This is a genomic window from Pseudonocardia sp. NPDC049635 (assembly GCF_040659795.1).
GTDB lineage: Bacteria > Actinomycetota > Actinomycetes > Mycobacteriales > Pseudonocardiaceae > Pseudonocardia.
Genome location: NZ_JBFAON010000002.1, coordinates 282,641 through 338,789, shown reverse-complemented (window position 1 = coordinate 338,789; position 56,149 = coordinate 282,641). Strand labels below are relative to the sequence as shown.

General features: G+C 73.3%; 54 protein-coding genes (1 of these 54 only partly in view). 25 read left to right on the top strand and 29 right to left on the bottom strand.

Annotated features, from left to right (window positions below; translation table 11 throughout):
• Positions 1 to 41 precede the first annotated feature (41 nt).
• Positions 42 to 899, bottom strand: coding sequence for a hypothetical protein (locus AB0J24_RS04315; RefSeq protein WP_358675193.1), 858 nt, complete (start codon positions 897 to 899; stop codon positions 42 to 44).
• Complete coding sequence (locus AB0J24_RS04310; protein WP_358675190.1) at positions 896 to 1,750, bottom strand: ATP-binding cassette domain-containing protein; 855 nt, start codon at positions 1,748 to 1,750, stop codon at positions 896 to 898. Before AB0J24_RS04310 ends, AB0J24_RS04315 begins: the two co-directional genes overlap by 4 nt.
• A 274-nt stretch (positions 1,751 to 2,024) precedes the next feature.
• On the opposite strand from AB0J24_RS04310, the gene AB0J24_RS04305 reads away from it, so the two are divergent.
• Genes AB0J24_RS04305 through katG form a run of 3 tightly spaced genes read left to right on the top strand, consistent with a single transcriptional unit; the run spans position 2,025 to position 6,334 of the window.
• Entirely contained in the window at positions 2,025 to 3,584 is a 1,560-nt protein-coding gene (locus AB0J24_RS04305) for a long-chain-fatty-acid--CoA ligase (protein ID WP_358675187.1), read from the top strand.
• Between the two features lie 55 nt (positions 3,585 to 3,639).
• Positions 3,640 to 4,086: a Fur family transcriptional regulator gene (locus AB0J24_RS04300; RefSeq protein WP_358675184.1), complete on the top strand. Its 447-nt coding sequence runs from the start codon at positions 3,640 to 3,642 to the stop codon at positions 4,084 to 4,086.
• Complete coding sequence (gene katG / locus AB0J24_RS04295) at positions 4,079 to 6,334, top strand: catalase/peroxidase HPI (protein ID WP_358675182.1); 2,256 nt, start codon at positions 4,079 to 4,081, stop codon at positions 6,332 to 6,334. The genes AB0J24_RS04300 and katG overlap by 8 nt, the downstream gene beginning before the upstream one ends.
• 150 nt (positions 6,335 to 6,484) lie before the next feature.
• Here katG and AB0J24_RS04290 read toward each other — a convergent pair whose 3' ends face one another.
• The 3 genes from AB0J24_RS04290 to AB0J24_RS04280 all read right to left on the bottom strand — a co-directional run bounded on the left by AB0J24_RS04290 (position 6,485) and on the right by AB0J24_RS04280 (position 8,897).
• Positions 6,485 to 7,621, bottom strand: a complete 1,137-nt coding sequence (locus AB0J24_RS04290) for an LLM class flavin-dependent oxidoreductase (RefSeq protein WP_358675179.1) — start codon at positions 7,619 to 7,621, stop codon at positions 6,485 to 6,487.
• 104 nt (positions 7,622 to 7,725) lie between these two features.
• Entirely contained in the window at positions 7,726 to 8,094 is a 369-nt protein-coding gene (locus AB0J24_RS04285; protein ID WP_358675176.1) for a LuxR C-terminal-related transcriptional regulator, read from the bottom strand.
• Positions 8,091 to 8,897 carry a LuxR C-terminal-related transcriptional regulator gene (locus AB0J24_RS04280; RefSeq protein WP_358675173.1) on the bottom strand — a complete coding sequence of 269 codons (807 nt, stop codon included), beginning with the start codon at positions 8,895 to 8,897 and terminating at the stop codon, positions 8,091 to 8,093. Before AB0J24_RS04280 ends, AB0J24_RS04285 begins: the two co-directional genes overlap by 4 nt.
• A gap of 208 nt (positions 8,898 to 9,105) precedes the next feature.
• Between AB0J24_RS04280 and AB0J24_RS04275 the strand changes: the two genes are divergently transcribed.
• The gene (locus AB0J24_RS04275) at positions 9,106 to 10,305 is read left to right on the top strand and encodes a serine hydrolase domain-containing protein (protein WP_358675171.1); all 1,200 of its coding nucleotides are present in this window, start codon (positions 9,106 to 9,108) and stop codon (positions 10,303 to 10,305) included.
• 59 nt (positions 10,306 to 10,364) lie between these two features.
• Positions 10,365 to 10,991 (top strand): TetR/AcrR family transcriptional regulator, encoded by a 627-nt coding sequence (locus AB0J24_RS04270; protein ID WP_358675168.1) that lies wholly within the window; start codon positions 10,365 to 10,367, stop codon positions 10,989 to 10,991.
• Positions 10,992 to 11,003: 12 nt separating this feature from the next.
• Here the strand turns inward: AB0J24_RS04270 and AB0J24_RS04265 are convergent, their stop codons facing one another.
• Complete coding sequence (locus tag AB0J24_RS04265; protein WP_358675165.1) at positions 11,004 to 11,714, bottom strand: alpha/beta fold hydrolase; 711 nt, start codon at positions 11,712 to 11,714, stop codon at positions 11,004 to 11,006.
• Between the two features lie 39 nt (positions 11,715 to 11,753).
• Positions 11,754 to 12,143 carry a DUF5997 family protein gene (locus AB0J24_RS04260; protein ID WP_358675162.1) on the bottom strand — a complete coding sequence of 130 codons (390 nt, stop codon included), beginning with the start codon at positions 12,141 to 12,143 and terminating at the stop codon, positions 11,754 to 11,756.
• Between the two features lie 43 nt (positions 12,144 to 12,186).
• Here AB0J24_RS04260 and AB0J24_RS04255 point away from each other — a divergent pair, with 43 nt between their 5' ends.
• Positions 12,187 to 12,906 carry a LysR substrate-binding domain-containing protein gene (locus AB0J24_RS04255; protein ID WP_358675159.1) on the top strand — a complete coding sequence of 240 codons (720 nt, stop codon included), beginning with the start codon at positions 12,187 to 12,189 and terminating at the stop codon, positions 12,904 to 12,906.
• A 69-nt stretch (positions 12,907 to 12,975) separates the two neighbouring features.
• Here AB0J24_RS04255 and AB0J24_RS04250 read toward each other — a convergent pair whose 3' ends face one another.
• Positions 12,976 to 13,944, bottom strand: a complete 969-nt coding sequence (locus tag AB0J24_RS04250) for an acyl-CoA desaturase (RefSeq protein ID WP_358675157.1) — start codon at positions 13,942 to 13,944, stop codon at positions 12,976 to 12,978.
• A 132-nt stretch (positions 13,945 to 14,076) separates the two neighbouring features.
• Here AB0J24_RS04250 and AB0J24_RS04245 point away from each other — a divergent pair, with 132 nt between their 5' ends.
• From AB0J24_RS04245 to AB0J24_RS04230, 4 genes are all read left to right on the top strand, one after another.
• A complete protein-coding gene (locus AB0J24_RS04245; RefSeq protein WP_358675438.1) occupies positions 14,077 to 15,093 on the top strand; it encodes an LLM class F420-dependent oxidoreductase in 1,017 nt (338 codons plus the stop codon).
• Positions 15,094 to 15,308: 215 nt separating this feature from the next.
• Complete coding sequence (locus tag AB0J24_RS04240) at positions 15,309 to 16,088, top strand: hypothetical protein (RefSeq protein WP_358675155.1); 780 nt, start codon at positions 15,309 to 15,311, stop codon at positions 16,086 to 16,088.
• A gap of 145 nt (positions 16,089 to 16,233) precedes the next feature.
• Positions 16,234 to 20,115, top strand: a complete 3,882-nt coding sequence (locus AB0J24_RS04235; protein ID WP_358675152.1) for a multifunctional oxoglutarate decarboxylase/oxoglutarate dehydrogenase thiamine pyrophosphate-binding subunit/dihydrolipoyllysine-residue succinyltransferase subunit — start codon at positions 16,234 to 16,236, stop codon at positions 20,113 to 20,115.
• A 67-nt stretch (positions 20,116 to 20,182) separates the two neighbouring features.
• Entirely contained in the window at positions 20,183 to 20,359 is a 177-nt protein-coding gene (locus AB0J24_RS04230) for a DUF6104 family protein (RefSeq protein WP_093340837.1), read from the top strand.
• A 341-nt stretch (positions 20,360 to 20,700) separates the two neighbouring features.
• Here AB0J24_RS04230 and AB0J24_RS04225 read toward each other — a convergent pair whose 3' ends face one another.
• The 3 genes from AB0J24_RS04225 to AB0J24_RS04215 are packed head-to-tail and all read right to left on the bottom strand — an operon-like array spanning position 20,701 to position 24,141.
• Positions 20,701 to 21,066: a hypothetical protein gene (locus tag AB0J24_RS04225; protein ID WP_358675149.1), complete on the bottom strand. Its 366-nt coding sequence runs from the start codon at positions 21,064 to 21,066 to the stop codon at positions 20,701 to 20,703.
• Positions 21,063 to 23,837, bottom strand: a complete 2,775-nt coding sequence (locus AB0J24_RS04220) for an FtsK/SpoIIIE domain-containing protein (RefSeq protein ID WP_358675146.1) — start codon at positions 23,835 to 23,837, stop codon at positions 21,063 to 21,065. Before AB0J24_RS04220 ends, AB0J24_RS04225 begins: the two co-directional genes overlap by 4 nt.
• Positions 23,838 to 23,880: 43 nt before the next feature.
• Positions 23,881 to 24,141, bottom strand: coding sequence for a hypothetical protein (locus AB0J24_RS04215; RefSeq protein ID WP_358675143.1), 261 nt, complete (start codon positions 24,139 to 24,141; stop codon positions 23,881 to 23,883).
• Between the two features lie 252 nt (positions 24,142 to 24,393).
• Here AB0J24_RS04215 and AB0J24_RS04210 point away from each other — a divergent pair, with 252 nt between their 5' ends.
• Positions 24,394 to 25,773, top strand: coding sequence for an Nramp family divalent metal transporter (locus AB0J24_RS04210; RefSeq protein WP_358675140.1), 1,380 nt, complete (start codon positions 24,394 to 24,396; stop codon positions 25,771 to 25,773).
• Positions 25,774 to 25,783: 10 nt separating this feature from the next.
• Here the strand turns inward: AB0J24_RS04210 and AB0J24_RS04205 are convergent, their stop codons facing one another.
• From AB0J24_RS04205 to AB0J24_RS04170, 8 genes are all read right to left on the bottom strand, one after another.
• Positions 25,784 to 26,584 (bottom strand): MOSC N-terminal beta barrel domain-containing protein, encoded by an 801-nt coding sequence (locus AB0J24_RS04205; RefSeq protein WP_358675138.1) that lies wholly within the window; start codon positions 26,582 to 26,584, stop codon positions 25,784 to 25,786.
• On the bottom strand, positions 26,581 to 27,489 hold the full coding sequence (locus AB0J24_RS04200; protein ID WP_358675136.1) for an ABC transporter substrate-binding protein: 909 nt from the start codon (positions 27,487 to 27,489) through the stop codon (positions 26,581 to 26,583). The genes AB0J24_RS04205 and AB0J24_RS04200 overlap by 4 nt, the downstream gene beginning before the upstream one ends.
• Positions 27,486 to 28,196, bottom strand: coding sequence for an ABC transporter permease (locus AB0J24_RS04195; protein WP_358675134.1), 711 nt, complete (start codon positions 28,194 to 28,196; stop codon positions 27,486 to 27,488). The genes AB0J24_RS04200 and AB0J24_RS04195 overlap by 4 nt, the downstream gene beginning before the upstream one ends.
• Entirely contained in the window at positions 28,193 to 28,855 is a 663-nt protein-coding gene (locus AB0J24_RS04190; protein WP_358675132.1) for an ABC transporter permease, read from the bottom strand. Before AB0J24_RS04190 ends, AB0J24_RS04195 begins: the two co-directional genes overlap by 4 nt.
• A gap of 8 nt (positions 28,856 to 28,863) precedes the next feature.
• Entirely contained in the window at positions 28,864 to 29,943 is a 1,080-nt protein-coding gene (locus AB0J24_RS04185; RefSeq protein WP_358675130.1) for an ATP-binding cassette domain-containing protein, read from the bottom strand.
• A 98-nt stretch (positions 29,944 to 30,041) separates the two neighbouring features.
• Positions 30,042 to 33,050: an EAL domain-containing protein gene (locus AB0J24_RS04180; protein WP_358675128.1), complete on the bottom strand. Its 3,009-nt coding sequence runs from the start codon at positions 33,048 to 33,050 to the stop codon at positions 30,042 to 30,044.
• A gap of 300 nt (positions 33,051 to 33,350) precedes the next feature.
• Positions 33,351 to 34,529: a malic enzyme-like NAD(P)-binding protein gene (locus AB0J24_RS04175; protein ID WP_358675126.1), complete on the bottom strand. Its 1,179-nt coding sequence runs from the start codon at positions 34,527 to 34,529 to the stop codon at positions 33,351 to 33,353.
• A gap of 252 nt (positions 34,530 to 34,781) precedes the next feature.
• Positions 34,782 to 35,750, bottom strand: a complete 969-nt coding sequence (locus AB0J24_RS04170) for a serine protease (protein ID WP_358675124.1) — start codon at positions 35,748 to 35,750, stop codon at positions 34,782 to 34,784.
• Positions 35,751 to 35,921: 171 nt separating this feature from the next.
• Here AB0J24_RS04170 and AB0J24_RS04165 point away from each other — a divergent pair, with 171 nt between their 5' ends.
• Positions 35,922 to 36,536 carry an acid phosphatase gene (locus tag AB0J24_RS04165; protein ID WP_358675122.1) on the top strand — a complete coding sequence of 205 codons (615 nt, stop codon included), beginning with the start codon at positions 35,922 to 35,924 and terminating at the stop codon, positions 36,534 to 36,536.
• Positions 36,533 to 37,030, top strand: a complete 498-nt coding sequence (locus AB0J24_RS04160; RefSeq protein ID WP_358675120.1) for a GNAT family N-acetyltransferase — start codon at positions 36,533 to 36,535, stop codon at positions 37,028 to 37,030. The genes AB0J24_RS04165 and AB0J24_RS04160 overlap by 4 nt, the downstream gene beginning before the upstream one ends.
• Here the strand turns inward: AB0J24_RS04160 and AB0J24_RS04155 are convergent.
• Entirely contained in the window at positions 37,027 to 37,452 is a 426-nt protein-coding gene (locus tag AB0J24_RS04155; protein WP_358675117.1) for a hypothetical protein, read from the bottom strand. The genes AB0J24_RS04160 and AB0J24_RS04155 overlap by 4 nt on opposite strands.
• 91 nt (positions 37,453 to 37,543) lie before the next feature.
• Here AB0J24_RS04155 and AB0J24_RS04150 point away from each other — a divergent pair, with 91 nt between their 5' ends.
• Positions 37,544 to 38,494 (top strand): diacylglycerol kinase family protein, encoded by a 951-nt coding sequence (locus tag AB0J24_RS04150; RefSeq protein WP_358675114.1) that lies wholly within the window; start codon positions 37,544 to 37,546, stop codon positions 38,492 to 38,494.
• A gap of 431 nt (positions 38,495 to 38,925) precedes the next feature.
• The gene (locus tag AB0J24_RS04145) at positions 38,926 to 39,177 is read left to right on the top strand and encodes a WhiB family transcriptional regulator (RefSeq protein ID WP_010225812.1); all 252 of its coding nucleotides are present in this window, start codon (positions 38,926 to 38,928) and stop codon (positions 39,175 to 39,177) included.
• A gap of 309 nt (positions 39,178 to 39,486) precedes the next feature.
• Here the strand turns inward: AB0J24_RS04145 and AB0J24_RS04140 are convergent, their stop codons facing one another.
• Complete coding sequence (locus tag AB0J24_RS04140; RefSeq protein WP_358675435.1) at positions 39,487 to 41,016, bottom strand: histidine kinase N-terminal domain-containing protein; 1,530 nt, start codon at positions 41,014 to 41,016, stop codon at positions 39,487 to 39,489.
• A gap of 18 nt (positions 41,017 to 41,034) precedes the next feature.
• Here AB0J24_RS04140 and AB0J24_RS04135 point away from each other — a divergent pair, with 18 nt between their 5' ends.
• Entirely contained in the window at positions 41,035 to 41,184 is a 150-nt protein-coding gene (locus tag AB0J24_RS04135; protein WP_358675111.1) for a hypothetical protein, read from the top strand.
• A gap of 70 nt (positions 41,185 to 41,254) precedes the next feature.
• On the opposite strand, the gene rsrA is transcribed toward AB0J24_RS04135, so the two are convergent.
• Both rsrA and AB0J24_RS04125 read right to left on the bottom strand, forming a co-directional pair.
• On the bottom strand, positions 41,255 to 41,623 hold the full coding sequence (gene rsrA / locus AB0J24_RS04130; RefSeq protein ID WP_358675108.1) for a mycothiol system anti-sigma-R factor: 369 nt from the start codon (positions 41,621 to 41,623) through the stop codon (positions 41,255 to 41,257).
• Positions 41,620 to 42,300 (bottom strand): sigma-70 family RNA polymerase sigma factor, encoded by a 681-nt coding sequence (locus AB0J24_RS04125; RefSeq protein WP_358675106.1) that lies wholly within the window; start codon positions 42,298 to 42,300, stop codon positions 41,620 to 41,622. The genes rsrA and AB0J24_RS04125 overlap by 4 nt, the downstream gene beginning before the upstream one ends.
• A 233-nt stretch (positions 42,301 to 42,533) precedes the next feature.
• Between AB0J24_RS04125 and ybaK the strand changes: the two genes are divergently transcribed.
• The 3 genes from ybaK to AB0J24_RS04110 all read left to right on the top strand — a co-directional run bounded on the left by ybaK (position 42,534) and on the right by AB0J24_RS04110 (position 46,131).
• A complete protein-coding gene (gene ybaK / locus AB0J24_RS04120; protein WP_358675103.1) occupies positions 42,534 to 43,013 on the top strand; it encodes a Cys-tRNA(Pro) deacylase in 480 nt (159 codons plus the stop codon).
• Positions 43,014 to 43,094: 81 nt separating this feature from the next.
• Positions 43,095 to 43,898 carry an SAM-dependent methyltransferase gene (locus tag AB0J24_RS04115; RefSeq protein ID WP_358675100.1) on the top strand — a complete coding sequence of 268 codons (804 nt, stop codon included), beginning with the start codon at positions 43,095 to 43,097 and terminating at the stop codon, positions 43,896 to 43,898.
• Between the two features lie 43 nt (positions 43,899 to 43,941).
• A complete protein-coding gene (locus AB0J24_RS04110; protein WP_358675098.1) occupies positions 43,942 to 46,131 on the top strand; it encodes an EAL domain-containing protein in 2,190 nt (729 codons plus the stop codon).
• Here AB0J24_RS04110 and AB0J24_RS04105 read toward each other — a convergent pair.
• On the bottom strand, positions 46,128 to 46,724 hold the full coding sequence (locus AB0J24_RS04105) for an alpha/beta family hydrolase (RefSeq protein WP_358675095.1): 597 nt from the start codon (positions 46,722 to 46,724) through the stop codon (positions 46,128 to 46,130). The genes AB0J24_RS04110 and AB0J24_RS04105 overlap by 4 nt on opposite strands.
• Positions 46,721 to 47,527, bottom strand: coding sequence for an SOS response-associated peptidase (locus AB0J24_RS04100; RefSeq protein ID WP_358675093.1), 807 nt, complete (start codon positions 47,525 to 47,527; stop codon positions 46,721 to 46,723). Before AB0J24_RS04100 ends, AB0J24_RS04105 begins: the two co-directional genes overlap by 4 nt.
• 35 nt (positions 47,528 to 47,562) lie before the next feature.
• On the opposite strand from AB0J24_RS04100, the gene aroA reads away from it, so the two are divergent.
• The 3 genes from aroA to AB0J24_RS04085 are packed head-to-tail and all read left to right on the top strand — an operon-like array spanning position 47,563 to position 50,735.
• Positions 47,563 to 48,867, top strand: coding sequence for a 3-phosphoshikimate 1-carboxyvinyltransferase (gene aroA, locus AB0J24_RS04095; RefSeq protein WP_358675090.1), 1,305 nt, complete (start codon positions 47,563 to 47,565; stop codon positions 48,865 to 48,867).
• A 3-nt stretch (positions 48,868 to 48,870) separates the two neighbouring features.
• On the top strand, positions 48,871 to 49,881 hold the full coding sequence (gene rsgA, locus AB0J24_RS04090; protein WP_358675087.1) for a ribosome small subunit-dependent GTPase A: 1,011 nt from the start codon (positions 48,871 to 48,873) through the stop codon (positions 49,879 to 49,881).
• 17 nt (positions 49,882 to 49,898) lie between these two features.
• On the top strand, positions 49,899 to 50,735 hold the full coding sequence (locus AB0J24_RS04085; protein WP_358675086.1) for a hypothetical protein: 837 nt from the start codon (positions 49,899 to 49,901) through the stop codon (positions 50,733 to 50,735).
• A 19-nt stretch (positions 50,736 to 50,754) separates the two neighbouring features.
• Here the strand turns inward: AB0J24_RS04085 and AB0J24_RS04080 are convergent, their stop codons facing one another.
• Positions 50,755 to 51,261, bottom strand: a complete 507-nt coding sequence (locus tag AB0J24_RS04080) for a hypothetical protein (RefSeq protein WP_358675083.1) — start codon at positions 51,259 to 51,261, stop codon at positions 50,755 to 50,757.
• A gap of 20 nt (positions 51,262 to 51,281) precedes the next feature.
• On the bottom strand, positions 51,282 to 52,724 hold the full coding sequence (locus AB0J24_RS04075; protein WP_358675081.1) for a wax ester/triacylglycerol synthase family O-acyltransferase: 1,443 nt from the start codon (positions 52,722 to 52,724) through the stop codon (positions 51,282 to 51,284).
• On the opposite strand from AB0J24_RS04075, the gene AB0J24_RS04070 reads away from it, so the two are divergent.
• The 3 genes from AB0J24_RS04070 to AB0J24_RS04060 are packed head-to-tail and all read left to right on the top strand — an operon-like array spanning position 52,723 to position 55,128.
• Positions 52,723 to 53,538: an RNA methyltransferase gene (locus AB0J24_RS04070; RefSeq protein ID WP_358675079.1), complete on the top strand. Its 816-nt coding sequence runs from the start codon at positions 52,723 to 52,725 to the stop codon at positions 53,536 to 53,538. The two genes, AB0J24_RS04075 and AB0J24_RS04070, sit on opposite strands and share 2 nt — an antisense overlap.
• Before the next feature lie 26 nt (positions 53,539 to 53,564).
• Positions 53,565 to 54,836 carry an alpha-hydroxy acid oxidase gene (locus AB0J24_RS04065; RefSeq protein WP_358675077.1) on the top strand — a complete coding sequence of 424 codons (1,272 nt, stop codon included), beginning with the start codon at positions 53,565 to 53,567 and terminating at the stop codon, positions 54,834 to 54,836.
• A gap of 19 nt (positions 54,837 to 54,855) precedes the next feature.
• The gene (locus AB0J24_RS04060; RefSeq protein WP_358675074.1) at positions 54,856 to 55,128 is read left to right on the top strand and encodes an antitoxin; all 273 of its coding nucleotides are present in this window, start codon (positions 54,856 to 54,858) and stop codon (positions 55,126 to 55,128) included.
• A 101-nt stretch (positions 55,129 to 55,229) separates the two neighbouring features.
• Here AB0J24_RS04060 and AB0J24_RS04055 read toward each other — a convergent pair whose 3' ends face one another.
• Together AB0J24_RS04055 and AB0J24_RS04050 are read right to left on the bottom strand one after the other, a co-directional pair.
• Positions 55,230 to 55,634 (bottom strand): HAD-IA family hydrolase, encoded by a 405-nt coding sequence (locus tag AB0J24_RS04055; protein WP_358675072.1) that lies wholly within the window; start codon positions 55,632 to 55,634, stop codon positions 55,230 to 55,232.
• A gap of 20 nt (positions 55,635 to 55,654) precedes the next feature.
• A protein-coding gene (locus AB0J24_RS04050; RefSeq protein WP_358675070.1) for an ABC transporter permease crosses the window boundary here: on the bottom strand, positions 55,655 to 56,149 show its 3' portion. Its footprint extends 270 nt past the window's final position; 495 of the gene's 765 nt are visible here — the last part of the coding sequence; its start codon lies beyond the right edge, outside the window — the gene reads right to left on this strand; its stop codon occupies positions 55,655 to 55,657.

The window sequence follows — 56,149 nt, the reverse complement described above, 5'->3', positions numbered from 1 at the left end:
CGGCGCCCGGTGCTCGGCCGGGTGCCGGGTCAGGTGCCGGGTCAGGTGATGTCCCGCCGCCCGCCGACGACGACCGCGAGGGCGAGCGCGGCGGCGGTCCAGGCGAACAGCACCAGCAGCGCGACCCAGCCCGGCGGCGGGGCGCTGACCCCGGCGAGGAACTCGAGCACCAACCGCGCGTCGGCACCCGCACCGGCGGCCCGCACCGGCGCCTCGTAGAGCGCCACGTCACTCGCGTTGCCGGGCAGGAACGAGGTCAGCCGGGCGAACACCGACGGGTCCCCGAACGACGACTCCCCGGAGCGCAGTGCCCCGGCGAGGAGGTTCTCACCGATCAGCAGGTAGCCGACGGTGAGCGCGACGGCGCCCGCCTGGTTGGGCACCAGCGTCCCCACCGCCACCCCGAAGCCGCCCCACAGGGCGCAGACGAGCACCCCGACCGCACCGAGGCCGGCCAGCTGGCCCCACCCCGGGAGCTGCTGGCCGCCGAGCACCATGCCGCCGAGCAGCGGACCGAGCAGCGCGACGAGCAGCCCGTAGGCCCCGGCGACGACGCCGCCGACCACCACCTTCGCGGCCAGCACCTGGGTCCGTGTGCCGGTCAGGTAGGCGAGGGTGATCGTGCGGTGCCGGAACTCACCGGCGGCGAGCAGCGCACCGAAGGCTGCGCCGACGACGGCGGTCATGCTCAGCGTCGAGGCCATCCCGGCGAGCAGCAGGATGGACGAGGTCTCGGTCGCCGCCGGCACGAGCAGGGTGATCAGGCTGCCGAACAGGCTCATCGCCAGCGCGAGCAGCACCACCGGGACCAGCATCAGCCACCACAGCTTCACCGACAGCGTCCGGCGGATCTCCGCGTGCAGCACCGCGGCCCAGCGGTGCGGGGCGCCGACGGTCATCCGATCTCCTCCCCGGCGAGCAACCGCTGGAACATCTGCTCCAGGCCGGGTCGCTCCTCGGTCATCCCGTGCACGGCGACGCCGGCGGCGAGTGCGAGGTCACCGACGCGGACCGCGTCGGCACCGGCGACGGCCAGCCACCCCGCGTCGATCTTGTCGACCTCGGTGATCCCGTTCGCGACGAGCGCCTCGGCCAGCCGGGCCGGGTCGGCCGCGCGGACCAGCACCCGCCCTCGGTGCCCCGAGCGCAGTTCGGCGACCTCGCCGTCGAACCGGCAACGGCCACGGTCGATGACGACCAGCCGGCGGGCGGTCAGCTCCATCTCGGCGAGCTGGTGCGACGAGACCAGCACGCTCCGCCCGGACGCCGCGAAGGCGTTCAGGAACGACCGCAGCCAGGCGATGCCGTCCGGATCGAGCCCGTTGCCCGGCTCGTCGAGGACCAGGATCCGGGGGTCGCCCAGCAGCGCGGCGGCGAGCCCGAGCCGCTGGTTCATCCCCAGCGAGAACCGGCCGGCCGCGCGATCGGCCGCGGTGTCCAGGCCGACCAGCGCGAGCACCTCCTCGACCCGGGTGTCGGGGACACCGATCGCCGCCGCGGCCGCCAGCAGGTGGGCCCGGGCGGTGCGTCCCGGGTGCGCCCCCTGTGCCTCCAGGACGGCACCGACCACCCGGGCGGGGGACTCCAACGCGCCGTAGGGGACGCCGTCGACCAGCGCCCGGCCAGCGGTCGGCCGGACCAGGCCCAGGATCATCCGCAACGTCGTCGTCTTGCCGGAGCCGTTCGGGCCGAGGAACCCGGTCACCGCTCCCGGCTCGACGGTGAAGCTCAGGTCGCGCACGGCCTCCACCGGCCCGAACCTCTTCCCGAGGCCCTCCACGGTGATCCGCCCGGGTCCGGCCGGCGCCCTCTCCTGCACTCCAGGCCCTTCCGCCGCTCTCCGCCGGCACCGGGCCGCGCCCGGACACCGCGTGCGGGCCCATCCTGACCCAGCGGCGTCGACCCGTCCGAGCCGGGGCGCGCCGAGTTGTCCACAGGCCCGCGGACGCCCCTGGTGTGAGACGGACGGAACGGACAGGATGGCCTTCGTCACACGCACGACCGGATCGCAAGGGAGCAACTCCGTGATCGACGCGAACAGCACCGTCTCGTCCCTGCTGCAGCGGCACGCCTCCGAACGGCCGGACGACGAGGCCGTGCGGTTCGGTGCGGTCGTCCGCAGCTGGGCCGAGCTCGACGAGCGGGTCCGGCGGCTGGCGACGGCACTGCGGGCGGAGGGGATCGGCCCGGGCGACCGGATCGCGGTCCTCGATCTCAACCACCCGTCCTGCCTGGAGCTCTCGCTCGCCTGCGCCCGGATCGGCGCGGCCAACGCGGTGGTCAACTTCCGGCTGGCGCCGCCGGAGATCCTCTACGTGATCAACGATGCGCAGGCGAAGCTGCTGGTCGTCGGCCCCGAGTTCGCCGGGGCCGCCGCCGGGCTGCGGGACAAGATGGACACGGTGCGGCGGGTGCTCCCGGTGGGGGGCGAGGGCGACGAGTACGAGGCGTTCCTGACCGCCCACGAGCCGGACACCGAGATCTACGACGCCGCACCCGACGACTGTTTCGTCCAGCTCTACACCTCGGGGACGACGGGTTTCCCGAAGGGCGCGATGCTCACCCATGCCGGGATGCTGGCGCACGCCGCGCACGTGGCCGCCGACTTCGAGCTGGGCCCGGAGGACGTGGTGCAGGTGGCGATGCCGCTGTTCCACGTCGGCGGGACGAGCTACGCCTTCCTCGCGCTGGCCCAGGGCGCCCGGATCGTCATGGCCCGCACCCCGGACCCGGTGGCGCTGCTCGACATGGTGGTGGAGCAGGGCATCACGCACACCTTCTGGGTGCCGGCACTGATGGGCGCGATGACACAGGTTCCGGGCGCGGGCGACCGCGCCTACCCGTCCCTGCGGGCGATCTCCTACGGCGCCTCCCCGATGCCGCTGCCCGTGCTGCGGGCCTCGCTGGAGCTGTTCGGGCCGAGACTGCACCAGGTGTACGGGATGACCGAGGCGTGCGGGGTGGTCACCTCACTCGGGCCGGAGGATCATGCCGACCCGGCCGTGGCACACCGGCTGATCTCCGCGGGGACACCGATCACCGGGGTGACGATCGAGGTCCGGGATCCGGCGACCGGCGAGCGCCTCGGCGTCGACGAGCCCGGTGAGATCTGGGTCCGGACCGATCAGCTGATGAGCGGGTACTGGCAGAAGCCCGAGGCGACCGCGGCCGCGATCACCCCCGACGGCTGGCTCCGCTCCGGTGACGGCGGGCACGTCGACGCCGACGGCTACGTCTACATCACCGACCGGATCAAGGACATGATCGTCTCGGGCGGGGAGAACGTGTACCCGGCCGAGGTCGAGCGGGTGCTGGCCGAACACCCCTCGGTCGGTGACGTCGCGGTCATCGGCGTCCCGGACGACCGCTGGGGCGAGGTCCCCAAGGCCTGTGTGGTCGCGGCCCCGGGAGCGGTCGTCGATCCGGAGGAGCTGATCGCCTACGCCCGCGGGCACCTGGCGTCGTTCAAGTGCCCGAAGACGGTCGACGTGCTGGACGAGTTGCCGCGCAACGCGACCGGCAAGATCCTCAAGAAGGAGCTGCGGGCGCCGCACTGGGTGGGCCGGGAGCGCAGCACCGTCTGAAAGTGAGACAGGTTCAAAACTTGACCTGTTCCAGAAAAGTCGGCAGGCTCGTGCCGTGTCGATCGCTTCGGACCACGAGGGCATGTTGCGCGAGGCCGCGCTGCGCGTGACACGCCCACGCCTGGCCGTGCTGCAGGCCGTGCACGACAACCCGCACGCGGACACCGACACGATCATCCGTGTCGTGCGGGGAGCACTCGGTGAGGTCTCGCACCAGGCCGTCTACGACGTCCTGCGGGCCCTCACCGGAGCCGGCCTGGTGCGGCGCATCCAGCCCTCGGGCTCCGTGGCGAGGTACGAGGCGCGGGTCGGAGACAACCACCACCACGTGGTCTGCCGGTCCTGCGGCGCGATCGCCGACGTCGACTGCGCCGTCGGACACACACCCTGCCTCATCGCGTCCGACGACAGCGGCTTCACGATCGACGAGGCCGAGGTCGTCTACTGGGGGCGCTGCCCCGACTGCTCAACCACCGATCCCGGAAGGACCCCCCGTGTCTGACGAGCACGCCACCGTCGAGAGCCAACTGAACCGCGAGCAGGACGGCGGTTGCCCGGTGGCCCACGGCCGCATGGGCCACCCCACCGAGGGCGGCAACGCCAACAGCAGCTGGTGGCCGAACCAGCTCAACCTGAAGATCCTGCGCAAGCACGCTCCCGCGTCGAACCCGATGGACCCCGACTTCGACTACGCGAAGGAGTTCCTCACCGTCGACCTCGACGAGCTGGCGCGCGACGTCGACGCCGTCATCACCACCTCGCAGGACTGGTGGCCCGCCGACCACGGCAGCTACGCCGGGTTCTTCATCCGGATGGCCTGGCACTCCGCGGGCACGTACCGCACCTTCGACGGCCGGGGCGGCGCCGGGGCCGGCATGCAGCGGTTCGCGCCGCTGAACAGCTGGCCCGACAACGGCAACCTGGACAAGGCCCGCCGGCTGCTGTGGCCGGTCAAGCAGAAGTGGGGCCGCAAGGTCTCCTGGGCCGACCTGATGGTGTTCGCGGGCAACCGGGCCCACGAGATCTCCGGCTTCCCGATGTTCGGCTTCGCCGGTGGCCGCGCCGACGTGTGGGAGCCCGACGAGGACGTCTACTGGGGCGCCGAGACCGAGTGGCTGGGCAACGACGCGCGCTACGGCGGCAACTCCGACATCACCAACCGTGAGCTGGAGAAGCCGCTCGGCGCCACGCACATGGGTCTGATCTACGTCAACCCGGAGGGCCCGGACGCCAGCGGCGACCCGATCGCCGCCGCCCGCGACATCCGCGAGACCTTCGGCCGGATGGCGATGAACGACGAGGAGACCGCAGCCCTCATCGTCGGTGGCCACACCCTCGGCAAGACCCACGGTGCCGCGAACCCGGACGAGAACGGCAACGTCGGTCCCGAGCCGGAGGCGGCCGACATCACCGAGCAGGGCCTGGGCTGGAAGCAGAACTACGGCAAGGGCAAGGGCCGCGACACCATCACCTCCGGCCTGGAGGTCATCTGGAGCCGGACCCCGAACCGGTGGAGCCACGACTACCTCAAGCACCTCTACGCCTACGAGTGGGAGCTGGAGCTCTCCCCGGCGGGCGCCAAGCAGTTCGTCGCCAAGGACGCCCCGGAGATCATCCCGGACCCGGAGCCCGGCTACCCGAACCGCAAGCCGCGGATGCTGGTCACCGACGTCGCGATGCGGGTCGACCCGATCTACGGCGAGATCACCCGGCGCTGGCTGGACAACCCCTCGGAGTTCGAGGACACCTACCGCCGCGCCTGGTACAAGCTGACCCACCGGGACATGGGTCCGCGTGAGCGCTACCTCGGTGCCTGGGTCCCGTCCGAGGAGCTGCTCTGGCAGGACCCGGTCCCCGCGGTGGACCACCCGCTGGTGGACGCCGACGACGTCGCCTCGATCAAGGCGAAGGTGCTGGAGTCCGGCCTGTCGGTGACCGACCTGGTCAAGACCGCGTGGGCCGCGGCCTCCTCGTTCCGCCAGACCGACAAGCGCGGTGGCGCGAACGGCGGCCGCATCCGGCTGGAGCCCCAGCTCCAGTGGGAGGTCAACGACCCGGACACGCTGCGGACGGTCATCTCGGCGCTGGAGTCCCTGCAGTCCGAGATCAACGACTCGCTGACCGGTGGCAAGAAGATCTCCTTCGCCGACCTGGTCGTGCTGGCCGGTGCCGCCGCCGTGGAGAAGGCCGCCAAGGACGGCGGGTACGACTTCACCGTGCCGTTCGCCCCGGGCCGGACCGACGCCACCCAGGAGCAGACCGACGTCGAGTCGTTCTCCTACCTGGAGCCCACCGCCGACGGGTTCCGCAACTACCGGGGCAAGGGCCACACCCTTCCCGCGGAGCACCTGCTGGTCGACCGGGCGAACCTGCTCGGCCTCTCCGCCCCGGAGATGACCGTGCTGGTCGGTGGCCTGCGGGTGCTGGGCGCCAACACCGGTGGCTCGACCGCCGGTGTGTTCACCGACCGCGTCGGCACGCTGAGCAACGACTTCTTCACCAACCTGCTCGCCATCGGGACCGAGTGGCGCTCCGTGGCCGGTGACGAGGACTCCTTCGAGGCCTTCGACGCCGCCACCGGTGCGAAGAAGTGGACCGGCACCCGGGCCGACCTGGTGTTCGGTTCCAACTCCGAGCTGCGCGCGGTCGCCGAGGTCTACGCCAGCGCCGACGCGGGCGAGAAGTTCGTGAAGGACTTCATCGCCGCGTGGACCAAGGTGATGAACGCGGACCGGTACGACCTGCGCTGACCCCACCGGAGTACTGACACACCGCGGCACTGACACACCGCAGTACTGACGCACCACCACCACGGCATGACGCCCGGGCCCGCTCGATGCGGACCCGGGCGTCATCGCGTCCGGGGCGGACAGGGTGTCCGGGCGTCGGCAGGGCCCGGCTCAGACCTGCGCGGGTGTGCGCACCGGCAGCTTCTTGACCTCCGGGAGGGCCTCCCGGGCGAAGAGGCGGAGGCTGCGCTCCGCCTGCTCCGCCGTCATCGACCCGAACTTGAAGACGCACACGAACTCCGACGGCATCAGCAGGTCGTTGATGCGGCGGATCTTGTCGACGCACTCCTCCGGGGTGCCGAACACGTGCTCGTTCATCAGCACCTTGCCGAAGTCGATGCCGTGCTCGTTCATCAGGTCCGAGTTCTGGGCGTAGTGCTCGTAACCGGGCAGCGAGTGGAAGTGGTCGCTCTTGAGCTCGTAGTGCCGTACCGCCGAGTCGCCGTACTCGAAGAAGAACCGGTCCGCGTCGGGATCGGTGCCTGCGGGCTTGTCCGAGCAGTACACCCACACCACGATCTTGGGCCGCGCGGGTGCGTACCCGGCCTCGGCCCGCAGCCGGTCGTACTGCTCGAGCTCGGGCACGTACTCGTTCAACGGCTTCTGCGGGATGACGAAGGGCTTGAGCCCGGTCTGCGCGGCCACCGGGAGCGACTGCGGGGACCCCCACGCCATGTGCACGTCGTCCAGGACGTCCGCCGACGCGGGGCGCGGCCGCAGGCTCGTCTCCGGGATCTGGTTGTGCCGGCCGGAGAACGAGAACGTCGGCTGGGAGATGGCCCGCCGGATGATCTCCATCGACTCGGCGAACAGCTCCCGGGTCTTCGTCATGTCGACCTGCAGGCCCGCGTACTCGCGCCGCCCGATCCCGCGGCCGACGCCGAGGATCAGCTTGCGGTCACCGAGCAGGCTGGTGAGCATCCCGATGTCCTCGGCGACCCGCACCGGGTTGTGCCACGGGAGCACGACCACCATCGTCCCGAGATCGACGTTGCTGGTCGCGCCGGCGAAGTAGGTCAGCAGCTGCAACGGGTTGGGCACCATGGTGTACGGGGTGAAGTGGTGCTCCACGGTGAACAGCGAGTCGAAGCCCAGCTCGTCGGAGAGCAGGGCGATCCGGAGATCCTCCGCGAAGACCTCCTGGTCGTCCTTCGCCGGCACCGCGGGAACCGGTTCACCGCGTTCGGCGGCCTCGAAGCGGCTCCAGTCCGCATAGTTCTGCATGAAGATGCTGAGACCGACCCTCATCGGGGTCTCCCTTCCGTCGTCGTCGACCACGCACCGACCGTAGGAACCGCCGGACCGGTCGGGGCAGCCCCGAAAGTGCGGCACGCCGGATCCGTGCGGCCGGGTCACGGGATCAGCCCCGACCGGCGGGCCACCGCGAGCAACGCATGCCGGGAACGGGTCTCCGACTTGTTCATGGCGCTGCGCAGGTAGCTCTTGACCGTCTCCGGCGCGACCCCCATGAGCTGGGCGATCTCGCTGTTCTTGTAGCCGACCGCGACCAGCGCCACGGCGTCGAGCTCGCGCGCCGTCAGCGCGGGCGCCGACGGTGTCACCGGATGCGGGACGACGCTGCGGTGGAGTTCGTCGGCCAACCGGTTCAACCGTTCCCGCAGATCCGGATCGACACCGCTCACCACCCGGAGGACCGCGTAGACCCGCCTGGCCACCTCGATGTCGGCGGACGACAGCTCACCGTCGTCGGCACCGCTCACCCGATCAACCCCGACGAGCGGGCCCGGCTGACGGCGGCGAGCCGGGTGCTCACCCGCAACCGGCGCATCGCCGACCTCAGGTGGGCCTTGATCGAATCCGCGGACCCGCCCAACAGGTCGGCGATCATGTCGTTGCCGCAGCCCGCTGCGACCAGGGCGAGCACGTCGAGCTCCCGCGGGCTCAGCGCGGGACCGTCAGCGGGACCGGCCCCCGGCCGGTGCTCGGCGCACATCTGCTGCAGGAGTTCCCTCGTGGCGGCATCGGGGATCCGGTCGGCCAGGGATCCGACCTCCCTCAGCACCGCGCCCAGCGCACCGGGCCCGCTCCCGGCGACCGGCGCCGGGTCGCTCGACGGCCCGGCCGGCGGGAGGACCGTCGCGAGCCGTCGTGCGGCCGCGGTGAGCGCGTCCACCGCGGTGTCCCCCACCGGGCCCCGCTGGCGCATCGCCCCGTAGAGCACCGCCCGGACACCGCCCGGTGCGCCCTCACCGATGACCGGGACGGCCACCAGCGAGACCAACCCCTCCGTCCCGACCTGGTGGTCGTAGGCGTGGCTGATCACCGCCGAGAGCCGGTAGTCGGGCACGGACACGGGCCGGCCGGTCCCGATCGCGCGGCCGCCCAGCCCCTGGTCGCGGGCGACGAAGAGCCCGTCCAGCGAGCCGGACCGCATTCCTGCCGAGACGCTCAGCACGACCCCGCGCTCGTCGGCCGGGCCGCCGAACACGACCGGCAGCCCGGTCGCCCTCCGTACCTGTTGCAACGAGCGTTTCAGCAGTTCGCGGACCACCGCACCAGACATCGCCGCTCCACTCCATCGTGGCTGACATCACACTAGGTGAGTCACTGACACAGTGTCAATCGAGATGCTCCGCCGCTGGTCGGAGTGCACTTTCGGGGGTGCCGGTGGCCGATCCCCCGCTCCTATCGTCCAGTTCTCGCGTGCCACCGCCGCCGACGTCCACGACACCGCGGCGCCCCGACCGACCCCGTCCGCACCGGAGGCGACCATGTCCGACACACCGCAGATCCACGGCCGGGTCGAACCCGGTTTCGAGGCGCTCCGCGAGGTCTTCACAACCAACTTCACCGACCGCGGCGACATCGGTGCGTCCCTGGCGATCTACGTCGACGGTCGCCCGGTGATGGACCTCTGGGGCGGGCAGGCCGATCCCGGCACCGGACGGCCCTGGACGGAGGACACCGTCGCCCTCGTCTACTCCGCCACCAAGGGCGTCACCGCCACGCTGGTCAATCGCCTCGTCGAGCAGGGCACGCTGGATCTGCTGGCCCCGGTCGCCGACTACTGGCCGGACTTCGGCAAGGCGGGCAAGGAACACGTCACGGTGACCCAGCTGCTCAGCCACCAGGCCGGCCTACCGGTGCCGGCCGAGCCGCTGACCAGGCAGGAGCTGATCGACGGCACCCCCGTCCTCGACGTCCTCTGCCGGCAGTCCCCGCTGTGGGAGCCGGGGACCGCCCACGGCTACCACGCGCTCACCTTCGGCTGGCTGGTGGGAGAGCTGGTCCGGCGCGCCACCGGCAGCACCCTCGGCGCCCTCGTCCGGGAGCAGATCGCCGATCCGCTCGGGCTGAGCCTCTGGATCGGTCTGCCCCAGGACCGGAACTCCTCGGTCGCGCCGCTGATCAACGGCCGGCCGGACCCGGCGGCTCTGGACTCCATCACCGATCCCGAGGTCAAGCAGCTGGCGCTGCAGGTCGTCGCCGCCGTGTCCGATCCGGACTCGCTGCTCTCCCGCACGCTGTCGACCAACGGGGCGCTGCCCACCCCGGAGGCGTCCACCTGGAACGACGAGCGGATCTGGGCCGCGGAGCAGCCGGCCGCCAACGGCATCACCAACGCACGGGCGCTCGCCAGGATGTACGCGGCCTGCGTCGGCGAGGTGGACGGCGTCCGCCTGCTCTCCGAGGACGCCGTCTCCACCGCCCGCGCCGAGCAGGTGCAGGGCCCGGACGAGGTGACCATCGGGGAGAGCCGGTTCGGCATCGGCTACCAGCTGCCGACGCACGCCGCGCCGCTACTGGGCGAAGGATCGTTCGGGCACGCCGGGGCCGGTGGCGCGCTGGGATTCGGGAACGTGACCTCGCGCGTCGGGTTCGGCTACGTTCAGAACCAGCTGGGTGCGTCGTTGATCGGTGAACCGCGCACCGCCGCGCTGATCGACGCACTCGGCGGCGTCCTCGCCTGACCCCCCGCACCGCCGCCCGGCCGGGACGCCGGAGCGGGCCGCGGTCCTACACTCGGGCCATGGGAGGCGAGAGCCGCACGGCGTCACGTGACCGGCAACGTCCGTCCATCCGTGCCCGGCAGAAGGAGCAGACCCGGCGCCTGCTCGCCGATGCTGCGCTCGCCCTGTTCGCCGACAAGGGTTACGCCGCGACGACGATCGACGACATCACCTCGGCCGTCGGGGCGAGCAGGGCCACGTTCTACCTGCACTACGACGGCAAGATCCGGATCGTGGCGGAGGCCTACGAGTCCGTGATCATGCCGGAGACCGCGGCCTACTACCACCGGCTCGACGCGATCCACGGCGCGACCGAGCTGAGGGCGTGGCTCGACGACGCGCTCGGCTTCTTCGAGCGGCACCGGCTGCTGCTGCGGGTGGCGGAGGAGGCGGTCAGCGCCGAGCCCGGATTCGACCAGCTCGCCCCCGCCCGCCTGCTCGACCGGTGTGCGGAGTGCATGCCCCGCCACCTCGACCGGTGGGAGGGGGCCGACCGGGAGTCCGCGCGGTTGCGCATCGAACTGCTCATCCTGCAACTGAGCAGCTTCGCCCGGCTCTGGGTCGAGGGTCACTGGCCGGTCTCCCGCGAGCTCGCCCTGGACGTGCTGCACGACCTGTGGTCGCACGCCCTGCGCGACGTGCGCTGACAGGTCGCCCGCTCAACCGGGTCCCGCGAGCTCTGCCGCCAGCCGTGCCGGCTCGGAGAACATCGGCCAGTGCCCCGTCGGCAGGGACACGAAGGACCACTCCGGGCCGCCCATCTCGGCGAAGCCGGGGACGCCGGCGTCGATCAGCGGGCGGACCTGTTCCGGGGTGAAGCTGCACGCCAGCACGGTCTTCGGCAGTGTCGGGTCCGGCGTCCCCCGCCCGACACCGGTGAGGACCGAACCGGCCGGCTCCACCAGCGACCGCGCGCGGATCTGCTCGAACATCGCCTCCGGGATGCCCTCGGTGCTGGTCCCGAGGCTCGCGAACTCCGCGCGGGTCGGCATCGGCTGCCCGGTGCCGTGCGCCTCGATCGCCGCCCGGGTCCGTTCCTGCTGGGCAGGCTCGCCGAACTCGATCTGGGCGACGCCGTCGGGCAGCGGCCCGGTGTCGACGAGGACCAACCGCGAGATCCGCTCCCGGGCCCGCTCGGCGGCCGCGACACAGACCGGGCCTGCGCCGCTGTGCCCGACGAGCACCACGGCCCCCGGTGTCGCCCGGAGCGCGGTGAGCACGTCCGAGACGTGCGACTCGGCGGTGTCCGCGGGGTCGTGCCCGAGCTCGACGGCGATCACCGCGTGACCGCGCGAACGCAGGTGGGCGGCCACCGCGTCCCACGCCCATGCGCCGAGCCAGAAACCGGGGACCAGAACGTATGTCGTCACGGCCCGGACACTGTCACCCGATGAGGACGGATCCGGTCCTCATCGACCGGGACGTTGCGGTGACCGTGCGGCCGCCAGCCGGGCGGCCTCGCGCTGGGACTCGGCCCGGGTGGCGCGTTCGCGGGCCAGCCACTCCGGCTGCTCCTGCTTCAGCTCGGTGATCTGCTCGGTGGTCAGCGGCTCGGTGATCCCGGCCCGGGCCAGCCCGGAGATCGAGACGCCGAGCCGGTCCGCGACGACCGGCCGCGGGTGCGGGCCGTCCCGGCGCAGTTCGCGCAGCCAGACGGGTGGGTCGGCCTGCAGGGCGTCGAGCTCGTCGCGGGAGACCACGCCGTCCCGGAACTCGGCGGGGGCGGCGTCGAGCAGCACCCCGAGCTTCTTCGCCGCCGTCGCGGGCTTCATCGTCTGGGTGGACCGCTGCCGCGTCATGTCCCCACCGTATCGAGGCCGGACCGGTGGATAGCCTGGGCAGGTGACCGGCCCGGGCGAACCCGCATCCTTCCGGCTCGGCTACGTCCCCGGCGTGACCCCCGGCAAGTGGGCGAGGGTCTGGGCCGAACGCCTCCCCGACGTCGCGCTGGAGCTGGTCACGGTGCCGGTCGCCGGCGCCGAGCAGGCCGTCCGGTCCGGTGCGGTGGACGCCGGCCTGGTCCGGCTGCCGATCGACCGGGACGGCCTGCACGCGATCCCGCTCTACACCGAGACGACCGTGGTCGTCGTCGGGAAGGACCACGCCGCCGCCGCGGTCGACGAACTCACCGTCGACGACCTGTCCGACGAGATCGTCCTCCGACCGCCCGACACCGCACTGGTCTGGGACGGCCCCGCCCCGGGCAGCGCCCCGGTGAGCGAGCCCGCCACGACGGCCCGGGCGGTCGAGCTGGTCGCGGCGGGCGTCGGCGTGCTGGTCGTCCCGCAGTCGCTGGCCCGGCTGCACCACCGCCGGGACCTCACCTACCGGCCGCTCGTCGGCGGGCCGGAGTCGAGCGTCGTGCTCACCTGGCCTGCCGCGGAGACCTCCGACCTGATGGAGCAGTTCATCGGGATCGTCCGCGGGCGCACGGTCAACAGCACCCGCACCCCCCGGCTCCGGGAGGGGCCGCCGGCCCCGTCCACCCCGAGGAACACCGCTCCGGCCCGCAGGGACGGCGCCCGGCGCCGCCCACCCCGCCGCGGCCGCCCCCGCTGCTGATCCGCGCGGGCACGACGACGGGGCCCCCGCACCGATCGGTGCGGGGGCCCCGTCGTGGGACGCGTGCGATCAGGCGGCCACGGCCTGCTTCTTCGAGGCCAGCCGCTCGAGGCGGCGGGTGGTGGGCCAGCGGACGTTGGTCGCCCAGCCGGCCTTCTCGAACCCGCGGATGACGAGCGCCGAGATGTCGATCTGACCCTTCTTCACACCGTGCCGGGCGCAGGTCGGGTCGGCGTGGTGCAGGTTGTGCCACGACTCGCCGAACGACAGCACCGCCAGCCACCAGACGTTGGCCGAACGGTCCCGGGAGGCGAAGGGACGCTCGCCCCAGATGTGACAGATCGAGTTGATCGACCAGGTGACGTGGTGCAGCAGCGCGACACGGACCAGGCCGGCCCAGAAGAACGCGGTGAAGGCGCCCCACCAGGACATCGTGATCAGCCCGCCGAGCAGGGCCGGGCCGAGCAGGCTGGCGACCACGATCAGCGGGAACGCCTTCTCGACGCGCATGATGTCGCGATCCTCGAGCAGGTCGGGTGCGAAGCGCTTCATGTTGGTGAGGTCGCGCTGGAAGATCCAACCCAGGTGCGAGTGCCAGAAGCCCTTGACCAGCGCCGTCGCGCCGGTGCCGTAGAGCCACGGCGAGTGCGGGTCGCCCTCCTTGTCGGAGAACGCGTGGTGCCGGCGGTGGTCACCGACCCAGTCGAGGACGCTGCCCTGCAGCGACAGGCTGCCCGCGATCGCCAGCGCGATCCGCAGCGGGCGCTTGGCCTTGAACGAGCCGTGCGTGAAGTAGCGGTGGTACCCGACGGTCACGCCGAGACCGCTGATCGCGTAGAAGACGACGAACAGTGCGACGTCGACCCAGCCCAGCCCCCAGCCCCAGGCCAGCGGGACGGCGGCGAACAGCGCCAGCGTCGGAACGATCACGAACACGCCCACCAGGAACGCCGCCCCGGCGGGGCGCCTGCCCTCGGTGATGGGGGCAGGTCCGCTGCTGCGGGTGCTGGTGTCCGGGGGTGCGGCCTCGAGCGTCATGGCTCCATGACACCCGCGACGCGGGGGTCCCGGCAGTGCGGCTAGCCCCCCTATCGGCCTTCGGGTTCCGCCCCCCAGGTACTTGACCCACGAGTAACTTAGGACTAACCACGTGCTGTGAAGCTCTCCACGATGCTGCCCTACGGCGACGACCCGATCCGCAACGCGGACGCGGTCACGGACATGGAACGGGCCGGCCTGGACGTCGTCTGGGCCGCCGAGGCGTACAGCTTCGACGCGGTCTCGCTGCTCGGCTACCTCGCGGCCCGGACCGAACGCGTCGAGATCGGTTCGGCGATCCTGCCGATCTACTCCCGCACCCCGGCCCTGACCGCGATGACGGCGGCCGGCCTGGACGCGCTCTCCGGCGGCCGGTTCAATCTCGGTCTCGGCGCGTCGGGCCCGCAGGTGATCGAGGGGTTCCACGGTGTTCCCTATGACAAGCCGGTCGCCCGCACCCGGGAGATCATCGAGATCTGCCGGCGGACCTGGCGCCGGGAACGGCTCACCAACGAGGGCATCTATCCGCTCCCCCTGCCCGAGGGGCAGGGAACCGGCCTCGGCAAGCCGCTCAAGCTGATCAACCACCCGAAGCGCGCGGACATCCCGATCTGGGTCGCCGCACTCGGGGACAAGAACCTGGAGATGACGGCCGAGCTCGCCCACGGTTGGCTGCCGCACGTCGTCCTGCCGGAGAAGATCCAGGAGGTGTTCGGCGACGCGCTCGCCGCGGGTTTCGCGAAGCGGGCCCCCGAGCTGGGCCCGCTGCAGATCACCGGTGGCGGCATCTGCGCGCTCGAGGAGGAGATGTTCGAGCCGGCCCGCCAGGCGGCCCGGGGCATGTACGCCCTCTACATCGGCGGGATGGGCGCCCGCGGCCGGAACTTCTACAACACCGTCTTCGCCCGGCAGGGCTACGCGGACGAGGCGAAGATCGTCCAGGACCTCTACCTCGACGGCAAGAAGGAGGAGGCGATGGCCGCCCTCCCCGACGAGTTCATCGACAAGGTCGCGCTGATCGGTCCGGAGGGCCACGTCCGCGAGCGAATCGCGGCCCTGCGCGAGAACGGCTTCACCCACCTGCACGTGAACCCGATGACCAGCGACCTGAACGGCACCTTCGAGAAGCTCAAGTCCTGGATCTCCTGATCCGCCCGTGCCGGGGGCGGCGCCCCGGATCCGCCCCCGCGCACGCTCCGGCCGCCCTGCTCCGTTCGGCCCAATTGCGGGGGTCGCGTCACGGCCCGTATCCGGACCGTAGAGAATGCGTGACGTCGTCCACGGTCGCCGCGCCCCGGGCAACCTCCCGGTCGCCGTGACCTCGGTGACATCGACCTCAGTGACATCACGAGGAGGAGCGCGACTTGCTGGAGCTGGCCATCCGGACCTCCGACGAGCCGATCTCCCCGGGGCAGTACCGCCACACCGCGACGCACGCCTGGTGGATGGGCACCTGGTTCGCCGACGACGAGCTGTGCGTGCACTACTCGGAGCACCTGCTGCAGCAGTGGACGCCGGTCGATCCGGACGCCGACTGGCTGCTCGACCGTGAGCTCACCGGACAGGTCCGGTGGCTGGCCGGCGACGGCGCGGCGGCCGTCGAGAGCGGGTTCCGGCTCGCCGACGCGTGGCCGACCGGGCGGTTCCGCGCCCGGCACGGCGACTTCTACGCCGAGCTGCACGGCCATCGGCCCGCCGCCCGAGCCGGTTCCTGGTCGAACCCGACCCCGGCGTTCCTCGCGACCCTGCCCCGTGACCCGGACGCGATGCTCCGGCGCCTGATCTCCGACAGCCCACCCGGACGCGGTTACACCGGGCCCTTCCCGAGCGCGGTCGACGCGCTGCGCACCTGCCGGGTCCCGGCGGAGCTGCGCTCGGTGATCTACACCGCACTGCGCACGCTCCCCGCCGTCGAACTCGGGGAGGCGGTGAGCCTCGACGGTGAACCGCACCCGGCGCTGGTGCACGACGACGGCCCGGTCCGCACCGAGCTGCTGATCTCCCCGGTCGACGGGCAGTACGCAGGTGAGCGCGACACGGTCCGCCGGGTGGCACGGGTCGGCCCGCCGGTCGGGACGGTCATCGCGGAGTCCGCCGTCCAGACCTCCGTGGTCGACGTGCTCGGGTCACCGCCCGGCTTCTGAATCGCGCCCTGGACCGGTTCCGCGAGCAGTGATCACAAAACGATCACGAAGTGCGACCCGGCGCACTGCCACAGCTCGTGTGAAGAGGACTAACCTGGTACCCGGTCGCGACAAATCGAGCAGCTAACAAGGCGGTTGACGCAGAGTGTCATCGAGCAGTACCTCCCATCCGGCGGGCGAATTCGGTCCCAACGAGTGGCTCGTCGAGGAGATGTACCAGCGCTTCCAGGAGGACCCGTCGGCCGTGGACCCGGCCTGGCACGAGTTCTTCGCCGACTACGGCAAGGACGGTGAGCAGCGCCCGGCGTCCGGTGAGTCCGCAGACGACGCCGACGAGAAGCGCAGCCCGTCCAACGGCTCCGCGCCGGCCGCGGGCCGCAGCGGGGTGACCCGCGGCTCCGCCACCGAGGACGACGAGGACGAGGACACCTCGTCCGCCCCCGCCCAGAAGGCCGTCGAGAACGGCTCCACCGCGACCGGGCGGGCCTCGCGCTCACGCGACGTCCCGCCCCCGGTCACGCCGAGGGCCGAGCCGCCGCCCGCCGAGGAGCAGCTGCGCACGGCGAGCTCGCCGTCGTCGAACGGGGCGACGAAGCCCGCGGCGGGCAGCAGCGGCTCGAAGGCCGCCAAGCCCGCTCAGGACGGGGGTGGCGCGACCACCACCCCGCTGCGTGGCGCCGCCAACGCCATCGCCAAGAACATGACCGCGTCGCTGCAACTGCCGACCGCGACGAGCGTCCGCGCGGTCCCGGCCAAGCTGCTGGCCGACAACCGCATCGTCATCAACAACCACCTCAAGCGGACCCGCGGCGGGAAGCTGTCGTTCACCCACCTGATCGGCTACGCGCTGGTCAAGGCGCTCGCCGACTTCCCGAACATGAACCGGCACTACGCCGAGACCGACGGCAAGCCGACCGTCGTCACGCCCGAGCACGTGAACCTCGGCCTGGCGATGGACATGCCCGGCAAGGACGGCAGCCGCTCGCTGATCGTGGTCTCGATCAAGGGCTGCGAGAACATGTCGTTCGCCCAGTTCTGGTCGGCCTACGAGAGCATGGTCCGCAAGGCCCGCGACGGGAAGCTGACCGCCGAGGACTTCTCCGGCACCACCATCAGCCTGACCAACCCGGGCACGCTCGGCACCAACCACTCGGTGCCGCGGCTGACCGTCGGCCAGGGCGCGATCATCGGTGTCGGCGCCATGGAGTACCCGGCCGCGTTCCAGGGCGCCTCCGAGGAGCGGCTGGCCGAGTTCGGCGTCAGCAAGATCATCACGCTCACGTCGACCTACGACCACCGGATCATCCAGGGTGCGGAGTCCGGTGACTTCCTGCGCCGGGTGCACCAGCTCCTGCTCGGCGAGGACGCCTTCTACGACGACATCTTCGCCTCCCTGCGGGTTCCCTACGAGCCGATCCGCTGGGTCCAGGACTTCCCCGAGGGGGAGGTCGACAAGACCGCCCGGGTGCTGGAGCTGATCGAGTCCTACCGCACCCGCGGCCACCTGATGGCCGACACCGACCCGCTGAACTACCGGCAGCGCCGCCATCCCGACCTGGACGTGCTGAGCCACGGGCTGACCCTGTGGGACCTCGACCGCGACTTCGCGGTCGGCGGGTTCGGCGGCCAGAGCCACATGAAGCTGCGTGACGTGCTCGGCCTGCTGCGCGCGTCGTACTGCCGCACCATCGGCACCGAGTACATGCACATCGCCGATCCCGAGCAGCGCAAGTGGCTCGAGGAGCGGATCGAGGTCCCGCACGTCAAGCCGGACCCGAGCGAGCAGAAGTACATCCTGTCCCGGCTGAACGCGGCGGAGGCCTTCGAGACCTTCCTGCAGACGAAGTACGTCGGGCAGAAGCGGTTCTCGCTGGAGGGCGGCGAGACCGTCATCCCGCTGCTGGACGCGGTGCTCGACAAGTCCGCCGAGAACGAGCTCGACGAGGTCGTCATCGGCATGCCGCACCGTGGCCGGCTCAACGTGCTGGCCAACATCGTCGGCAAGCCGATCAGCCAGATCTTCCGCGAGTTCGAGGGCAACCTCGATCCGGGCCAGGCACACGGATCCGGCGACGTGAAGTACCACCTCGGCGCCGAGGGCAAGTACTTCCGGATGTTCGGCGACGGCGAGACCACCGTCTCGCTGACCGCCAACCCGTCGCACCTGGAGGCCGTGGACCCGGTCCTGGAGGGGATCGTCCGGGCCAAGCAGGACATCCTCGACAAGGGCGACGGCGGGTTCACCGTGCTGCCGGTGCTGCTGCACGGCGACGCCGCGTTCGCCGGCCAGGGCGTGGTCGCCGAGACGCTGAACCTCGCGCTGCTGCGCGGCTACCGCACCGGCGGCACCGTGCACGTCGTGGTCAACAACCAGGTCGGGTTCACCACCGCCCCGGAGCACTCGCGCTCGTCGCAGTACTGCACCGACGTCGCGAAGATGATCGGTGCGCCGGTCTTCCACGTGAACGGTGACGACCCGGAGGCCTGCGTCTGGGTGGCGAAGCTGGCGGTCGAGTACCGGCAGCGCTGGAACAACGACGTCGTGATCGACATGATCTGCTACCGGCGCCGCGGCCACAACGAGGGCGACGACCCGTCGATGACCCAGCCGTCGATGTACGACGTGATCGACGCCAAGCGCAGCGTCCGCAAGATCTACACCGAGTCGCTGATCGGCCGGGGCGACATCACGATGGAGGAGGCCGAGCAGGCGCTCAAGGACTTCTCCAACCAGCTGGAGCACGTCTTCAACGAGGTGCGCGAGCTGGAGAAGACGCCGCCGGCCATCTCGCCCTCGATCGAGGACGTGCAGCAGGTCCCGTCCGACCTGGACACCTCGATCCCGCTGGAGATCATCCACCGGATCGGCGACGTGCACACGAACCTCCCCGAGGGTTTCTCGGTGCACAAGCGGGTCGAGCCGGTGCTCAAGAAGCGCGAGAAGATGTCCCGCGAGGGCGACGTCGACTGGGCCTTCGCCGAGCTGCTCGCCATGGGCTCGCTGGCCGTCGACGGCCGGCTGGTCCGGCTCTCCGGCCAGGACTCCCGGCGCGGCACCTTCGTGCAGCGGCACTCGGTGCTGATCGACCGCAAGACCGGTGCCGAGTACTTCCCGCTGCGCAACCTGTCCGAGGACCAGGGCCGGTTCCTGCCCTACGACTCGGCACTGTCGGAGTTCGCGGCGGTCGGCTTCGAGTACGGCTACTCGGTCGCCAACCCCGAGGCGCTCGTGATGTGGGAGGGCCAGTTCGGCGACTTCGTCAACGGCGCCCAGCCGATCATCGACGAGTTCATCTCCTCCGGTGAGGCGAAGTGGGGCCAGCTCTCCGACGTCGCACTGCTGCTGCCGCACGGTCTGGAGGGCCAGGGCCCCGACCACAGCTCCGGGCGCATCGAGCGGTTCCTGCAGCTGTGCGCGGAGGGGTCGATGACGGTGGCACTGCCGTCCGAGCCCGCGAACTACTTCCACCTGCTCCGCCAGCACACCCTCGACGGGGTGCGCAGGCCGCTGGTGGTGTTCACACCGAAGTGGATGCTGCGCGCCAAGCAGGTCGTCAGCCCGCTGTCCGACTTCACCGGTGGCCGGTTCCGGCCGGTGATCGACGACCCGGAGCACCGTGAGAAGCGCGGCCCGGTCACCGAGGTCGACCGCGTGCTGTTCTGCAGCGGCAAGATCTACTGGGAGCTGGCCGCAGCCCGCGACAAGCGACGCAAGAACGGCGACACCTCGGTCGAGGGCACCGCCCTGGTCCGGGTCGAGCAGCTCTACCCGATGCCGACCGAGCAGATCGCCGAGGCGCTCGGGCGCTACCCCGAGGCCGGCGACATCCGCTGGGTCCAGGAGGAGCCCGCCAACCAGGGCTCGTGGCCGTACTACGGCCTGGAGCTGCCGCAGAAGCTGCCGCAGCTGCAGGGCCGGTTCACCCGGGTGTCCCGGCGGCGGATGGCGGCACCGGCCGCCGGGTCGTCGAAGGTGCACGAGGTCGAGCAGGCCGAGCTGATCGACAAGGCGTTCGCGAAGGCCTGAGCACCCCGGGTCACGACGGCCGGGCACGGTGCTCCGTGTCCGGCCGTCGGCGTCTACCCTGACCGGCGTGTACTTCACCGACCGCGGCATCGAGGAGCTCGTCGACCGGCGGGGCGACGAGCAGGTCAGCGTCGAGTGGCTCGCCGACCGGTTACGGGCGTTCGTGGACCTGAACCCCCAGTTCGAGACGGCTGTGGAGCGGCTGTCGAGCTTCCTCGCCCGCGACGACGCCGACGACGAGTAGCCCGTCCCACCCCGACACGCGGCGCGCGCCTCGCCCCGTGCCGCGCCGCACGCCACACCCGGCGCCCCGCCCCGTGCCGCGCCGCACCCGGCGCCTCGTCCCGTGCCGCGCGCCTCGCCCCGTGCCGCGCGCCCGTGCCGCGGCGAGATGCAGCTCAGCGGGAATAGTCGATCTTTACGGCCCGCTGGGCTGCATCTCGGTGAGCCCCGGGCCGGCCGGAGCGGCGGACCGGGCCGGTGGAGCAATGAGCCCGGCAGGGCGGGGCCGGGCGGGCGGAGCGGCGGGGCGGGGCGGCGGAGCGGCGGGGCGGAGCGGCGGGGCGGCGGGGCAGGCGGAGCGACTCAGTCGGTGGTGCGGCGGAGCCGGAACAGGCGGCGGTCACCGGAGGCCCGCAGCTCCTCGAGCGCCTGGTCGGCCGCCCGTTCCAGCTCGTCGTGCCGGGCCGGATCAGCGCGCCGGTCCGGTCGCGGCCTGGGCCTGCCCGGTTCCTCCACCGACCACAGCACCTGCAGCGCCGCCTCCCAGCGCAACTCGAACATCCCGCGACCGAGCGTGACCCGCTCGGTCGCCCGGACCAGCTCACGGTCCCGTTCGCGCAGCTCGCGACGCAGCTCCTCGGCCCGGGCGGCGTCCCGCGCGCGCAGCTCGCTCACGGCCTCGGCGAGCCCGGCGACCACCCGGCGGTAGTGCTCGACGGCGTCGGTCACCCGTCATCCCCCCACTCGGCGAGGATCACCAGCTCCGGGCGCGACCGCCACGCCCGGTCCAGCAGCAGGCCCCGTCCCCGTGACGGCTGCCACTGCGGCGGCGGGCCCCCCACCAGCGGGCCGAGATCGGCCCCCTGTACCCCGGTCGCGATCCAGGCACCCAGGTCGTCGACGGTCGCACCGGGCGGCGACAGCAGCGCCTTCAACCGTTGCGCCCCGCGCCACCAGCCGAGCAGGTGCACCCCGACCGCCGGTCCGTGCCGCAGCACGGCCCGCAGGTCCTCCAGCCCGCCGAGGCTGAGCAGCGACTCGGCGGCGTCCGCGCCGAACAGCACCGGCACCAGCGGCGGATGGTCGCCGGTGCCGTCGCCGGCACGCTCGCGCACCTGCGCGGCCAGCGCGGCGATGCGGTTCGCGACGTCGGCCGCGGGCACCGTCTCGGACGGCACCGGCATCCGCGCGGCGAGCTCCGCCCCGTATCCGACGGCCTCGGACACCAGCGGGAACAGCAGGAAACGGGTCCGGTCGTCACGGCGGGCCAGTTGACCGGCGAACGACTCGGCCGCCGAGCAGAGCAGCGGGGCCGCGACCGTGGCGTCCGGCCCGATCACCCCGACGTTGCGCCCCGGCGAGTCGCCCAGCTCCACCGCGGCGGGAGTCCCGTCGACGTCGACGTACTGGCCGAGCAACGCGCGCGGCGGCCCGTCGTCGGGCAACGAGGCGACCAGCGTCTTGTGCGACGGGGCACGCGCACCGTCGAACACCACCGGCTCGCGGTCCGGCGGGTGCGCCGCGAACGCCGCGTCCTGCACCTCACGCACCAGCGGGCCGCCCGCCTCCGGGATCCGGACGACCTGGTTGCCGTGCACGACACCGGAGTCGTGGTTCACCACCGCGTGCCAGCGCGGGATCGTCATCGGCAGCTCGTTCTCCAGGGCCAGCACCCGCCGGGCGCGGGGCAGCGCGAGCCGCAGCACGAACTGCTCGAAGATCGCCGGGCGCCCCCAGAACGCCTCGATCCCCGAGACGTCCTGGCTGGCCAGCACCAGGTGCACACCCTGCGAGCGGCCGCGCCGGGCCACGTCCTCGAGCAGCGCGGTCGCCTCGGCGGTGACGGCGTCGCGGCCGCTGAACAGGAACTGGAACTCGTCGATCACGGCGACGATCCGCGGCAGCCGCGCCGCCTCGCCGGTGACGCCGCGCTCGGCCAGCTCGTCACGCAGCTCGGCGAGCTTGGTCGCACCGTGCCTGCGGGCCCGTTCGGCCCGCACCCGCATGGTCTCGGCCAGGTGCCGGAGCAGGGCGAGCCCGAACTCGCGATCGGTGTTGATGTTGACACCGATCAGCCGGGCCTGCGGGAGCCAGCCGGTGCGGTTGCCGTCGGGATCGGGGGCGAACTGCGCGAAGGACACACCCTCCTTGAAGTCGAGCAGGTAGAGCTCGAGCTCGTCCGGGGGGTAGCGGGCGGCGAGCGCGGAGATCCAGGCGAGCAGCAGGTTCGTCTTGCCGGACCCGCTGGGGCCACCGACCAGCGCGTGCGGTGAGTGGTCGTCGAGGGACAGGCCGGCCGGGATTCCGTCCTCGTACCCGACCGGCGCGTACAGCCCGTCGCGGGAGTTCGCGCGCCCGCGCCGGTCGACCGGCGGGAGCAGGTCGGCGAAGGCACCGAGCCGGCCGCGCCACGCCTCGTGCGCGTCGGCGAGCTGGTGACAGGTGTCGGTGACCAGTTCCGCCGGCAGTGCCGGGTCCGGCGTGACGACGACGTGCGGCCCGGTCAGCGAGGTGCGCGCGGTCACCGAACCGTCCCGGTCCTCGCCCGCGACGAACTCGACGGACTCGACCGGCTTGCGCAGCGCCACCGGGACGTCGAGCAGCACCAGCACCACCCCGGCCGCGATGCCACCGCGGGCCACCCGCTGCAGCTGCCGGTGCTGGTCCTCGGGCAGCGGGGTGCCGTTCCCGGCGAGCACCGCGACCAACCACGGTTCCGGACGCTCGTCACCGCGCTCGGCGAGCTCGCGCAGCGAGGAGTGACCGGCGGCGAGCACCCGGGTCTGCACCCGGCGGATCCGGTCGGCGAGCTGGTCGAGCAGCGCCTCCAGGCGGGTCGGGTCGTGCACCGTCAGCAGGCCGGTGCGGGTCAGTGGGTAGAGCCCGGGCAGCGCACCGGCGAGCTGGCCGACGTCCCACACGTGCACGCCGACGACACCGGGCCGGAAGTAGCGCAGCACCCGCAGCAACAGCGTCTCGACCATCGACTCGGCCTGTTCGCGGGTGTGCGGGGTCGAGGTGATCTGCAGGTGGGCGCCGTCGAGCAGCGGCACGCCGACCCGGAACGGCGCGCCGCCCTCCACCGATCCGGTGCCGAGCTGCCACATCGAGGGGACCGGCCCGGTCCCCTCGACCTCACCCGCGCCGGGCGGCCAGCTCCGCGGATCCTGCCCCGCAGCGCCGGGCGCGGCGTCGGCGACGATCCGGGACAGCAGCTCGGGCGAGCCACCCTGCCAGCCGTCGAAGGCGTGCGCGCGGTCCTCGGCGACGCGTGCCACGGCATCGGCCAGCTGCGGGTTGTCCAGTACCGTGCGCAGCGCCGGATCACGCTGCGCGGCGTCGTACCCGGTCTCGCGCAGCCAGAGCTCGGCCATCGTCTCGGCGTGCGCGCGGACCGCCCGGTCCCGGCGCACCTCGGCGGCGCCGAGTGCGACCGACGCCGCCCTGTGGAACCGGTCGAACGCGGCGCGGACGCGGTCACGCCGCCCCCGTCGTCCCACCACCGCGCTCAGACCCGGACGACCCGGACCGGAACCGCGGACCTCACAGCCGGGCGGTGATGTCGTCGGCGGCGTTCATCGCGACGTGCACCGCCTGCTCGACCTCGTCCACCTTCGCCGCGGCCGCGGCGAACAGCGCGCGGGCCTGCTCCGCGTCCTGCTGGGCGGTGCCGTAGGTCTGCTGGGAGAGCGCCGAGCCCGCTTCCTCGATCGCGTTCCGGACGTGGCGCAACGCGCCCAGGCTCTCGGTGGCCCGCTGGTTCGCCGCCCCGATACCGGCCCGGATCTCGTCGATGTTCGCCATTCCGCCCTCTCCGCGCGTGTGTCGTCCGCCGGCCGGGGCACCGGCCGCGGGTGTGTGCCGAATCTATCGCCGGTCGGTCTCCACCATGGTGAGGTGGCCGACCGCGACACGCCACCGCTCGTCGGGCGATGCCGAAGCTGCCGCCAACGGTCCGAGCCGCATCGTGACTGTTTCGCGCTGGAAAGTCCGGATTCGACCCCCTAGCGTGCTGCCGAACGGCCGATCCCCGACGACGTGCATCGGAGTGTGACGATGGCCTCGACCAGCCCCCCGACCGACTTCCTCGAACCGCCGACCGGAGCTCGGAGGATCCGCTCGATCGGGCCGGGGCTGGTGGCGGCGGCCACCGGTGTCGGCGCAGGCGACCTGGTCGCGACCATGATCGCCGGTGCGAGCTTCGGCACGGTGCTGCTCTGGGCGGCGATCGTCGGCACGCTGGTGAAGCTCGCGCTCGGCGAGGCCGTCGGCCGGTGGCATCTCGCGTCGGGCGCCACCATGCTCGACGGCTGGCGCAGGCTCGGCCGCTGGGCGACCGTGTTCTTCGGCGTCTACATCATCGTGTGGGGCTTCGTCTACGGTGCCACCGCGATGTCCGCGGTCGGCCTGCCGCTCAACGCGATGTTCGACGGGCTCTCGGTGCGCTGGTGGGGGATCATCGCCGGGATCGCCGGGCTGCTGCTGGTCTGGTTCCAGCGCTACGCCCTGTTCGAGAAGGTCATGACCGTCGGTGTCGCGGTGATGTTCGTGTCCGTGGTGGGCATCGCCGTCCTGGTCGGGCCGGACCTCGGAGCACTCGCCTCCGGCCTGGTCCCCCGGCTGCCCAGCGGTTCCGTGGTGTACGTCCTCGGGCTGATCGGCGGCGTCGGCGGCACGATCACCATGTCCAGCTACGGGTACTGGCTCTACGCCAAGGGCTGGAAGGGCCCACGGTGGCTGTCGATGATGCGGCTGGACAACGCGGTCGGCTACGTACTGACCGGACTGTTCGTCATCGCCATGCTCGTCGTCGGTTCGACCGTGCTGTTCGGCATGGAGATCACCGAGGACGACCGCGGCCTGCTCGTCCTCGGCGACCGGCTCGGTGAGCTGTACGGGCAGGGCGTGCGGATCCTGTTCCTCGTCGGGTTCCTCGCCGCGACGGTGACGTCGCTGATCGGGGTGTGGAACGGTGTCTCGTTGCTGTTCACCGACTGGACCCGCGCGATCCGGCTGCCGCACGGCGCGGCGGCCGCCATCGGGACCGAGGCCCGGACCCCGACGGCCCTGGCCGCGGGCGAGGAACCGGGCCCGGCGCCGGACGGCGGGGAACGCGGCGACGGCCCCGGGCGGGCCGGGGTGTACGAGGCGGCTGCCGCCGAGCGGTCCTGGGCGTTCCGGGCCTACCTGCTGTGGCTGACGCTCCCGCCGATGGCGTTGCTGTTCCTCGACCGGCCGTTCGCCCTGACGCTGGCCTACGGGGTTCTCGGCTCGTTCTTCATGCCGTTCCTGGCGATCAGCCTGCTCCTGCTGCTCAACTCGAAACTGGTCCCCGACGGCGGTCGCAGCCGGTGGCTGTCGAACTCGGTGCTGGTGATCTCGTCGATCCTCTTCGCCGTCCTGCTGGTCACCGACGTGTACTCCCGCCTGTCCTGACCGGGGCCGGTCAGGGGGCGGCGAGCACCGCCGTGGCACCGCGGCGCAGCGTGCCCGGCACCTCCACCCGGGCGTAGCACCCCGCGCACGGCAGCACGCCGAACCCCTCGACCTCGACCCGGTTGCGCTGCGCCGGGCCGCGCAGGGCCTCCGGCGCGCGCGGGGTGTCCCCGTGCTGCAGGGTCGGCACCACACAGCGCGGGGTGGGCAGCGTAGGCACCAGCCGCACACCGCCGATCGTGAGGGCCCGGCCGAGCCAGTCGTTCTCGACGAACGCGGGCACCCCGGGTGGCGTGGCGACGACGATGTTGGGCCGGTAGCGCAGTGCGTCCACGCCGAGCGCATCGAGCGTCGCCGTGGTGACGAGGTGCACCGGCGAGTGGTCGACGAACCTGCCGCCGCCGGTGCCCTGGGCGATCTCCAGCAGCGGGGCGTCGACCTCCGCGTCCAGCCCGGCGGCGAGGATGTCCTCCGGGTCCGGGCGTTCCACCACCGCACCGTCCGGGCGTGCCCCGCTGACGACGACCTGCCTGCCCAGCAGCTCCGAGAGCGGTCCGGCCGCTGCACCGGCGGGCACGGTGCGACCGTCGGGCAGGGTCACCTGCGCCGAGGCTCCGCTCCCCGCGGACCGGCACTGCAGCAGCGCCCGCCAGTGCCGCGGTTGTTTGGCGGTGGCGACCCGGCCGTCACCCGCGTCGAGCAGGGCGAACTCCCGGTCTCCGACGACGCCGTGTGCGTCGAGCTCGAGCTCGTCGAGCTGCTCACCGAGCATGGACTTCACGGGGTAGCGGTACAGCGCGCGCACCTTCATGCTCCGCCTCCGGTGATCTGCTTGCGCTCCAACCAGTCCGCGGCGACGGTGCGCAGTGCGGGCTTGTCCGGGCCGGCGGCCTCGACGTTCATCGCGAGCAGCTCCTCGGTCGAGAGCGCGGCGGAGATCCGGTCCAGCACGGCACGGACCTCGGGGGCGGCCTTGCGCTCGGCGAGCACCGGCACCACGTTCTGCGCCGAGAAGTTCTCCGCCGGATCGGCGAGCGGCACGAAGTCGTTCTGCTCCAGGGCCGGATCGGTGGTGAACAGGTTCGCGGCCTGCACCGCACCGCTGCTCAGCGCGGCGACCGTGAGCACCCCGCCGGAGTCGAGCGAGCGGTAGTCGCCGAAGGCGCAGCCGTAGTCGCGGACCAGGCCGGGGATCCCGTCCGGGCGGGTCTGGAACTCCGGACCGCCGCCGAAGGTCATGTCCGGGCAGTGCGGGGCGAGATCGGCGATGGTGCGCAGGCCGAGCCGGTCGGCGGTCTCCCGGGTGACGACGACGGCGTCCTTGTTCTCCGCCTCGGAGCGTTCACCGAGCACCAGCCCGGGCGGCAGAGCGGCCTGCAGGTCGGCGTACACGTCATCCGGTTCGACGGCGGTCGCCTCCTGGTCGAGGTAGGTCAGCAGGGCCCCCGAGTAGTCCGGGATCAGGTCCACCGAACCGTCCTGCAGGGCCGGGAAGTAGGCCTCCCGCGAACCGATCGCGACCGGGTTCTCGACCTGCACCCCGGCATCGCGCAGCGCGAGCGCGTAGATCTCGGCGAGCAGCTGGGACTCGGTGAAGTTGCCCGAACCGATGGCGATCACGTCCGGATCGGTGTCGGCGCCCCCGGCGAGCGGGTCACCGCCGCAACCGGCCAGCGCGAACAGCGCCACCAGCAGGGCCGCCAGTGCCTTCCTCATGCCGCGCTCGCCTCCCCGCCCCGGACCAGGCGAAGCGGGGCGCGCCGGGGCCCGGCACGCTGCTGCAGACCGGGGGACACGATCAACCGCTGCAGCCCGCCGAGCACCAGGTCGGCGACGACGGCGAGGGCGGCCACCAGGATCGAACCACCGATCATGGCGCCGAAGTCGCGCTGGCCGAGGCCGTCGATGATGAACCGGCCGAGCCCGCCGATACCCACGTACGCGGCGACAGTGGCCGTCGAGATCACCTGCAGGGCCGCGCTGCGGATCCCGCCGATGATCAGCGGCAGCGCGTTGGGCAGCTCGACCTTGCGCAGCACCTCGGGGCCGCGCATGCCCATCCCGCGTGCGGCGTCCACCACTGCCGGGTCGACGTTGCGCACACCGGCGTAGGTGCCGGCGAGCAGCGGCGGCACCGCGATGATCACCAGCGCGATCAGCGGTCCGAGCAGGCCCAGCCCGACCAGCAGGAACAGCAGCACCAGCAGACCGAGGGTGGGCAGCGCGCGCAGCGCGTTCGCCAGCCCGACGACGACCACGCCGCCCCGCCCGGTGTGCCCGATCCAGGCGCCCAGCGGCAACGCGATCGCCATCGCGATCAGCATGGTCAGCGCGGTGTAGCCGAGGTGCTCGGCGAGCCGGACCAGGACGCCGTCCGGCCCGGTCCAGTTCTCACCGGTGAACAGCCAGCCGAGGTAGGTCACCGGCTCGCCCCCTGCCGAGCCCGCCGCTGGGCTCTCTCCCAGGGGGTGAGCAGCCGCCCGAGCAGCACCAGCAGCCCGTCGACCACGAGTGCCAGCAGCAGGACCAGCACGATCCCGGTGATCGTCTGCTGCGGGATCTCCCGCTGGAAGCCCTCGGTGAACATCTTGCCCAGGCCGCCGAAGCCGATCACCGACCCGACGGTGACCAGGCTGATCGCGCTGACCGCGGCGACCCGCAGCCCGGCCGTGATCACCGGGACCGCGATCGGGAGCTCGACGGTGAGGAACCGGTGCACCGGGCGGTAGCCCATCGCCGTCGCGGAGTCGACGATCCGGGCCGGCACCGCGGAGAGCCCGTCGGCGACCGTGCGGACCAGCAGCGCCAGCACGTAGACGGTCAACGCGATGATCACGTTGACCGGGTCCAGGATCCGGGTGCCGATGATCGGCGGCAGGAACACGAACAGCGCCAGCGACGGCAGCGTGTAGAGGAAACCGGCCGCGTTCAGCGTCAGTGTGCGGCTCCAGGACCGCCGGTTGGCGAGCCAGCCGAGCGGGATCGCCAGCAGCAGCCCGATCAGCACCGGGACCAGCGACAGCACCAGGTGCTCGCGGGTCAGGTCCAGGACCAGCGCGGAGTTGCGGAAGACCCAGTCCATTCCGGCCCCTACGCCGCGGAGTCGTCGCGGGCGGCGGGCAGCGCGGCGAGCACCGCGTCGGCGGTCACCGACCCGGCGACCCGGCCCTCGGCGTCGACCGCGACGCCCTGTCCGGACGGGGAGGACAGCGCCGCGTCCAGCGCACCGCGCAGTGAACCGGAACCGACTGTGTACAGCGAGCCACCGGGCACGATCGCGCCCTCGGTGACGACACCGTCGCCGGCCTCGACCCAGCCCAGCGGTCGCCCGGAGCCGTCCAGCACCACCGCCCAGCCCGAGTCGGGCCGCGGATCGCCGACCGAGACCATCGCCAGGCTCCCGAGCCGGATCGTGTCGGAGGTCAGGAAGCCCAGACCGCGGTATCCGCGGTCGCGGCCGACGAAGGTGTCGACGAAGTCGTCGACCGGGCGGGACAGCAGCACACCCGGCTCGTCGTACTGGGCCAGCCGGCCGCCGACCCGGAACACCGCCACCCGGTCACCGAGCTTGATCGCCTCGTCGATGTCGTGGGTGACGAACACGATCGTCTTGCCGAGCTCGGACTGCAGCCGCAGCAGCTCCTCCTGCAGGCTCTCCCGGACCACCGGGTCGACCGCGGAGAACGGTTCGTCCATCAGCAGCACCGGCGGATCGGCGGCGAGCGCGCGGGCCACCCCGACCCGCTGCTGCTGGCCGCCGGAGAGCTGGCTCGGGTACCGGCTCGCCATCGCGGTGTCCAGGCCGACCGTCTCCATCAGCTCCATGGCCCGGTCCCGGGCCGCCCGCCTGCCGGTGCCCAGCAGCATCGGGACGGTCGCGATGTTGTCGACGACGGTGCGGTGCGGGAACAACCCGGCCTGCTGGATCACGTAGCCGATCCCGCGGCGCAGCTCGGCGGGATCGGCGGCCAGCACGTCCTGCCCGTCCACCAGCAGCTCGCCGGAGGTCGGCTCGACCATCCGGTTGATCATCCGCAACGAGGTGGTCTTCCCGCAGCCGGACGGCCCGACGAACACCGTGATCCGGCCCTGCTCGGCCACCAGGTCGAGCTCGTCGACGGCGACCGTCCCGTCCGGAAAGCGCTTCGTGACGCCCCGGAACTCGATCATCGCGGGCTCCCCCTGCCCTCGGCGGCCGCCCGGACGGCGGCTGACTGTCCAGGGCACGGTATCCCGAACCACCGACAGCGGCGATCCGTCCCGGAGCGCTACCAGGCGCCCGGGGTACCGCCGGGCGGGGTGCCGGTGGTGGCGGGGGTCGGGAGCCCGCCCCCGCGCAACACCCGGTGCAGGTCCTCCGGGCGCAGTGAGCGGGCGAACAGCCAGCCCTGGAAGGCGTTCACCCCGAGCCCGCGCAGCACGTGGAACTGCTCGGCGGTCTCGACGCCCTCGGCCACGGTCGCGCGGCCCATCGCCCTGGCCACCTCGACGACGGCGCGGGCCAGCGCGAAGTCCGCCGGGTCGGTGCCGACACCGGTGACGAACGCGCGGTCCACCTTCACCGTCTGGGCGGGCAGCTCCTTGAGCCGGGCCAACGACGAGTAGCCGGTGCCGAAGTCGTCCACGGCGAACCGGACGCCACGGCGCACCAGCTCGCTCATCGCGTCCAGCGCCGGGCGGGGCAGCGCGACCAGGCTGGTCTCCACCAGCTCCAGCACCAGCTGGTCCCAACCCAGCCCGGAGCTCTCGACCACGGCGGTCACCTCGTCGAGGAAGGCCGGGTCGGCGGGCAGCAGGCCGGCCAGGTTCACCGCGACGGCGATCCGCCGGCCGTGCCGCGGCCAGGTGGCGGCCTCGGCGGTGGCGGTGCGCAGCACCCACAGGTCGAGATCGCGCTGCAGACCGCTGCGCTGCGCGACCGGCAGGAACTCACCCGGCGAGACCTCCCCGTGCACCGGGTGCGACCAGCGCAGCAGCGCCTCGGCCGACAACACGGTGCCGTCCGGTGCGACGACCGGCTGGTACTCCAGGCGCAGCGCGTCGGACTCGATGGCGGCACGCAGCTCGGCCTCCAGCTCGAGCTGCCGGCAGGCCGGCCCGACGGTGCCGCGGTCGGCGACCGCGACGGTGCCGCGGCCGCGCTGCTTGGCCTGCTGCACGGTGACCTCGGCGGAACGCAGCAGGTCGTCACCGCGCGGCGGGTGCTGACCGGTGGGCACCGCGTCGCGGGTCGCGACCCCCACCGACGCGGTCAGCGTGACCGGGCGTCCGCCGACGGTGACGGTGCCGCGCAACAGCTCCGCGACGATCGCCCCGAGTGCCTGCGGGCCACCGGCGGTGTCGACGTCGGCGCAGACGACGGCGAACTCGTCGGCGGACAACCGGCCCGCGGTGCACAGCGGCGGCAGCTCGCGCTGCAGCCGTCCGGCGAGCTCGACCAGCAGGGCGTCACCGTCGGAGTGGCCGAGACCGGTGTTGACCCGGGCGAAGTCGTCGACGTCGCCGACGACGACCGCGACCCGCGCGGCGTCCGGACCGGCCAGCGCCCGGTCCGCCAGCTCCAGCAGTCCCGCCCGGTTCGGCAGCCGGGTCAGCGGGTCGACGGTGTTCGCCTCGCGCAGCACGTCCGCGGCGCGCCTGCGCTCGCCCACGTCGGTGACGACGATCAGCCAGAACGGCCTGCCGTCGTCGGACGGGGCCGCGTTGACGACGACCTCGCAGTCGACCCGGGTGCCGTCGGCGCGCAGCAGCGGCAACGAGTCGATCCGATAGGTGGACTCCGGGTCGGACGGTGGGCGAAGCCAGTCCGGCAGGCCGTTGCGGTCACCGGACTGCGGTTCCGCGGACAGGCTCCGGGCCGGGACACCACGCAGGGTCTCCAGGTCGGCGTCGAGCAGCTGGCACAGCGCCGGGTTGGCGTCGACGATCCGCCCACGGCCGTCGAGCATCGCGACCCCGGTGGTGATGGTGGCGACCAGCTCGGCGAACCGCTGCCCGGAACGCTGCGCGCGGGACTCGGCGCGGCGCCGGTCGGTGACGTCCTGCACGGTGCCGATCAGCCGCAGCGGCGCGCCACCGGGGGTGCGGTCGATCCGGGTGCGGCAGGACAGCACCGACCCGCCCTCGGGCCGGATCTCCGACGAGTGCCCGGCGCGGCCGGGGTCGGACAGCTCGTCCGGGCCGCGGCGCAGCAACCGGCAGACCCGTTCGACCTGCTCGCCCTCGATCGGCCCGTCCGCGCCGTCCGGACGCACCCCCAGCGAGCGGTAGAGCTCGACCAGACCCTCGCTGCGGGTGAGCGTGCCCGCCTGCAGGTCGAAGGTCCAGGTGCCGGACCGGGTGGCGCGCTCGAGGTCCAGGGCGGGCGCCTCGTCGGACGGGGCGGGCGTCGCGTCCGGGAACGCGGTGAGCAGCACGACGGTCCGGTTGCCGGGCTGCGGCCAGCGGACCACCTTCACCCGGGCCAGTCTGCGGTCGGCGCGGACCAGGCGGGCGTCGGAGTCGGGGCCGACGAGCAGCTGCGGCAGCTTCATCCCGGTCGGGTCGGCGGAGCCGGCGAGCCGGCGCAGCGCGGCGTTGGTGTGCAGGACGATCCCGGAGGCGTCGCAGAGCAGCGCCGGAGAGGGCGGGAGCTGCACCGCCGAGTGGTCGGTGGGATCAGGATCGGTCCGGTCGTCGGGCACCGGGTCGGAGGCCTGCGGGCGGCGGGGCGCCGGGGACGGGCGCGGTGTCGGGCTGGGCCTGCCGAACGTCGGTTCACCGAAGGCGGTCTCCGGCGCGGCCGTCGCACCGAGCCCCGTGTCCGACGCGACCGGCCCACCGAACCCGGTCTCCGGCAGCACCGGCCCACCGGCACCGGACCCCGGGGCGACCGGCTCACCGGCACCGGGGTCCCGGACGGCCGCCGGCTCACCGACCAGCGGGAACTCCGGCGCGGCACCGTCCGGGCCGGGTCCGCGCGCTCCGGCGGCACCACCGTTCGGCACGGCCACCGCCCCGGCGACGGCGAGATCGGCACCGGGGGAGGCATCGACGGCGGGCGCCCCCGGGCCGGGCTCCCCGAAGGGGTGCGACGGCCCGGGCTCCGCTGCGGCGCGGGGCCGCGTCGACCGGGCGCCGCCCGGGCCGGCGAAGGCCCGTGCGAGGTCGCCGGCCAACCCGGTGGGCCGGTCCGCGTCGCGGGGCGCCCGGGACACCGGGTCGACGCCCGGTTCGCCGGTAGCGCCCCGGGACGCACCACCCGGACGATGTCCCGCCCGCGGTTCCACCTCGGCCACACCGGCCTCCGTTCCGTTCGGCAGCTCCACGGGCTCAACGAGGCACCGGGCCGGGCGATCCGCCCCGGTAGCCCGATCGAGCGACCCTGCACAGCGGGTAATGCGGCCGATCGGAGCAATCCGGGCGGTCCGCCGCCGCTCCGCGATAGGCGACCGGCTATCGCCTGACGGCGAAGGGGTGCGATCCTTCGGCGAACGGTGGCAACGAACTTGACCTACAGTGAGCGACCACTCACAGCGGAACGTGCCGCTCGGCGCAGCGTCCGTACGTACACGCTGTGTGACTCCCGTTGCGCCGCGTCACCGGGCGTCGTCGTCCGCGGCGGCCGCCCGGGCCACGGCGGCCGCGACGGCGGGCGCCACCCGCCGGTCGAACGGCCCGGGGACGATGCTGGTCGGTGACAGCTCGTCGGCCACCACCTCGGCGATGGCCGTGGCGGCGGCCAGCTTCATGCCGTCGGTGATCCGCCGGGCGTTCGCGTCCAGTGCCCCGCGGAAGATCCCCGGGAAGGCCAGCACGTTGTTGATCTGGTTCGGGAAGTCGCTGCGTCCGGTCGCGACGATCGCCGCATGCCGGGCGGCGATGTCCGGGTGCACCTCGGGGTCCGGGTTGGACAGTGCGAACACCATGCAACCGGGAGCCATCGTGGCCAGCAACGCCTCCGGCAGCGTCGCACTGGAGAGCCCGACGAACACGTCCGCACCGGACAGCGCCTCCGCGATGCCGCCGCGCACCCCGCGCGGGTTCGTCACCGCGGCCAGCTCGGCCTTCGCCCCGCCCCGGGCGGCGTCCACGACGCCCCGGGAGTCGAGCAGCACCACATCGGACGCCCCGGCCGCCAGCAGGATCCGGGCGGAGGCGATCCCGGCCGCGCCCGCACCCGAGATCACGATCCGCAGCTCGGACAGCGTCCGGCCCTGCACCCGGCAGGCACCGTTCAGCGCCGCCAGCAGGACGACGGCGGTGCCGTGCTGGTCGTCGTGCATCACCGGGCAGTCGAGGGCCTCGACCAGCCGGCGCTCCAGCTCGAAGCACCGCGGGGCCGAGACGTCCTCCAGGTTGACCGCCCCGAAGGTGGGCCGCAGCCGGACCAGGGTCTCGACGATCTCGTCGACGTCGGTCGTGTCGAGCACCAGCGGGATCGAGTCCAGCCCGGCGAACGACTTGAACAGCGCCGACTTGCCCTCCATCACCGGCAGCGACGCCCGGGGGCCGATGTCGCCCAGCCCCAGCACCGCGGTGCCGTCGCTGACCACCGCGACCAGGCGGTGCGCCCAGGTGTAGCGGGCCGCGAGGGCGGCGTCGTCGGCGATCGCGCGGCACACGTCCGCGACCCCGGGGGTGTAGGCGATCGACAGGTCACGGGCATCGGCCAGCGGCGCGGTCAGACCGGTCGCCAGCTTCCCGCCCTTGTGCGCGCCGAACACCTCGTCGCGCGCGGGAGGGGAGGTTGCCGGCCGGTCCTGGGCGAGCGTCATCGAAGACTCCATACGGTGAGGAACTGAAGCGGCACCGGGCGGACGGCGCCTGCCGTTGCACCGGAGGTCGCGGGGTCGTCGACCGGCTCGCGGTGCCGGACGGCCATCCCGGCGGCCGGGGCCGGATGCGGCCCCGCGCCGGGACACGGCTGTCGGGTCTGTTGCGGAGTCTAACCGGGCCGGTGGCGGGTACCGCCGCTCCCGCCCCGCCGGAGTGGGCACCGGCACAGGACGCCCGTACGGCTCGCCACCTCAGCGCAACGGCACGGGGGTGAGGTCCGGCAGCGGGCGCTCGGGGACGGCCGGGAACTCGCCCAACGGTGTCCGGTCCGGGGTGAACCCGGTAGTGCCCGGCACCAGGTCGACCGGCCCCACCGGGCCGTACGCGGCGGCGTACCCGAGCGCCTGCGCGATGTCGGTGACCCCGTTCGTCGCGGTCGGCAGCATCAGGCTGGACAGCACCCCGAAGGCCCGTCCCTGCTCGTCGAGATAACCGGAACCCGAGTCGCCGGGCACGCCCGGCGGCAGCGTCGCGACGACGTGCGTCCGCGGACCCTCCGGCCTGCCGAAGGACACCCCCTGTTTGAACGGCGTCGGGGCGAGCTGGTTCGGCTGGTAGCTATAGACCCGCTCGCCGCTCGCGGTCCCCCCCGCGTTCAGCCCGACCGGGCCGCCGAAGCCGGGCACGGTCGGGTCGGCGACCGCTGCCGCGGCCGGTCCGAGCTCGATCAGCGCGAAGTCGTTGTAGAGGCAGAGCCGGGGGTCGCTCTCGCCGCGTTCCTGCATCACCACCCACGAGTTGTAGGCGACCCGGCCCGCGTGCACCGTCCCGTCCCGTCCCACGATCCCGACCTCGGTGCCGTGCGGCTGCACCGGCTCCACGCAGCCGTCGATCGAGGACCGCGCGCTCTGTGCCGCCATGCAGTGCGCGGCCGTACCCAGGTAGAGCTTCCCCGCCGGGACGCGCTCGCGCAGCGGCCCCTCGTCGTCCCGGAGCCCGTCGGCCGCTCCCGCCGCGGTGTAGAGGAAGTTCGCGGTGCACAGCTCCGCTCCCCCGGCGACCGGGGTGGCGATCTGCACGCCGGGGCCGATCCCCGCTCCGGGCCGCTCCGGCGCCGCGACGGCGGGACCGGCCGAGCCGAGCGCCGCGGCGAACGCCAGACCGGCCGCGGCGGTCAGCCCGGCGATCCGCCGCACGGACGGGCGGAGGTGCAGAGACATGTCGCTCCTCGGGGACGGGGCAGGGCCACCCCATCTCAGCGGACGGAACGGCTGCTGCGCCGACTCGCCACGACCGACGGACCCGGACGGGTCGGACACCCACCCCTCCGGGTGATCCCGGGTGCCGCGCGCGGACGCCGCGGCACCGCCCGGACGGTAGCGTCGGTGGGTGTGAGCGACGACCCCCGCGGCAGGATCCTGCTCGTCCGGCACGGTGAGACCGAGTGGTCACGTACCGGGCGGCACACCGGGCGCACCGACGTCGAGCTCACCGACGCCGGCCGGGCGGCCGCCCGGGCACTGCCCGACGCGCTGGAGCTGGTCCGGCACCCGGTGCCACCGGCCCGGGTGCTCTGCTCGCCGCGCACCCGTGCGCGGGACACCGCCGCGCTCGCCGGGCTGACCGTGGACGAGATCGACGAGCGGCTCGCCGAGTGGGACTACGGCGACGCCGAGGGCCGCACCACCCCGCAGATCCGCGAGACGCTGCCCGGCTGGACCATCTGGGACGGCCCGTGGCCGGGCGGCGAGACACCGCAGGACGTGTGCGCCCGGGCCGACGCCGTGCTCGCCGACGCGCGTGCGCTGCTCGCCGGCGGCGACGTCGTCCTGGTCGGGCACGGTCACTTCTCCCGGGTGCTGACCGCCCGCTGGATCGGGCTGCCCGCCACCGGCGGGGTGCACGTGGCGATGGACCCGGCCGGGGTGACGGTGCTCGGGTTCGAGCGCGGCGTCCCGCGGCTGGACCACGTCAACCAGCGACCCGCCCCGGGCGTGCGGCGGTGACCGGCGTCCGGCCGGCCGCGCCCGCCGACGTCGCATCCGTCGTGCAACTGGTGCACGAGCTCGCCGAGTACGAGCGGGCCGCCGAGGAGTGCCGGCTCACCGACGAGCACCTGCACGTGGCGCTGTTCGGCCCCGATCCGTCGGCGGCCGCGCTCGTCGCCACCACCGGCGACGGCACCGGTGACACCGTGGTGGGCACGGCGATCTGGTTCCGCACCTTCTCCACCTGGGAGGGGGTGGCCGGGATGCACCTGGAGGACCTCTACGTCCGTCCCGCGCACCGCGGCGACGGGCACGGGCTGCGCCTGCTCGCGGCGCTGGCCGCCGAGTGCACGCGCCGTGGCTGGGCCAGGCTGGAATGGAACGTCCTCGACTGGAACGAGCCGGCGCTCGGCTTCTACCGTTCGATCGGCGCCGGGCCGAACGAGGGCTGGACCGGTTACCGCCTCACCGGCGACCCGCTGGCCGCGCTCGCCCGGCGGGCCCGTGGTTAACCGGGCTCGTCCTCGCCCAGCGCCCAGCGCTTGGACTGCTCGCTGATCAGCAGCATGAAGGTGAGCAGCACGAACAGCCCGCACACGATGCCCCAGAGCAGCTGCCGGGACGGCCCGAGCAGGCTGTAGACGACCGGGAGCAGCAGCAGCTGCACCACGATCGCCGGGGTGCGGCAACCGTGCAGCCCACGGACCAGCCCGAACCCGATCCCCACCACGGCGCCGCCCATCAGCAGGAAGATCCCGGACTCGGCGAGCCCGTAGTACAACCGGGGCCCGCCCGCCTCGACGGCCCGCGTCCCCAGCACGACGGCCACGACCACGCCGACGACGCCCTGCACCGCGACCAGCAGCCCGGACACCTTCACGTTCTCCGGCACGCGCCGCGCCGCGGGGACGTCGTTGCGCTGCTCCTCGGCCACGACGCCGAGGATAAGCAGTGCGCGACGTGCGGTATCAACGGCCCGGGCCGCCCGCCCCCGGCGCGGGAACCCCGGTCGTTACAGTCGGCCCGTGCGCGCGCTGCTCGTGGTCAACCCGCAGGCCACGTCGACGACGGCGGCCGGCCGGGACGTGCTGGCCAAGGCGCTCGCCAGCGAGCTCAAGCTCGACGTGCTGCAGACCCGCTACCGGGGGCACGCCGCGGAGGCCACCGCGGCGGCCGTCGCCGACGGGGTCGAGCTGGTGGTGGCACTCGGCGGCGACGGCACGGTCAACGAGGTCGTGAACGGCCTGCTGGCCGCGCAGACCGGTACCGGCAGCGGCCCGCCCCGGCCGGACCCGGACGCCACCGCGATGCTGGCCGTCGTGCCCGGAGGTTCGGCGAACGTGTTCGCCCGCGCGCTCGAGATGCCGCGCGACCCGGTCGAGGCGACCGGCCATGTGCTCGCCGCGCTCGCCGCCCGGCGCCGACGGCTGGTCGGCCTGGGCCACGCCGACGACCGATGGTTCACCTTCAACGCGGGTATGGGCTGGGACGCCGAGGTGGTCGCGGCCGTGGAGCGGGCCAGGGCCCAGGGCCACGAGGCCAGTCCCGGCCGGTACGCGGTCACCGCGATCGGCCAGTACCTGGCCCAGCTGCGCCGGCCGCCGTCGATGACGGTGCAGATCCCGGGGGCCGCGCCGCTCGGCGGGGTGCGGCTGGCGTTCGTCTCGAACACCGACCCGTGGACCTACCTCTCCGGCCGCGCGGTCCGGACGAACCCGCGCTCGTCGTTCGGGAGCGGGCTCGGGCTGTTCGCGCTGACCGGCCTGGGCCCCGGAACGATCGCGGCGACGCTGCGTCAGATCCTGGCCGCCGACGGTGACCCGCACGGCAGGCACGTCGTGCGGCACGACGCGGTTCCGCAGGTCAGGATCCTCTCCGACCGGCCGCTGGCGTTGCAGCTGGACGGCGACCATCTGGGCGAGCGGACCGACGTGGAATTTCTGAGCGTGCCGGGAGCGTTACGCGTCGTCGTATGAGAGGGGCGGTTCGTCGCGCCCCGTGCGGGCCCTCTCACACGCCGGAGTGAGCAACCCCGCCATTCACCGATGTGAGCGGACCGCCGGTCCCGTTGGGGCTTACACCAGCCCAAACCGGTGATCCAAGGTGGTCCCTACGCAAGCGGGAGGCCCCGGCAGCGCCGCCAGGGGGGTGTCCGGTACGACACGGGATTCGGGTGGCCGATTCCGTGTCGGACAGGGACACTGGTTCGGAGAACCGACCCGGAGCTGGATAGTTCGGGGCTACGGTCCGTCGTGCGCGAGCGGCTATGAGGCCACTCACGTATCAGATGAGCAGTTTCCCGTTGAGGACCGCCGGAGCTCGTGAAAGTATTCACAAGCTCCGAAACACGGACGTAACAGATGACGATCGGCGCGACCCCGATCGCGCACCAGAGGAGAAAGTAATCATGGACTGGCGTCACGACGCGATCTGCCGCGACGAGGACCCCGAGCTCTTCTTCCCCGTCGGCACCAGCGGCCCCGCCCTGATGCAGATCGCCGAGGCGAAGAGCGTGTGCCGGCGCTGCCCGGTCACCGAGTCGTGCCTGCAGTGGGCCCTCGAGTCCGGCCAGGACGCGGGTGTCTGGGGCGGCATGAGCGAGGACGAGCGTCGCGCCCTGAAGCGGCGCAGCACCCGCCCGCGCGCCCACACCGCCTGATCGAAGCACTCGAGAAGTAGCTCCCCGACCTCGGGCCCGTAGCCGGACGCCACCGGCCACGGGCCCGAGGTGCGTTCGGGGTGATCTGCCACCCCGTGTGTTCCGTCCACCACGGTGCCGGCGCGACCACGGCACCGGGATCGACGGTCACGGGTCGAGGGTATCCGGTGCCGCCCGGGGCCCCGCTCACGCCCCGGGTCACCCGCAGTGACCGACACGGTCACCCGGCGCGCCGGACCGACCGCCCGAGGACGCCCCGGCTCGCGCCCGTTGCGGCCGGCCGACCCGGACCGGCCGCTCACCTCCCGCTCAGGCGCCGCCGCCCAGCGGGAGCCGGATCAACGCCACCGTCCCGCCGCCCTCCCGCGCGGAGACGGTGATCGTGGCCTCCAGCTCCGAGCTCAGCAGCGTCCGCACGATCTGCAGGCCCAGTCCCTTCGACCGCTCGAAGTCGAAGTCCGCCGGCATCCCGTGCCCGTCGTCGGCGACCGACACCTCGAGCCGGCTCGCCGAACGGTTCGGGCTGACGACGACCTCCCCCGCCACACCCGGGTCGTAGGCGTGCGCCAGCGCGTTGTGCACCAGCTCGGCCAGCACCAGCACCAGCGGGGTGGCCTTGGCCGCGGGCAGCGCACCGAACCCCGGGTCCACCCGGACCCGGGCGCGCGACTCGGTGGTCGCCCCGTCCCGGATGGCGGGCAACACCTTCGGCAGCAGCTCGTCGAGCTCGACGACCTCGGCCACCGAGTACGCCAACGCCTCGTGCACCAGCGCGATCGAGGTGACCCGGCGAACCGACTCCTCCAGCGCCCGGCTGGCCTCGGGGTGCTCGCTGCGCCGGGCCTGCAGACGGAGCAGCGCCGCGACGGTCTGCAGGTTGTTCTTCACCCGGTGGTGGATCTCGCGGATGGTGGCGTCCTTGGACATCAGCGCCGCATCTCGGCGACGCAGGTCCGTGACGTCACGGACCAGCACGAGCGCACCGGCGGCGTCACCGCGTGGCCGCAGCGGCAGCGCACGGACCAGCATCGTCGCGCGCCGCCCCTTCACCTCCATCCGGCTCGACGGGACACCGGCCAGTGCGTCGGCGATCCGGGTGGCCACGTCCTTCGCGTCGAACGGATCGAGCACCAGCGCCTTGGTCACCGCGGCCAGGTCGGCACCGGCGACGTCACTGGCATGGCCCATCCGGTGGTACGCCGACAGCGCGTTCGGGCTGGCGTAGGCGACGTTGCCGTGCGCGTCGAGCCGGACCAGGCCGTCGCCCGCGCGTGGGCTGCCCTCCGCGCTGCCCGGCGGCCCCGACTGCGGCGGGAAGGTGCCGTCGACGATCATCTGACACAGGTCCGAGGCGCTGCCCAGGTAGGCGATCTCCAACGGGGAGGGCACCCGCGGCGTCGACAGGTTGGTGTCCCGGGACAGCACGGCGACGGTGCGGCCGTGGTAGCGGACCGGAATGGTCTCGCGGCGCACCGGCACCTCGAGGTGCCAGTGCGGGTCGTCGTCCCGGCAGATCCGCCCCTCCATGATCGCCCGGCGCAGCTGGCCGACCTCCACCGACGCCGCCCGGCGACCGACGACGTCGTCCGGGTGCGCCGTGGGCGCGGTGGTCGGCCGGGCCTGGGCGACGCAGAGGAACTGGGCGGTGGACGCCCGCGGGGGCCCCTCGACGGCGAGATCGGCGACCGCGTGCAGGTCGTCCAGCGGCACCCACAGCAGGAAGTCGGCGAAGGACATGTCGGCGAGCAGCTGCCACTCGCCGACCACCCGCTGGAGGTGGTCGGCGGTCTCGCCGTCCATCGTCGTGTGCTCGGCGAGCAGCTGGCTGAGCGTGGTCACGGTCGCCCATCCCATCACATGCGAGAATCACCGCCACGAACTCCCGCGGCACCGCCGCGGAACCGTGACCCCGGGAAGAGAGGAGGGCCGATCATGTCCAAGCGTGCCCGCAAGCGCCGCGACCGCGGCAAGAAGAAGGCGAACCACGGCAAGAAGCCGAACACCTGAGTCGCCGGCAGAGCGTGCGGAGGGCGGGTACCGGTCCGGTACCCGCCCTCCGCACGTGTCGCGGCCCCGCTCAGCCCTCGCGCCGGTACTCCGTGCGCCGCCGGGACACCGACACCGAGGTGCCCTCCGGGCCGGACTCGACCCGGACCTGCGCCTGCTCCAGCACCGCCGAGCGGATCTGCGCCCGGAGCCGGTCGCGCAACGCCTCCGGCGCCGACTCGCCGCCGCACTTGCGCGCCAGCAGCGCCTTCAGCTTCTCGTCGATGCCGTACTCGGCCAGGCACGGTGCGCACTCGTCGAGGTGGTGCTGCAGGAACCGCCTGCGCTCCTGGTCGCACTCACGGTCCAGGAACATCCAGACCTCGGCGAGCACCTCGTTGCAGCCGGCCTTGTCACCGGCCAGCGGGTTGCGCTCGGCAGGAACCTCCTCGGCGCTCACGACGCCGTCACCTCCTGGCTGTCGGCCCCGCGCACGAAGCCACGTTCACGGGCGACATCGGTCAGCATGTCCCGCAGCTGGCGCCTGCCCCGGTGCAGCCGGGACATCACGGTACCGATCGGAGTACCCATGATCTCGGCGATCTCCTTGTAGGCGAACCCCTCGACATCGGCCAGGTACACCGCCATCCGGAAGTCCTCCGGCAGCGCCGAGAGGGCTTCCTTCACGTCGTCGTCGGGCAGCGCGTCCATCGCCTCGACCTCGGCGGAGCGCAGGCCGGTGGACGTGTGCTCGCCCGCCTGGGCCAGCTGGTAGTCGGTGATCTCATCGGTCGGCGCCTGCAACGGCTGACGCTGTCGCTTGCGGTACCCGTTGATGTAGGTGTTGGTCAGGATCCGGTACAGCCAGGCCTTCAGGTTCGTCCCGCGGCGGAACGAGCCGAAGGCCGAGTAGGCCTTGAGGAACGTCTCCTGCACCAGGTCCTCGGCGTCGGCCGGGTTCCGGGTCATCCGCAGCGCGGCACCGTAGAGCTGGTCGAGCAGCGGCATGGCGTCCCGCTCGAAGCGGGCGGTGCGCTCGGTGGCCGTCTCGTCCTCCGGTGCACGGTTGCCCTCGGCATCGGCGGACCCGACCTGCTCGACCGGCTCGTTCCCGGACCGGTCCGGCTGTTCTGACAAGGGTCCCCTCTCCAGTGACACGGGCCGCGCACCGGTGCGGGTCACCGGCGCGGCGGTCGTGTCGGAGGGTACGCGTTCCCACCGGTTCCGTCCGGCCTCGGACGCCCGGGGGGCCTCCATCACTGCTGTCGTCACGGCAGCGGCAACGTCGCGGCCCGGGCCGGCATTCCCGTAGGTTGCCCGCGGACACCGCGGCCGGCGGGCGGCGGGCGAGGTCAGGGGGTCGGAAGGTCATGGCGGGCAAGGGCACTCCGGCGACGGCACTGCTGGCGAGACGCGGGATCGCGCACCGGGTGCACAGCTACGACCACGACGACCGGGAGACCGGGTACGGGCCGGAGGCCGCCCGAGCGATGGGCCAGCACCCGGACCGGGTGTTCAAGACGCTCGTCGCCGTGGTCGACGGCGCCATGACCGTCGGGATCGTGCCGGTGTCCGCGCAGCTCGACCTCAAGGCGCTCGCCGCAGCGGTGGGTGGCAAGCGGGCGGTGATGGCCGACGTCGCCGACGCCGAACGGATCACCGGCTACGTGGCGGGCGGGATCTCGCCGCTGGGCCAGCGCAGGCGGCTGCCCACCGTGCTCGACTCCTCGGCGACCGGGTTCAGCACGGTCTACTGCTCCGGGGGCCGCCGCGGGCTGGAGATCGAGCTCGCTCCCGACGATCTCGTGTCGCTCACCGGTGCGAAGGTCGCCACGATCGCGCTGTCCTGACCCACGCGCACCTCTGCAGGACGCCCTCCGGCCAGTAGGGTCGCCGTGGTCGAGACCGCGGATCCGTTGGGGGAACAGGGAATGGACAGGCCTGCGTGGGCGCCCGACGAGGTGGACATGAACCGTCCGAGCGTCGCTCGGGTCTATGACTACTACCTCGGCGGCTCGCACAACTTCGAGGCGGACCGGAAGTTCGCCGAACAGATCCTCGGTGTGCTGCCCGAGATGGCATCGGTCGCCCAGGCGAACCGGGCGTTCCTGCGCCGGGCCGTCCGCTACCTGTGCGCGCAGGGGATCACCCAGTTCCTCGATCTCGGATCCGGCATTCCGACGGCCGGCAACGTCCACGAGATCGCGGCCGCCGAGATCCCGGACGCACGGGTGCTCTACGTCGACAACGACCCGATCGCGGTCGTGCACAGCCGCGCACTGCTCGAGGGCGACGAGCGCACCGAGGTGCTCGCCGCCGACCTGACCGAGCCGTCACGGGTGCTGGACCACCCGCTGACCCGCTCGCACCTCGACTTCTCGCGGCCGATCGCGGTCCTGATGGTGTCGGTGCTGCACTTCGTGCCCGACGAGGCCCGCCCGGCCGAGTTCGTGCGCACCTACCTGGAGACGATGGTCCCCGGCAGCCACCTGGTGATCAGCCACGCGACCGCGGAGGGCGGCCACGCCGGCGCCGACGAGGCGCAGAGCATCTACAACCGGGACCGTTCACCGAACGCGATGCGGATGCGCTCCACCGAGGAGGTCAGGGAGCTGTTCGGGGGCCTTCAGCTGCTGGAGCCGGGGGTCGTCCGGATCCCGCTCTGGCGACCGGAGTCCCCGGTCGGCCCGGAGGTCCAGCGCTATCCGGGGCTGGCCGGCGTGGCGCGCCGCTGAGTCGCCCACCCGGCGACGACGACATGCACGACAGGAGGCCGACGTGGGCAATGCCGTACCGGCGGGCGCCGGGGAGGTCCGGCCCGACCCGGGCGTCGAGCGGCTGACCGACGCCTGGGTCGCGGCGATCCACGCCCGCGGTTTCGTCTCGGCCGGGCGGGCGGAGCTGCGCGGCATCCTGGCCGGGGCCGCCTACTGGTTCACCGCCGTCGTCGACGGGCGGGCCGAGATCGAGACGGCCCGGGAGATCGGCACCGAGCTGATCGCCGCGCACCTCACCGACACCGCGGCGCTGCGGTGCTCGCTGGACGTGCTGGCATGCCACTTCGCCGACCGGATCACCGACCCGGTCCGGTTGCGCCGCTTCACCACCGCCGTCGGCGCGCTGTCGGCGGGCTACGCGCGGACCCTGCAGCAGCGCACGCGCACCGAGCAGGAGCGGATCAGCGCCGCCGCGTTCGCGGCGCGCGGGGCCGCCGAGGACGCCCGGTGGCGGTCGGAGGCCCGCTACGGCGCGGTGTTCGAGCACGCGGTGCTGGGGATCAGCGTGTCCGACGCGAGCGGGCAGGTCCTGGAGGCGAACCGGGCGCTCGCCGACATGCTCGGCTACCCGCCCGAGGAGATCGTCGGGCGGTCGATCTTCGAGTTCATCCATCCCGAGGACACCCCCGAGATGTGGCCGAAGATCCAGGCGATGCTGGACGGCCGGGTGGGGCACGTCCGGATGGAGAAGGCCTACCTGGGCAAGGACGGACGCCAGGTCTGGACCGAGCTGGTCGTGTCGCTGATCCGGGACCGCGAGGGGGCCCCGCGCTACCTGGTCGCGATGGTCGCCGACGTCACCGAGCGCCACCTGCTGCAGGCACGTCTGCAGCACCAGGCCGAACACGATCCGCTCACCGGGCTGCCGAACCGGGCGCTGTTCTTCAGCAGGCTCACCGCCGCCCTGGCCGCGCTCGATCCCGACGGCGCCACCGTCGGCGTCTGCTACCTGGACCTGGACGGCTTCAAGGCGGTCAACGACACCCTCGGGCACGACGCGGGCGACCAGCTGCTCTCCGCCGTCGCGCACCGCATGCAGGCCGAGCTGGGGAGCCTCGGGCACACCGTCGCCCGGATGGGCGGCGACGAGTTCGTCGTGCTCATCGAGAACTGTGCCGGCCCGGACGAGCTGACCGCCCTCGCCCAGCAGGCGCTGGAGACCGTGCGGCGCCCGGTGTCGCTGCGCGGGCGCGAGATCGTCGTCTCGGCCAGCATCGGTGTCGTCTCGTGGCCGGTTCCGGCCTACGACGACGCCACCCCGCGCGACGACGGCGCCGCGGCCCTCATGCAGGCCGCGGACACCACGATGTACTGGGCCAAACGCGACGGGCGGGACCGGATCGCGGTGTTCGACCCGCAGCGGCACCGCCACGACGTGCACCTGTTCGAGCTCGCCGGCCGGATGCCGGGGGCGCTGGAACGCGGCGAGTTCGACCTGGAGTACCAGCCGCTGGTGTCGTTCGCCGACGGGCGGGTCGCCGGCGTCGAGGCCCTCGCCCGCTGGCGGGCCCCCGACGGGGAGAAGCTGGGCCCGGACCTGTTCATCCCGCTGGCCGAGCAGACCGGCCTGATCATCCCGCTCGGCCTGTACCTGCTGCGCCGCGCCTGCTCCGAGGCCCGCGGCTGGGCCGACGCCGACCCGTCGCGCGAGTTCGTGCTCAGCGTCAACGTGGCCGGCCGCCAGCTCCGTCAGGACGACGCCGTGGCGCGGATCGTGGAGATCCTCACCGAGACCGGCTGGCCGGCGCAGGCGCTGCAGCTGGAGCTGACCGAGAGCGACCTGATGTCCGCGGGCGGGCAGCCGATCGCGGCCCTGGAGGAGCTGTCCCGGCTCGGCGTGCGGATCGCGATCGACGACTTCGGCACCGGCTACTCGAACCTCGCCTACCTGCACCGCCTCCCGGTGGACGTGCTCAAGCTCGCCGGCTCGTTCGTGTCGGCCGATGGCCCGCTGCCGCCCTCCCCGGACCGGCGTTCGGCCCGCGACCTGGACAGCCCGGTCGTGCTGTCGGCGATGATCGAGCTGGCGCACAGCCTCGGGCTCGCGGTGGTCGCCGAGTCGGTGGAGACCGCCGAGCAGGCGGCCCGGTTGCGGTCGCTGGGCTGCGACATCGGCCAGGGCTGGTACCTGTCCGCACCGCTGCACCCGGCCGAGGTGCCCGCGGTGCTGGACCGGCGCCACCCCGTCTAGAGCTCGAGTCCCGCCAGCCAGCCGCGCACCGCGCCGGCCAGCCCCGTCGGGTCCTTCTTCAACCCGTGGTCGCCGTCGATCAGCACCACCGAACGCCCGGAGCCCTCGTCCGGGATCCCGAACCGGTCGCTGCGGCCCTGCACGACGAGGACCGGCACCCCGGCGCCGTCGAGCTCGGGCAACCGGGTCCGCTCGGGCCTGCCCGGCGGGTGCAGCGGGAACGCCAGGCACAGCACCGCCACGGCGCCGGTGGCCGCCGCCGTGCGGCAGGCCACCCTCGCACCCGAGCTGCGCCCGCCCTGGAGCAGCGGCAGGTCACCGCGGACCGCGGCGACGACCGCCTCCCACGCCTGGTCGAGATGCCCGGCGGGGGCGGGGGCCCGCCGGCCCGCCACCCGGTAGGGCTGCTCGACCAGCCCGACGTCGAACCCGGCGACGGTCGCCGCACCGGTCGCGGCCACCAGGTCGGGCGCCCCGATCCCACCGCCCGCGCCGTGCCCGAGCAACAGCAGCCCACGCGGCGCCGCAGCCCGGTGCCAGGTCACCCGGGCGGGCCCGCGCGGCGTGCCGATCTGCTCGACGTCCCCGCTCACGACAGCAGGTCGAGCTGGATCGGCTCGCGCACCTGGTCGGCCGGCAGCTCCTCCAGCAGCTCGGGCCCGTTGTTGCGGACGTTGTTGACCTGCGACGACACCGGCCTGATCGCCAGGGTCGCGACGAGCGCCGGGCTGGGCGGGGCGAGCAGCGCGGCGGACGGGCCGGCATCCGGGTCCAGCCAGGCGTCCCAGTCCCCGGGGGCGAGCACCAGCGGCATCCGGTCGTGCACCTGGGCCAGTGGCCCGACCGCCCCGGTGGTGAGCACGCAGGCGGTCACCAGGCCGTCCGGGTACTTCTCGGCCAGTTCCCCCGCCTTCGGACGCCAGAACTCCCAGATGCCGGCCATGGCCAGGGTCGAGCCGTCGGCGTACCCGGTGAAGTACGGCTGCTTGGTCGGCCTGCCCGAACCGCCCTCGGCCTTCGGGACGGCGTCGTGGCGCTGCCACTCGTACCAGCCGTCGGCCGGGAACAGGCAGCGGCGCGACGCCACGGCCCGGCGGAACGCGGGCTTCTCGGTGACCGTCTCGGACCGGGCGTTCACCATCCGGGCGCCCGCCGAGGGATCCTTCGCCCAGGACGGCACGAGGCCCCACCGGACCGTGCGCAGCGACCGCTCGGTGACGGTCGGGTCGGGCTCGCCGTTCTCGTCGCGCGGGTGGCGCTGCACGACGACGGTGATGTCCTTGGTCGGCGCGACGTTGTAGTCCGGGCGCTGTGCCGACTCGGCCGTGGCGTCGACGGCGTGGAACTCGTCGGCCAGGTCCGCGGGTGCCTTCGTGGAGGCGTAACGGCCGCACATGCATCCCATCCTTCCACGTGCGGAAGGATGGGGGCGTGAGCTTCTGGTCCGCACCCACGCCCGCCGCCCCGGTGACCGGCACCGTCTCGGTGCCCGGCTCGAAGTCGGTCACCAACCGGGCGCTGCTGCTCGCCGGGCTCTCCGGTGGCGCCTGCCGGGTCGACGGCGCACCGCCGACCCGGGACACCACGCTGATGACCGGTGCGCTCACCGCGCTCGGGGTGCCCGTCACCACCGAGGGCGACACGGTCCGGACCGGCGCGCACGGCGGTCTGCGCGGCGGTACCACCGAGTTCCCGGCCCAGGTCGACTGCGGGCTGGCCGGGACGGTCATGCGGTTCGTCCCGCCGGCGGCGGCGACCGCCCGCGGCGCGGTGCGGTTCGACGGCGATCCGCGTGCCCGGGAACGCCCGATGGGGACGGTGCTCGACGCGCTGCGCGCGCTCGGCGCCCGGATCGACGACGGCGGCGCCGGGGCGCTGCCCTTCCTGCTCGACGGTGACGGGCCGGCCCGTGGTGGCGAGGTCACCATCGACGCGTCGGCGTCGTCGCAGTTCGTGTCCGGCCTGCTGCTCTCCGGTGCCCGCTTCGAGCGGGGCCTGACGCTGCGTCACGACGGCCCGCCGGTGCCCTCGCTGCCGCACATCGCGATGACCGTCGACATGCTCCGGCAGGCCGGCGTGACCGTGCACGACGACGAGCCCGACACCTGGCGGGTGGAGCCCGGCCCGATCGCGGTGCGGGACTGGGCGATCGAGCCCGACCTGTCGAACGCTGCGGTGTTCCTGGCCGCGGCGGTCGTCACCGGTGGCCGGGTGACGGTGCGCGGCTGGCCGGCGGCGAGCACCCAGCCCGGGGTGCACGTGCTCGCGGTCCTGGAACGGTTCGGGGCCCGGGTCGAGCACCGGCCGGAGGGGCTGACCGTCACCGGCCCGGACCGGTTGTCCGGGGTGGACGTCGACCTGCACGACGCCGGCGAGCTCGCCCCGACCGTCGCGGCGGTCGCCGCGCTGGCGACCGGGGTGTCGCGGTTGCGCGGCATCGGGCACCTGCGCGGACACGAGACCGACCGGCTCGCCGCGCTCGCCACCGAGATCACCGCGCTCGGCGGCTCGGTGACCGAGACCGACGACGGGCTGGTGATCGACCCGAAGCCGCTCACCGGCCGTGCCGACCGGCCGTGGGGGGCCTACGCCGACCACCGGATGGCGACCGCGGGGGCGATCGTCGGCCTGGTGGTGCCGGGGATCGTGGTCGACGACATCGGCTGCACCGACAAGACCATCCCGGACTTCCCCGGCCGCTGGTCGGCGCTGCTCGGGACCGCCGAGGGCCGCTGACGCATGCCCCGCCACGACCGGCTCGACGAGTCCGACGTCCGGGTCCGGCCCGGCCGGCGCGGTTCCCGGCCGCGCAGCAAGCGGCGCCCCGCGCACGCCGACGCCGCGCGGGCCATGGTCACCGCCGTCGACCGGGGGCGCTGGACGTGCGCGCCCGACTCCGACCCTCGGCGGCCTCCGGTGGTGGCGATGCGGGCCCGCGAGCTGGGCCGCACCCCGGTCGTCGTCGGGGACCGGGTGGACCTGGTCGGGGACCTGTCCGGTGAGCCGGACACGCTCGCCCGGATCGTGCGGGTCGCCGACCGGGACACGGTGCTGCGGCGCACCGCCGACGACAACGACCCCTACGAGCGGGTCGTCGTCGCGAACGCCGAACGGCTGATCGTCGTCACGGCGGTGGCCGATCCGCAGCCGCGTACCGGGTTCGTCGACCGGTGCCTGGTCGCGGCCTACGCCGGCGGCCTGGAACCGGTGCTCTGCCTGACCAAGTCCGACCTCACCGATCCGGAGCCGTTCGCCGCGCAGTACCGGGAGCTCGGGGTGCCGCTGGTGATCACCGGCCGGTCCGCGGCCGGCCCGCCCTCCGGGCTGGAGGACCTGCGCTCGGTGCTGGCCGGCCGGTTGTGCGCGCTGGTGGGGCACTCCGGTGTCGGCAAGTCGACGCTGGTCAACGCGATCGTCCCGGCGGCGGAGCAGGCCACCGGCCGGGTGTCGGGGGTCGGGAAGGGCCGGCACACCACGACCGCCGCCCTGGCCTTCCCGCACGCCGACGGCTGGGTCGTCGACACGCCGGGGATCCGGTCGTTCGGGCTGGCACACGTCGGCCCGGACGACGTGGTCGCCGCGTTCGGCGACCTCGCCGAGGCGATCGACGACTGCCCGCGCGGCTGCGGGCACCTGGGCCCGCCCGCCGACCCGGAGTGCGCACTGGACGACCTGGTGACCGCCGGCTCGCTCGGCGGAGGCAGACTCGATGCACTGCGCCGCATCCTCGTGGCGCTCCACCAGGACTGAGCCAGGACGGAGGCGACGTGCCGGAACGGCGAGCGGCGCTGCCCCCCTCGGCCGCCCTGCTCGGTGCCGTCCTGCTCGGTGCCGTCCTGCTCACCGGCTGCGCATGGCCGGGCTCCACGGGCTCGGCCCCTCCCCCGCCGTCCGCCACCGCCGCGGCACTGCCGAAGTACTACGACCCGGCGCCGCTGATCGCCGACGTGGGCGCCCGTACCCGGTCCGACGGCGGCGCCGTGATGTCGGTGGCCGGGACCCTGACCGCGGACTCCGAGCCCGTTCCGGTCACCGGGGAGGGCACGGTCCGCTTCGCGCCGGGGGGTGGCGCCCCCTCGGTCCGGTTGGACGTGCGGGCGGGGCCGGAGGGCAGCCCACCCGGCACCACCGGGGTCGTCCGGATCGGCGAGCGCACCTGGCTGCACCCCCGGGGCGCCGCCGGCTGGGCCGAGTCCGGTATCGATCCGATCGCGCCGGAGGACATCGCGGACGCCACCGTGGCGGCGAACATCGCCGCGGGCGCCGACCCGCTGGCCGCGACCGCCCGCTACCCGGACGCCGTGCTGGTCGCCGACGCCCGTGACACCGACGTCGACGGCATCCCTGTCGTGCACTACACCCTGGTGGTCGACCTGGTCCGGGCGATCGCGGTGGAGACCGAACCGGCCCGTCTGGAGGCCCTGACCGCGCAGCAGCGGGCCGGCATCACCCGGATCAGCTCCGAGATCTGGCTGGACGCCGATCGCCGGCCGGTGCGTGCGCGGTTGCGTCAGCAGCTGCCCGGTGTCGGCGCGCTGGACCTGTTGCTGCGGTACCGCGACTGGGGCAGCCCGGTCACGATCGAGCCCCCGGTGCGGGGCTGAGCGGCCGGTGGCGGCCGGCTCAGCCCAGCTCGACCAGGAACGGCAGCTCGGAGGGGGCGTACCAGGCCAGCTCGAAGTCCTCGGCCTCACCGACCAGGAACTCGGCGTCCAGGTCGCCGAGATCGGCCTTGTCGACCGCCCCCGCGGCCTGGCGGACGGCGTGCTCGGCCTCGGGGAGGTCGACGTGCACGGCCGCGATCTTCGCCACGGGGACCGGACCGGCCACCCGGACCGCGCCGTCGTCGAGATCGGGTCGCAGGGTGACGTCCTCGGTGTCCGCCGCGACGACCACCCGCCGCGGCGGGGTGCCGTCCTCGCCGAGGCCGAACTCGACGGCGAGCAACCGCAGCGACGCCCGCGCCGCCTCGGTGAGCGCAGCGTACTCCAGCTCCTCGTCGTCACCGCTCACATAGGACTCGCGCAGCTTCGGGGTCAGCGCGAAGGCGGTTCCGCCGAGCGGTTCGAAAACGCCGGTGGACACGGTCCGGGCCAGCATGGGCCAGGTGGCGGGGAGGTAGATCCGCACGTGGGGTGGGTCCTTTCTCGCTACTGCCGCAAGGTGTCGAGGAGCTCCTCGAGCGACTCGTTCACCATCCCGGCGAGCACGTCGATGTCACCCATCGCGTCCCGGTCGCCGTTGAGTCCGTAGTAGACGCCGCCGTCGTAGCTGGTGAGCCCGATGGAGACGGCCTGGCCCTTGGCCAGCGGCACCACCGGGAACATCTCCAGCATCCGGGCACCGGCCGCGTACAGCGGGAACTGCGGGCCGGGGACGTTGGTGACGACCAGGTTGAAGAAGTGCCGGGACATGCCGCTGGCGGCCCGGGCCCCCACCGCGTGCAGGGTCGGCGGGGCGAACCCGCCGATCCGGACGAGCGTGTCGGCGCCCACGGCGTCACCGGTGTCGGTGTGTTCGCGCATCTGGTAGGTCACCTGGTGCAGCCGCACCAGCGGGCTCGGCTCGCCCACCGGCAGGTCCACCAGGAACGACGCGACCCGGTTGCCGAGCGAACCACCGGCCGCCGAGCTGGGGACGTCACCCTCCCCACGCACCGAGAGCGGGACCAGCGCCCGCACCGACGACGATCCGCCGACCGGCTCACCGCGCGACATCAGCCAGGTACGCAGTGCGCCCGAGATCACGGCGAGCACGACGTCGTTGACGTCGCAACCGTAGGCGGCCCGGACCTTGCGGTAGTCCTCCAGGTCGGTGCGGGCGAGCGCGAACCGCCGCTGGGTGGAGATCTCGGCGTTCAGCGGCAGCCCCGGCGCGCGACGGCCCGCGGTGCGCGCCATCGTGAGCACCTTGCCGGCGGCCCTGCCGAGCTTGCCGAGGGTGACCAGCGCGTCCCCGGTGGCGGCCCGGACGTTGTCCACGATCTCGGTCGGCCGGGTCACCGCCTCACCGATCGCCTCCAGCACGAGCTGGCCGTCGCTCGGCTCCGGCCGTGGCATCCACAGCTCGTCCGGTGACTCACGGGGCTCGGCCGAGACGTCGAGGATCACCTGCCCGATGTCGATCGCGGAGATCCCGTCCACCATGGCCTGGTGGGTCTTGGTGAGGATCGCGACCCGACCGTCCTTGCCGCGGCCGCGGCCGCTCGACGCCGGGGCGAGGCCCTCGATCAGGTACATCTCCCACAACGGCCGGGAGTGGTCCAGCTGGCGCGACATCAACCGCCCGACCAGGTCGGTGAGCTGCTCCTCGCTGCCCGGCCGGGGCAGCGCGGAGCGCCGCACGTGGTAGGCGATGTCGAACTCGGTGTCGTCCACCCAGACCGGCCGGGCGAGGTTCCCCGGTACGTGGCGGACCTTCTGCCGGAACCGCGGGACCAGCGTGAGCCGCTGCTCGATCAGCTCGACCAGCCGGTCGTAGTCCAGGCCGTCCCGTGGGCGCTCGAACACCGAGACGCCGCCGACGTGCATGGGTGTGGTCGCCTCCTCGATGTAGAGGAAGGAGGCGTCGAGTGCGGAGAGCCGGGACGGCATGGCCGCGATCCTACGTGCGCGTGGGATCGTGGCGGCCGTGACCGACCCCGACCGCTCCACCGTCCCCGCGGTGTCCCCCAAGGACCGCTTCATCACCGTGTACGGGCGCAAGCCGGTCCTGGAAGCGCTCGCCGACGACGATCTCCACGTCGACAAGGTGATCCTCGCCGAGTCCGTCCGGGGCGGCGGGGAACGTGAGATCACCGCCGCGGCCCGCCGGCGCGGGGTGCCGGTGCAGCGGGCGTCGGCACAGCGGGTGAAGGTGCTCGCCGGGAACGGCCGGCACGACCAGGGCGTGCTCGCCGACGTCGTCGCCCCGCGGATGGCGCCGCTGGAGGTGTTCCTGTCCGACCTCGGCACCAGGCGCCCGGCGTCGGTGCTGGTGCTCGACGCCGTCACCAACCCCGCGAACGTCGGGATGTTGCTGCGCAGCGCGACCGCGGCCGGGCTGGACGGCGTGCTGCTCCCCCGGCGCGGCGTACCCGCGATCGACCCGCTGGTGATCAAGGCCTCGGCCGGGGTCGCGTTCTCGGCGCCGGTGCTGCGTTGCCCGACCGCCGCCGAGGGGATCGACCTGATGCACCGGGCCGGGTTCTCGGTGTTCGGGCTCGACGCCGGTGGCGACTCCCTGCTCGACGCCGGCCTGCCACCACGGGTGGCGCTGGTGCTCGGCAACGAGACCGACGGCCTGACCGAGGCCGTCCGGGAGCGCTGCGACGGCATCCTGTCGCTGCCCATGTTCGGCGGGGTGGAGTCGCTCAACGTCGCCTCGGCCGGGGCGGTCGCGGCCTACGAGCTGCTGCGCCGCCGCTGAGCGCGCGGATACCTACCCTGACGTGCATGGTCCGCCGACGCATCCCGCGCCCGTCCGAGCTCGCACCGCTGTTGCGACCCGCCCCCGTCACCCTCGACCGCACCGCGGCCCGGCTGGCCCGCGCCGCGAGCATCGGTGACCTTCGGCTGCTCGCCCGTAGACGGGCACCGCGGGCGGTGTTCGACTACACCGACGGCGCCGCCGAGGACGAGATCGGCCTGAGCCGGGCGCGCGCGGCGTGGGCCTCGGTCGAGTTCACCCCGAGCGTGCTGCACGACGTCTCGCGGGTCGACACCGGGGTCGACGTCCTCGGTGGCCGGTCCTCGCTGCCCTTCGCGCTGGCCCCCACCGGTTTCACCCGGATGATGCACACCGCGGGCGAGCGGGCGGTCGCCGCCGTCGCCGCCCGGGCCGGGATCCCGTACACGCTCTCGACGATGGGTTCGACGACCATCGAGAGCACCGCCCGGGCCGGGGCGGGCGGGAGGCACTGGTTCCAGCTCTACCTGTGGCGGGACCGCTCGTTCGCGCAGGACCTCGTCGCCCGGGCCGCGGCGGCCGGGTACGACACGCTGATGCTGACCGTCGACACGCCGGTCGCGGGCAACCGCCGTCGCGACGCCCGCAACGGCCTGTCGATCCCGCCGGCCCTGTCGTTGCGGACCTTCCTCGACGGTGCCCGCCGTCCACGCTGGTGGTTCGACCTGCTCACCACCGAGCCGCTCGCCTTCGAGAGCCTGGCCTCGGGTGGCGGAGCCCCCTTCGAGGTGATCAACCGGGTGTTCGACCCGGCCCTGACGATGGACGACGTCGCCTGGCTGCGCGGAACCTGGCCGGGGAAGCTGGTGGTCAAGGGCGTCCAGTCGGTGGCCGACGCGCGCCGGGTCGCCGATGCCGGGGCGGACGGCGTACTGCTGTCCAATCACGGGGGTCGCCAGCTGGACCGGGCACCGGTCCCCGCCGAGCTGATCGAACCGGTCGTCCAGGAGCTGGGCGACGACGCCGAGGTGCTGGTCGACACCGGGATCATGCACGGCGGCGACGTGGTCGCCGCCGTGGCGCTCGGTGCGCGCGCGGCGCTGGTGGGCCGGGCCTATCTGTACGGGTTGATGGCGGGTGGTGAAGCCGGGGTGGAGCGGGCGGTGCAGATCCTGCGCGGTGAGGTGGAGCGCACGATGCAGCTGCTCGGTGTCACCCGGGTCGCCGATCTCCGCCCGGAGCACGCACGGCTCCGTTCGTCGATCACCACGACTGCTCACCCGAACGGGGGACGTGCCGCGGGTGCGCCGGAGGGCTGAGCACGCGACGATGGCCGGCATGGGTTTCCTGGACAAGGCCAAGGAACTGCTCGGCAAGCACGACGACAAGGTCGACCAGGCGCTGAACAAGGCCGGGGACGCGGCCAAGAAGAAGTTCGCCGGCCACGAGCAGCACATCGACACCGCGACGAAGTTCGCCCGCGAGCGGACCGGGAGCGGTGACACGACCGCGCAGCAGCCGGGCCAGGCCCCGCCGCCGCAGGGCCAGCAGCCCGGTCAGGCCCCGCCGCCGCAGGGCGGGCAGCAGCCGCCGCCGCCCCCGCAGCAGTGAGCCGGGCCGGGCACACCGGCCGGTAGCGGGACCGGTCCGGCAGCAGCCGGGCCGACACCATCGAGGCGCCGTCCACGAGCAGTGGGCGGCGCCTCCGCACGTCACGGCCCGGCCGTGACGCCCAGCAGGATCTCCAGCTCGACGAGGGTCGCCTCGGCGCTCACGTGCTGCACCCCGACCGCCCCGGCCGCGACCGCGCCGCGCACGCAGGCACCCTGGTCGTCGACGACGACGCAGTCCGCCGGATCCAGCCCGATCGCGGCCGCCGCCGCGGCGAACGCGTCCGGGCTCGGCTTGCGGGCCCCGCGCACGGCGCCGAGCAGGACCGTGCCGAACGCGTCGGCGCACTCGGGCGGTACCGCGTGTGCGCCGGAGAACAGCGCCGTCGCGATCCCGCCGTCAGCGGCCCGGCGCACGTAGTCCAGCAGGCGCGGGCCACCGTCCGGGTCGTCGAGGACACCGCCGTGGTCGACGATCAGGCCGCGCAGCGTCCGTGGCTCCGACACACCGCCGACCGTACCCCTCCTCAGTCGAGGGCCCGACGGAGGAACCCGCGGATGCCGAGCAGCGTGAACAGGACGATCGCCAGCACCGGCACCAGCACACAGACCCACACCGGGAGGTGCGGGACGTCCGGGACCAGCACCGCCCGGAGCCCCTCGCTCACGTAGGTCAGCGGGTTCAGCGCCGACAGCACCTGGAACCAGCGCAGGTCGGCGAGGGTCAGCCACGGGTACTGCACCGAGCCGGTGAACAGCAGCGGTGTGAAGATCACCGCGAACAGGATGTTGATCCGCCGCGGCGGCACGGCGGTTCCGATGGTCAGGCCCATCGCGGCCCCCAGCAGCGATCCCAGCACCACCATCAGCAGCGCCGTCGGGAGCCCGGCGGCCGGCCACGACACGTCGACCATCACCAGCCCGATCGGCACCATCAGCAGGCTCGCCAGCAACCCGCGCAGACCGGCGAAGACGATCTTCTCGACGGCCACCGCCCACACCGGCATCGGTGCCAGCAGCCG

What these genes read in the sequence shown, in the direction of transcription:
- ybaK (WP_358675103.1), top strand. Translation starts at nt 42,534, where the DNA reads ATGGCGGGCAAGGGCACTCCGGCGACGGCACTGCTGGCGAGACGCGGG.
- AB0J24_RS04275 (WP_358675171.1), top strand. Translation starts at nt 9,106, where the DNA reads ATGTCCGACACACCGCAGATCCACGGCCGGGTCGAACCCGGTTTCGAG.
- AB0J24_RS04075 (WP_358675081.1), bottom strand. Translation starts at nt 52,724, where the DNA reads ATGCCGTCCCGGCTCTCCGCACTCGACGCCTCCTTCCTCTACATCGAG.
- AB0J24_RS04205 (WP_358675138.1), bottom strand. Translation starts at nt 26,584, where the DNA reads ATGAAGGTGCGCGCGCTGTACCGCTACCCCGTGAAGTCCATGCTCGGT.
- AB0J24_RS04190 (WP_358675132.1), bottom strand. Translation starts at nt 28,855, where the DNA reads ATGGACTGGGTCTTCCGCAACTCCGCGCTGGTCCTGGACCTGACCCGC.
- AB0J24_RS04175 (WP_358675126.1), bottom strand. Translation starts at nt 34,529, where the DNA reads ATGACGCTCGCCCAGGACCGGCCGGCAACCTCCCCTCCCGCGCGCGAC.
- AB0J24_RS04280 (WP_358675173.1), bottom strand. Translation starts at nt 8,897, where the DNA reads ATGTCTGGTGCGGTGGTCCGCGAACTGCTGAAACGCTCGTTGCAACAG.
- AB0J24_RS04060 (WP_358675074.1), top strand. Translation starts at nt 54,856, where the DNA reads ATGGGTTTCCTGGACAAGGCCAAGGAACTGCTCGGCAAGCACGACGAC.
- AB0J24_RS04115 (WP_358675100.1), top strand. Translation starts at nt 43,095, where the DNA reads ATGGACAGGCCTGCGTGGGCGCCCGACGAGGTGGACATGAACCGTCCG.
- AB0J24_RS04200 (WP_358675136.1), bottom strand. Translation starts at nt 27,489, where the DNA reads ATGAGGAAGGCACTGGCGGCCCTGCTGGTGGCGCTGTTCGCGCTGGCC.
- rsgA (WP_358675087.1), top strand. Translation starts at nt 48,871, where the DNA reads ATGCCCCGCCACGACCGGCTCGACGAGTCCGACGTCCGGGTCCGGCCC.
- AB0J24_RS04215 (WP_358675143.1), bottom strand. Translation starts at nt 24,141, where the DNA reads ATGGCGAACATCGACGAGATCCGGGCCGGTATCGGGGCGGCGAACCAG.
- AB0J24_RS04270 (WP_358675168.1), top strand. Translation starts at nt 10,365, where the DNA reads ATGGGAGGCGAGAGCCGCACGGCGTCACGTGACCGGCAACGTCCGTCC.
- AB0J24_RS04290 (WP_358675179.1), bottom strand. Translation starts at nt 7,621, where the DNA reads ATGAGGGTCGGTCTCAGCATCTTCATGCAGAACTATGCGGACTGGAGC.
- AB0J24_RS04185 (WP_358675130.1), bottom strand. Translation starts at nt 29,943, where the DNA reads ATGATCGAGTTCCGGGGCGTCACGAAGCGCTTTCCGGACGGGACGGTC.
- AB0J24_RS04210 (WP_358675140.1), top strand. Translation starts at nt 24,394, where the DNA reads ATGGCCTCGACCAGCCCCCCGACCGACTTCCTCGAACCGCCGACCGGA.
- AB0J24_RS04170 (WP_358675124.1), bottom strand. Translation starts at nt 35,750, where the DNA reads ATGTCTCTGCACCTCCGCCCGTCCGTGCGGCGGATCGCCGGGCTGACC.
- AB0J24_RS04070 (WP_358675079.1), top strand. Translation starts at nt 52,723, where the DNA reads ATGGCCGCGATCCTACGTGCGCGTGGGATCGTGGCGGCCGTGACCGAC.
- AB0J24_RS04315 (WP_358675193.1), bottom strand. Translation starts at nt 899, where the DNA reads ATGACCGTCGGCGCCCCGCACCGCTGGGCCGCGGTGCTGCACGCGGAG.
- AB0J24_RS04145 (WP_010225812.1), top strand. Translation starts at nt 38,926, where the DNA reads ATGGACTGGCGTCACGACGCGATCTGCCGCGACGAGGACCCCGAGCTC.
- AB0J24_RS04135 (WP_358675111.1), top strand. Translation starts at nt 41,035, where the DNA reads ATGCGAGAATCACCGCCACGAACTCCCGCGGCACCGCCGCGGAACCGT.
- AB0J24_RS04250 (WP_358675157.1), bottom strand. Translation starts at nt 13,944, where the DNA reads ATGACGCTCGAGGCCGCACCCCCGGACACCAGCACCCGCAGCAGCGGA.
- AB0J24_RS04065 (WP_358675077.1), top strand. Translation starts at nt 53,565, where the DNA reads ATGGTCCGCCGACGCATCCCGCGCCCGTCCGAGCTCGCACCGCTGTTG.
- AB0J24_RS04245 (WP_358675438.1), top strand. Translation starts at nt 14,077, where the DNA reads ATGCTGCCCTACGGCGACGACCCGATCCGCAACGCGGACGCGGTCACG.
- AB0J24_RS04260 (WP_358675162.1), bottom strand. Translation starts at nt 12,143, where the DNA reads ATGACGCGGCAGCGGTCCACCCAGACGATGAAGCCCGCGACGGCGGCG.
- AB0J24_RS04100 (WP_358675093.1), bottom strand. Translation starts at nt 47,527, where the DNA reads ATGTGCGGCCGTTACGCCTCCACGAAGGCACCCGCGGACCTGGCCGAC.